This is a genomic window from Azospirillum sp. (genome assembly GCF_035627195.1).
Taxonomy (GTDB): domain Bacteria; phylum Pseudomonadota; class Alphaproteobacteria; order Azospirillales; family Azospirillaceae; genus Azospirillum.
In genome coordinates this window covers 1-56373 of sequence record NZ_DASPMG010000037.1, presented here as the reverse complement: position 1 = coordinate 56373, position 56373 = coordinate 1, and the positions used below count along the sequence as shown (strand labels likewise).

Here is a 56373-nt window from a genome sequence, read left to right as displayed (position 1 = left end):
GGCGGCGCGTCTCGATGAACTGGGCGACGGCGGTCAGGCTGCTGCGGATGCGGCCGGGGGCCGCCACCTTGGCGTTCAGTCCCTGCACCAGCTCCGCCGAGGTGCGGGGGATCGGGCAGGCATCCTCGGGCAGCAGCGCGAAGGCGCCCGGCCCCAGGTAGGGCACCACGGTGCGGGCCTTGAGCGCCGAGGCGATCTCGGCGATGGCGGCTCCGGTGTCGATCGGGGCGTCGGCCAGGGGGGCGGTCAGGGTCTCGCTCATGTCGGTTCTTTCCTAATAGATCGCAGCCCCGGCGCCGGTGTTGACCGTGGCGTCCTTCAGCGTGTCGACCATGAATTGGATTTGTTCCTGCGTGACCTTGTGGTGCAGCGGCAGGGCCAGCGCGCGGTCCACCGTCTTCTGGCAGACCGGGCAGTCGGCGCGGCCGTGGCCGCGCTCCTGGTAGTACTGCTGGGTGTACAGCGCCTGGCCGTAGTCGGACGCGTCCACCGCGTGGGTGTCCAGGTCCTCAATGATCGCCTTGCGTCCCGACGCGGTGAAGCGGGTGCCCAGGTGCACGGCGTAGACCATGGGGTACACGGCCGTGACGCCGGGGCCGGTGTAGGGCGGCTTGATGCCCTCGAACGACGCCATGGCGGCGTCGTACCACGCCACCACCTGCGCGCGCTTGGCCAGGATCTCCGGCAGCCGCTGGAGCTGCACGAGGCCCAGTGCGGCGTTCAGGTCGTTCATCTTCGCCTGCCAGGGCACCGTGCGGGTGATGACGACCGTGTTGCGGTGCGCCACCTCGCGCCGGCGCAGGTAGCGCAGTTGGTGGGCGAGGTCCTTGTCGTCGGTGACGATCATGCCGCCTTCGCCGGTCAGCAGCACGCCGGGTTCCGAGAAGTCGAAGATCGCGGCGTCGCCGAAGGAACCCACCAGCCGGTCGCGGTAGGTGGAGCCGATGGCCTCCGTCGAATCCTCGATCAGGATCAGGCCCCTGGCGTCGGCCAGGGCGCGCAGCTCGTCCCAATGGGCGGGATGGCCGTTGACGTTGGCGGCGATGATCGCCTTTGTGGCCGGCGTCACCTTGGCCTCGGCCTTGGCCGGGTTGATGGTGTGCTGCCAATAGTCGATGTCGACGAACACCGGCGTCGCCCCGGCCAGCGCCACCGCGTGCTGCACCTGATGCCAGCCGTAGGGGGAGCACAGCACCTCGTCGCCCGGCCCCAGGCCGTAGGCCTTGAGGGTGAGCAGCATGGCGATGGTGCCGCTGGACACGGCGACCGCGTGCGCCCGCCCCACGTACTTGGCGAAGGCGTTCTCGAATGCCTCCGTCATGCGGCCGTCGCTGAACGAGCCGGAGGTCAGGACGCGGCCCAGGACCTCCACCTCGGCGGCGGAGATGTCGGGGTCGGTGAGGGGGATGTACTCGTCTTCCCCGTCATCGGCCGGTGCGCCGTCGGCCGGTGCGTCGTCGAGGGGGGCCGTCATTCCTCGTCGTCCCGTTCGGCGATCACGATGCCGGTGGCGCCCGCCGGGTTGGCGGTGATGGCCCAGCAGTGGTTGGTGCCGTCCACCAGGAAGAGGGCGAAGCGCCCGTCCTCCTTGTACGGGTCCTCGGCCATGACCGAGGCGAAGGTGCCGGTCACCGACAGGCCGGGGTTGGCGCCCTTCACGGCGTGCACGATGGCGTTCAGCTTGTCGCCCGCCGCGAAGCGCTGGTTGGCGAAAGCGAGGATGGAGTCGATCCGTTCGGCCGCAATTCCCATGGCGTCACTCCGCGCCGCGCTTCTTGGCTTCGACGGTGATCGGCAGGCGGGTGTCGGCCGGCATGTCCGGCAGGTCCAGCGTCCAGCCGTTGGCGACCTTGACCCAGCCGCCCCACAGACCGGGCTTCTCGATCTCGACGATCGGCTCTTCCAGGTCCTTCTTGGCGACGTAGATCGAGTATTGCTCGGCGACCTTACGGATCATGACCTTCATTGTACGGGCTCCCGGGGATGCAAGGGGGTGTTCGCGTTGTCGGTGATCAGGCTGCCAGCCGCGCGAACAGCGGCGGCAGCTCGGTGAGGACGGTGTCGATGTCGGCCGCGGTGGTGTAGCGGCTGAGCGAGAAGCGCAGGGTGGCCGCGGCCTCCGCGCGCGACAGGCCCATGGCCAGAAGCACGTGGCTGGGCTCGTTGCCGCCGGACGCGCAGGCAGCACCCATGGACACCTGGATGCCGGCGCGGTCGAGCCGCATCAGCAGCGCCTCCGCCTCGATCGGGTGGCCGTGCCCGTCGGCGAAGCGGATGCTGGTGGTGTTGGGCACGCGCTCCGCCCCGGCGCCGTTGACGCGGCTGCCCGGCCACGCGGCCAGGATGCCGCGCTCCAGCCGGTCGCGCAGGATGGACATGGAAGCGGCGGCACCACCCTCGACCGCCGCGCGGGCCAGTCGCGCGGCGACGCCGAAGCCGGCGATGGCCGGCACGTTCTCCGTACCGCCGCGCCGCCGCCGCTCCTGGTGGCCGTGGATGAGGGGATGGAGGGGCGTGCCCTTGCGGACGTACAGCGCGCCGGCACCCTTCGGCCCGTGCAGCTTGTGCGCGGACAGCGACAGCAGGTCGGCGTTGAGCGCGTCCACGTCCGTTGGCAGGCGGCCGGCCAGCTGCACGGCGTCCACGTGGACCAGCGCGCCGCGCGCCTGCGCCACGTCGGCGGCCTCGGCCGCCGGCAGGAGCACGCCGGTCTCGTTGTTCGCCGCCATGATGGAGACCAGCGCGGTGGTCTCGTCCACCGCCACGCGCAGGTCGGACAGGGCGATGCGGCCGGCGGCGTCCACCGGCAGGCGCGTCACCGTCCAGCCTTGGCGCTCCAGGTCGTCGAACAGCATGAGGGTGGCGGGGTGCTCGACCGCGGTGGTCACCACGTGGGTGCGCTGGGGCTGCGTTTCCTCGACGGCGCGCAGCGCGCCGAGGATGGCGAGGTGGTTGGCCTCGGTGGCGCTGGCGGTGAAGGTGATCTCGGCGGCGCGGGCCCCGATCAACGACGCCACCGACGCGCGCGCCTCGCTCACCGCCTGCTTCGCCGCCATGCCCGCGGAATGCGGGCTGGACGGATTGCCGAAGGCGTCGCCGAGGTGCGGCAGCATGGCGTTCCGAACTTCGGGCGCCAGCGGCGTGGTGGCGTTGTTGTCGAGGTAGATCATGCGGTCACCCCAGCACGCCGGGCTTCGGGCGGAGCGTGTTGCCGAGGGGGGTCAGCTCCTCCTCGAAGCAGCCGACCAGCACGCCGCCGGGGAACTCCACGGCATAGACGGGGATGTTGCCGTCCTCCGTGCGGCCGACGCGGGCCACCTCGCCCGGCGTACCCTTGGGCACCAGCAGGGCGCCGGGGGCGGCGTGCGGATGGCTGCCGTCGTTGAACAGGTCGGCGGCGGCCGTCACGCGCATGCCCCAGTCGTAGATCGGCTCGCGCGGCGGGACGAACCCGGCGGCTTCGGGGGCGGCGGTCTCGCTCGTCTCGCTCGTCTGGCTCATGGCGGTGCTCCGGGGTTCGGGGACAGGTTCAGGGCTTGGGGGCGTTCAGGGTGTCGTCGACCAGCTCCATCTCCCTGGCGCGCATGCCGACGATGATCCGCTGCTCGTAGAAGTCGACGGCGTAGATGTAATACATCTGCAAGTATGTGCCGATCGACTTGACGTAGCCGACGTCGCCGGCACGGATCAGGTAGTCGCCGAGGGGGCGGCCGGGGTAGGTGCCGTCGTTACGGATGTCCTTGAGGGAGCGGATCTTGTCCCCCTCCTCGAACACGGGCGGGCCGGCCAGTTCGACCTCGTCGTCGGGGTGCCGGGCACGTTCACGGGCCGCCATGGCTCACCTCATGCATCGGGAAGGACCGCCGGCGTCAGGCCGGCGAGACGGTCGCGGGCGACCTGGCGCACCTCGTCCACGGGGTCGTGGGCCAGCGGCTCCAGGTCTTCGGGGGCGATGCGGCTGGCGACGACGAAGCGCACGCACCAGTCGGCATCGCGCGCCAGCGGCGCCAGCTTCTCCGGCGGCAGGCGACGGGCCACCTCCATGCGCACGCGCGGGCTGTCGTCCCAGGCCATGCTGGCCAGCCAGTCGGGGCCGATGCGGCGCGCCACGTCCAGGCGCACCTCCGGGTCGTCGTCGTGCATCATCGCCGGCAGCATGCCTTCCGGCACGCGCCGCGCGACGCGCAGCCGCACGGAATAGTCAGGGTCGCGCATCATGGGCGCCAGATCGCCGTCCTCCAGCCGCACGCAGACGGCGATGCGCACCTCGCGGTCGGGGTCGGAGCGCATGCGCAGCAGCAGCCGGCGCGGCAGGCGGCGCGCCACGCTGGCGCGCACCGTCTCGTCCGGATCCTCCATCAGGCGGGTGATGAGGAAGATCGGCGCGCAGCGCGCGGCCAGGGCCCGCACCTCGAAGTAGGGGTGGTCGAGGTATTCGGCGGCGAGGTCCGGGTTCCAGTCGAAGAAGCGCTGGACGCGGCGGGCGTAACGGTCGTGCACGCAGGCGCGCAGCGGTTCGCAGCGTCCAGTGGCATCGGACCGACTGGAGAGGCGGTCCTCGTGGGCGCAGCCGCCGCAGGCGACGGGACGGCCCAGCCAGTCGATCGCGGCGTCGATGTCGGTCATTCCTCCTCCTCCCGCCCGGCGCGGTCGGCGACGGCGAGCAGCCGGTCGGCCCCCATGCGGTTGGCGGTGTCGAGGGCCAGGACCTTGCCCAGCGCCTCGCGCCCCTCCTCGATCCGGCCCAGGCGCAGCAGCAGGTAGCCCACCGCGGTCAGCGCGAAGAGGAAGAAGCGCGGCGGCGTGTCGAGGCTGGCGAAGTCGGCGCTGTCGCGCGTCACCGTGCGCCAGTCGGCGTCGTTGCGGCCCAGCAGGGCCAGCGCGTGGCCGACCATGCGCTCGCCGTACGCCAGGGCGGCGTCCAGGTTGGCCTTGTAGAAGTGGAACTTGTAGTGGCCGAGGTCGACGAGGCGGTGGCCGGGGGCCAGCTCGGCCGCGCGGGCGAGGTGGGCGGCCGCCGCGCCGGTGTCGGCATAGCTGGCGGCGGCCAGATGCAGGCACCGTTCCGCTTCCGCGGGCAGGTCGCCGCCGTAGTAACGGCGTTCGATCCAGCTTTCGTCCAGCTCCGCCAGCATGGACTTGCCTCATCGCAGAAGGGAGGGAAGCGAGAGGGCCGGGATGAGGAGGACATGCAGGGCGCGGCGTACCAGACCGCGGCCCCCTCACCCCGGCTCTCAGCGGATCGCCGATCCGCCAGCCGTGGGCCGTGCGAAGGGGGATCGCACGGCCGGCATTCAGGCGGGCACGCAGCAGTCGGCCGGGCACACCGCGGCGCACTGCGGGCTGTCGAACTGGCCTTCGCATTCCGTGCACTTGGCCGGGTCGATGATGTAGGTGCCCTTCTTCAGGCTGATGGCCAGGTTCGGGCACTCGGCCTCGCAGGCGCCGCACACGGTGCACTCGGCGGACTTGATCTTGTAAGCCATGGGACTCGCTCCTTGCTGTGTGTTGGGCTGTGTGTTGGCCCGCGCCGGGGCCGGTGGACGGAAAGGGTTACGCGCGCAACGCCGCCGGCTCGGCCGGGCGGATCACGGCGTCGCGGGTCACCCCGTTCGGGGCCAGACCTTGCGACACCCGCTCGGCGTACGCCTTGAAGTAGGTCAATGCCGACTCTTCGATGTATTCGAAGGCATAGGAATCAACCGGCTCGATGCCCGCCGCTTCCAGGGTCTTCTTCGGGCAGCCGCCGATCTTGGCGACGAACACCGCCGCGCAGTCGTTGATGGCCGCCAGCACGGTGGACAGCGCGTCGTCGTCGCCCGAACCGCCCTCGCAGTACTGCTCGACCCGGCGGTGGCCGACGAACTTGGCGCCAGCGTGACCGACCTCGTAGATCTGGAATTCCCGGGCGTGGCCGAAGTGCTCGTTGATGCGCTCGCCGCCCTTGGTGGCGACGGCGACGAGGATCGGCTTCACCTCGGCGCTGACCGTCTCGGCCACCTCGGCGCGCGCCGCTTCCTTCGATTCGGCGCGCTTGGCGCGCTCGGATTCGACGTGCTCGCGGTAGGTCTTGCGGACGGCGTCGTCGGTCGAGACCTCCATCGCCTCGATGCGGTCGATGGTGAACTCGTCGCCGCGGTCCTCGCCCAGCAGGCCGACGGCGTCGGCGCGGCACTGGCGGCAGTGGCGCATCAGCTTGGCCCCGCCCTCGCACTTGTCCTGCAGGACCTTCAGCTCCTGCGCGGTGGGGCCGCGCTGGCCGGTCAGGCCGAAGTGGGTGCCGTGCGCCGGGTCGGAGATCAGCGGCATGATGTTGTGCAGGAAGGCGCCGCGCTTCTTCACCTGCGCGTTCACCTCCATCAGGTGCTCGTCGTTGATGCCGGGGATCATGACCGAGTTGATCTTGGCCAGGATACCGGCCGAGGTCAGCATCTCCAGGCCCAGCATCTGCCGCTCGTGCAGGATCTTGGCGGCGTCGCGGCCGGTCCAGCGCTTGTGGTTGTGGAAGATCCAGGGGTAGATCCGCTCGCCCACCTCCGGGTCGACCATGTTGATGGTGATCGTCACGTGGTCGACGTTGTAGTTCTTCAGCCGCTCCACGTGGTCGGGCAGGGCCAGGCCGTTGGTGGAGATGCACAGCTTCAGGTCGGGCGCCAGCTTCGACAGCATCTCGAACGTCGCGAAGCTGTTCTTGCCGCCGGCGGCCAGGGAATCGCCGGGGCCGGCGATGCCGATGACGGAGAGCTGCGGGATCTCCTGCGCCACCGCCAGGACCTTTTTCACGGCCTGCTCGGGCGTCAGCTTCTCCGACACCACGCCGGGGCGGCTTTCGTTCGAACAGTCGTACTTGCGGTTGCAGTAGTTGCACTGGATGTTGCAGGCCGGCGCCACGGCGACGTGCATGCGGGCGAAGTAGTGGTGCGCCTCTTCGCTGTAGCACGGGTGATTCTTGACCTTCTCCCACACCTCCGGCGCCATGTCGGCCGGCCCGTCGGAGGAGCCGCAGGCCGAGGAGGTGCAGCCCGATGCCGGCGGCGCGTCGGTGGCCGCCTTCAGCTCACCCACCCCGAGAATGCCGTCCAGCTTGATCACGTTGCCCATCACCCACTCCTTCCAGCGTGCGTCGGTCGGATAGGCTTGAGCAAGGCGCATGCCAGTTGATGATTGCGTTTATTTTCAACGGATTGCGGTGATTGTCGGGGCCGCGTCCCCCTGTCGGCTATGCGACAAAGCCCCGAATCTGTCGGGGACATGACACGGGAATCAGGACGTTGCGAGCGTGCGCAGCGCCTCGCGCAGCAGGCGCAGGGCGGGGTCGTCGGGCTGGCCGTGCCGCTGGCCGATGGCGATCCGGCGCAGCACCGGCGGGTCCAGCGGGCGGGTGACTACGCGCGCGCCCAGGTCGGCGACGGTGTCCGCCGTCATGACCGATGCCCCCATCCCGGCCGCCACCATGGCGCGCACCGCGTCGTTGCTGCCCAGCTCCATGACGGGATGCGCCGTGATGCCGCCGGTCTGCAGCCACGCCAGCGTGTGGGCGCGCTGGCGCGTCGGCCGTTCGTCGAGGATGAGGGGGAATCGCGCGAGGTCGGCCGGGGTCACCGCGTCGGGCACGTCCGCGCCGGCCGGGAAGACGGCGACCAGCGGGTCGGTGCGCAGCGGCTCCACCGTGAGGCCGCGCTCGTCCACCGGCAGGGTGAGGACGGCGAGGTCGAAGTCGCCGGCCAGCAGGCCGCGCACGATGGTGTCGGCGGTGCCGACGCGGACCACCACTTCCAGGTCCGGACGGCGGTCGCGCAGCGTCTTCAGCACGCGCGGCAGCAGGTAGGCGGCGATGGACGCGCCCGAGCCCAGCCGCACGCGGCCCAGCGCGCCGTCGCGATGACGGCGGATCGCCTCCAGCGCGGCGTCGATCTCCGCCGTGATGCGGCGGGCATGGACGACCAGCGTCTCGCCGGCCGGCGTCGGCACGGCGCGCCGCCCCATGCGGTCGAGCAGCGGCACGCCCAGGCGCGCTTCCAGTTCGCGCAGCTGCAGGCTGACCGCCGGCTGCGTGAGGTTGAGCCGCCGCGCGGCGGCCGAAAAGCTGCCGAGGTCGACCACCGTGAGGAAGGTGCGGAGCTGGTCGGGGTTCAGGTTGCGCATGGGGGCATCTCAAAGGAACGCTTATGGCATGTGCCAGAAAACCAAATTTGCCTTATGGACAGGCGGGCGGCAACCTGACTGGACACAACCCGACAAAAGGAGCGTGTCGTGTACGGAACGTCGTCGGTCAGCCCGCGCCGCCCGCAGCGGGCCGCGCGGTGGGAACGGGGCGGGGTGCTGGGGCTTCTGGCGGCCTGGATCGGGCGCCGGCGGCAGCGGCGGGCGCTGGCGGCGCTGGACGATCACCTGCTGCGCGACCTCGGCCTTTCCCGCGAAGACGCGGAACGGGAAAGCGCCAAGCCGTTCTGGCGGCGATAGCGCGCCTACGCCAGCTCGACGCGGAAGGCGGCGACGTGATCCTGCGCCTCGTCCTGCGGGATGGCGCCGAAGCCGATCAGGCCGCTGCCGACCAGCTTGGCGGAATCGCGGCGCAGCACCATGGGCGGCGACTCCCCCGGGCGCACGAAGGTGCCGTTGGTGGAATGGTCGGTGATGATGAAGCTCTCGCGGCTGAAGTCGAACAGGCCGTGCTGGCGCGAGCACTGGCGCGACAGCACGCGCAGGCCGCTCGCCTCGTCCCGCCCGACGGAGAGGCGCGGGTTGTGGCGATTCAGCGTGATGCACCGCTGCTGGTAGGTCAGGTGCAGGGTCAGCGTGCCGGCCGCCTGGGCCTTCAGGTCGCTTAATGAGAAAGCGATGGTCGTGCTTTCGATGGCGTCGTCGGCGACGTCGTGGCCGCGTACCTCGTGGATGCGCACCGGCGCGGTCTTGCCCTTCACCGCGACATTGCTCAACAGCTTGGTGCGTTTGCGCAGGTCGGCCGACAGGCGCTGGACGAAATCCTCCGTAGCCAGGACCTCGCCGGGGCGGGCCAGCGCCTCGACCCGCGCCGCGACGTTGCAGGCGTCGCCGTAGAGATCGCCGGTGCCCTGCACGACGTTGCCGTAGTTGATGCCGATGCGCAGCTGGAGGCCGAAGTTCGCCTGGCATTCCATCATGGTGCTGGCGGCCCGGCAGGCGTCGTCGGCGGTGGGGAAGGCGGCCAGCAGCCCGTCGCCCAGCATCTTCACCACCCAGCCGGCGTTCTGTTCGATGCAGCGGCGCAGATGCAGCAGCGTCGCCTCGGCCAGCGCCGCCGCGCGGACGTTGCCGATCCGCTCGTAGAGCTGCGTCGAGTCCGCGATGTCGACGAACAGGACGGCGAGAGGCTTTTCCATCGGGTGCGCGCCGCGTCGGCCGGTGGGGAAGGGGCGGCCCGGCCGCAGCCGCCCGTTCGTTCATACCACATCCGGCTATGTGCGGTCACCCGGAGGGAGATGCCGGAAGCCACCGGGGCGCCGAACTCAGAACCGCTTGATCTCGATGTTGTACTTGCGCAGGGCGTAGCTCACCTGGCGCGTGGTCATGCCGAGCAGGCGAGCGGCCTTGGCCTGGACCCAGCCTGTGCGCTCCATGGCCCAGATCAGCCGGTCGCGCAGCGGGCCGGAGTCCGGCTCGTCCAGCATCGCGTCGCCGCCGTGGCCGGCGGGCTCCGCATCCGCGTGGGCGGGGGCGGAGTGGGCCGGCATCGGCGGTGCCGGCATCGGCACGGGCGGGGGCGGCGGGGCCGCCGCCACGGGCGGCTGCGGTGGCGCCGCGGCGCACGACGAGCAGGCGGACGCGGCCCCCGAGGCCGGCAGGATCGGCGGCAGCTTGGGCGGCGATGCCGAGGCGGTGGGGCGGTTCGACACCGCCGGAGCCAGCCCGCCCACCGACGTTCCGGCCGTCTGGTACTGGAAGAGGATCGAGGAGTTGCAGAGGTTCAGCGCGCAGCTGAGGTCGGAGCCGCGGATCACGCCGTCACGGCTCTGCGTCGCCGCGCGCTCCACGCAGTTCTCCAGCTCGCGCACGTTGCCGGGCCAGGGGCAGCGGTTCAGCACGTCGAGCGCGTCGTCGGACAGGGCGAGGCTCAGCCCGTTGTCCTTGTTGAACTTGGCGACGAAGTGGCGGGCCAGCGGCTCGACGTCGCCGCGGCGTTCGCGCAGGGGCGGCAGGAAGATGCTGACCACATTGATGCGGAAGTAGAGGTCGGCGCGGAACTTGCCATGCCCGACCGCCTCTTCCAGGTTCAGGTTGGTGGCGCAGATCAGGCGGACGTCGGTCTTGATGGTCTTCGACCCGCCGACCCGCTCGAATTCCTGCTCCTGGAGGACGCGCAGCAGCTTGGCCTGGAAGTTGGGGGAGATGTCGCCGATCTCGTCCAGGAACAGGGTGCCGCCGGACGCCAACTCGAACCGGCCCTTGTGGTCCTTCTGGGCGCCGGTGAAGGATCCCTTCTCGTGGCCGAACAGTTCCGATTCCAGCAGCGTTTCCGGCAGGGCGGCGCAGTTGACGCGGATGAAGGGGTTGTCCTTGCGGGGCGACAGGTTGTGGATGGCGCGGGCGATCAGCTCCTTGCCGGTGCCGCTCTCGCCGCGGATCAGCACGGTCGACTTGAAGGGCGCCACGCGGTGCACCTGGGCCAGCACCTCGGCCATGTTGGGGCTGGTGCAGACGATGTCGGCGATGGGTTCCGGCTGCTTCAGTTCCTTCTGCAGGCGGAAGGTCTCGCGCATCATGTAGCGCCGCTCCTCCGCCACCGTGCGGTGCAGGCGCACGGTCTGGCCGATGAGGTTGGCGACCATGGTGAGGAAGCGCACGTCGTTGCCGAAGTGGGTGGTCGGCCCTTCGTCGCTGATGCGGTCGATGGTCAGCACGCCGATGATGGTGCCCGCCACCTTGATGGGCACGCCGACCAGGGAGGCCACCACCTCGTCCAGGTCCTCCCGCCCGCTGGTGCGGTTGAGGAACAGCGGCTCCTCGGCAAGGTTGTCGATGACGGCGGGCATGCCGGTCTTCAGGATGCGGCCGATGATGCCTTCGCCCTCGCGGAACTCGGCCTGGCCGATCTGTTCGGGCGACAGGCCGTTGGCGGCGACCATGCGCAGCACGTTGTCGTCGCCCAGCAGGAACACGCGGCCGCGGTGCATTTGCAGCTGATAGGACAGAAGGCGCAGAACCTCGCGCAACGTCTGCTGCAGGTCGAGCGACGACCCGAGGATCTTGCTCACCTCGTAGATGGCCAGCAGTTCCAGATTCGACGTGGGGTGGCGCCCAGCCATGTCCTGTGGTCCCCTTCCTTCAGCAACCGTGCCCATGCAACCTTGATGCCGGATGCGCTTGTGCGCCCCTGCACCGGCCTGTCGCTTTTCCTCCTTGAGTATCCGCCGTGCTCTGGTCCCTGTGTTGTGGCCGCAAGGCCGGTCCGGGATCCGGATGGCGCCCTCTCCGTGGCGGGGGGGCGGATGGCCGTAGTGTTGGAGAGCTTGCGCCGTAACGCAAGTGCTTTTGCCGGGTGCACGCGAATACTTCAACGAGTGCCTTTTGCAGCATCACTGTGCCGCCTCTTTGTGCAAAAGCGGTCGGCGGAAAACCATTGCCGCCGACGGGGATCTCGTGTTAATAACTGACCGGTCAGTCATCAAAGGGGCCGCTTCATGGCCGCCGACCCGTCCTCCGATCCATCCGACACGCCGTTGCCACGCTGGCGCCGCCGCAAGGAAGCGCGCCCGCAGGAGATCGTCGACGCCGCGCTGGACGTCTTCGCCGAACGCGGCTTCGCCGCCGCCCGGCTGGAGGACGTGGCCGCCCGCGCCGGGGTGAGCAAGGGCACGCTCTACCTCTACTTCCCGAACAAGGAGGAGCTGTTCAAGGCGGTGGTCCGCTCGGCCATCCTGCCCAACCTGGAGATGGCGGAACGGCTGCTGGCGGAGTTCCCCGGCTCCTCCATGGAGATCCTGGAGCGGCTGCTGCTGGGCATCGCCGGCAAGGTGATGGCGACGCGCGTCGGCGCCATCCCGAAGCTGATGATCGCCGAGGCCGGCAACTTCCCCGAGCTGGCGCGCTTCTATTACGAGACGGTCATCGCCCGCGCCTTCCGCGTGATCGGCGCGGTGCTGGAGCGCGGCGTGGCGCGCGGCGAGTTCCGCGCCATGGACGTGGGCCACACGGTGCGTCTAGTCGTGGCGCCCATGCTGATGGTGGCGCTGTGGCGCACCTCTTTCGAGCCGGTGGCGGGCGGGCCGCTGGACGCGGAGGGGCTGATGCGCACGCACATCGACCATCTGCGGCGCGCGCTGGCGCCGGAGGGAGGCGCGTCATGAGCTGGTTTGCCGACACGCTGGCCGCGCTGGCCGTGATGCTGGGTTTCGGCGCCGCGCCGGAAGTGCGCGTGGCGCAGGGCTATGTGGAAGGGGAATACCTGCGCATCGCGCCGCCGGTGGCCGGCACGCTGCAGACGCTGTCCGTGGCGCGCGGCCGGACGGTGGCGCGCGGCGAGCCGCTGTTCGCCATGGACCTGACCGCCGCCAGGGCGGAGCGCGAGCGGCTGGCGGCGGCGCTGGCGCAGGCGCAGGCACTGCTGGCCGACCTGACCAAGGGCAAGCGGCCGGAGGAGCTGGCGGTGGTCGCCGCGCAGCAGGCGCAGGCGGAAGCCGCGCTGGCCTACTCGCACGCCGAGCTGAAGCGGCAGGAGGCGCTGGTCGCCCGCCGCGTGACCTCCCCCGACAAGCTGGACGCGGCGCGCAGCGCGTTCGAGCGCGACCGCGCCCGGCTGGCCGAACTGACGGCGCAGCTGGCGGTGAGCAACCTGCCGGCCCGGCCCGACCAGCTGCGCGCCGCCGAGGACGCCGTATCCATGGCCGCCGCGGCGCTGGCGCAGCAGGACCAGCGGCTGGCCGACATGGCGCCCGCGGCGCCGGAAGACGCGCTGGTGGAGGACACGCTGTACAACCCCGGCGAATGGGTGCCGGCCGGCTCCCCCATCGTGTCGCTGCTGCCGCCGGGGCGGGTGAAGGTGATCGCCTACGTGCCGGAGCCGCTGATGAGCGGCATCCGGCCGGGCGACGCGCTGCGCCTGCGCTGCGACGGCTGCCCGGCGGACCTCGTGGCGCGCGTGCGCTACGTCAGCCCGCGCGCGGAATACACGCCGCCGGTGATCTACAGCGTGCAGAGCCGGGCCAAGCTGGTCTTTCGCATCGAGGCGGCGCCGGAGGGGCCGGCCCGGCTCAATCCGGGGCTGCCGGTGGATGTGGAGCTGCCGCGATGACAGCCGAGGCCGCCGGTTCCGATCCCGTCATCGACGTGCGCGGCCTCGTCAAGCGGTTCGGCGCGAAGACGGTGGTGGACGGCTTCTCCATCCGCGTGGAGCGCGGGGAGATCTACGGCTTCCTCGGCCCCAACGGCAGCGGCAAGACGACGACCATCCGCATGCTGTGCGGCCTGCTCACCCCCGATGCGGGGGAGGGGACGTGCCTCGGCCTCGACATCCGCACGCAGAGTGCGGCCATCAAGCGGCAGGTCGGCTATATGACGCAGAAGTTCAGCTTCTGGGAGGATCTCAGCATCCGCGAGAACCTGGACTTCGTCGCCCGCATGTACGGCCTGCCCGACCGCAGGCGGCGGGTGGGCGACGCGCTCGACCGCCTGGGCCTCGCCGAGCGGCAGGCGCAGCTGGCGGGGGAGCTGTCGGGCGGCTGGAAGCAGCGTTTGGCGCTCGCCGCCTGCATCCTGCACGAGCCCAGGCTGCTGCTGCTCGACGAGCCGACGGCCGGCGTGGACCCCAAGGCCCGGCGCGAGTTCTGGGACGAGATCCACGCGCTGGCCGAGACCGGGCTGACCGTGCTGGTCAGCACCCACTACATGGACGAGGCGGAGCGCTGCCACCAGATCGCCTACCTTGCCTACGGCAAGCTGATGACCCACGGCACGGTGGACGAGGTGGTGGCGGGATCGGGCCTGCACACGGTGGCAGTGTCCGCCCCGCACCTGGGCCGCGTGGCGGCGGAGCTGGAGGGCCGGCCGGGCGTGGAGATGGTCGCCGCCTTCGGCACCCGCCTGCACGTCAGCGGCACCGACCGCGCGGCCCTGGACGAAGCGCTGGCGCCATGGGCGGGGCGCGCGGACGTGCGCGTGGAGCCGACCGGGCCGACGCTGGAGGACGTGTTCATCCATCTGATGAACCGCAGCACGGACAACTTCCGATGACGGGTCGCTTCTCCTTCCGCCGCTTCCTGGCCGTGATGGTCAAGGAGTTCATCCAGATGCGGCGCGACCGGCTGACCTTCGCCATGATGGTCGGCGTGCCGATCATGCAACTGGTGCTGTTCGGCTACGCCATCAATTCCGACCCCAAGCGGCTGCCGACCGCCGTGCTGGCCGCCGACGAGAGCGCCTTCTCGCGCGCCATCGTCGCCGCCATGGTCAACTCGCGCTACTTCGACGTGGCGCGCAGCGCCGGCAGCGAGGCGGAGCTGGACGAGATGCTGGCGACCGGTGCGGTGCAGTTCGCCGTCACCATCCCGCCGGGTTTCGCCCGCGACCTGCAGCGCGGCGGGCGGCCGGTGCTGCTGGTGGAGGCGGACGCCACCGACCCGGCGGCCACCTCCAACGCGCTGGCGGCGCTCACCACCATCGCCCGGCAGGCGCTCGATCCCGAGCTGACCGGGCCGCTGGCCCACCTGCGCGCGACGCCCGACCCGGTCGAGCTGCGCATCCACCGCCGCTACAACCCGGAGGGGTTGACGCAGTACAACGTGGTGCCGGGGCTGATGGGCACCATCCTGACCATGACCATGGTGATGATGACGGCGCTGGCCGTGACGCGGGAGCGCGAGCGCGGCACCATGGAGAACCTGCTGGCCATGCCTGTCCGTCCGTTCGAGGTGATGCTGGGCAAGATCATCCCCTTCATCCTCGTCGGCTACGTGCAGGTGGTGATCATCGTGCTGTCGGCGAAGCTGCTGTTCGGCGTGCCCATCGTCGGCAGCCTGTTCCTCTTGTCGGTGGTGATGATCCTGTTCATCGCCGCCAACTTGGCGGTGGGCTTCACCTTCTCCACGGTGGCGAAGAACCAGCTGCAGGCGATGCAGATGTCGTTCTTCTTCTTCCTGCCATCCATGCTTCTGTCCGGCTTCATGTTCCCATTCCGTGGTATGCCCGAATGGGCGCAGGCGATCGGCGAGGTTCTGCCGCTCACCCACTTCCTGCGCATCGTGCGCGGCATTTTGCTCAAAGGCTCGGGACTGGCGGACATCATGGGCGAGATCTGGCCGCTGGCGGCTTTTCTGGTCGTCGTCACGGTGGTGGCGCTCAAGCGGTACCGCCAGACCCTCGATTGATTGGGGTTTCAATGGACGAACGGGCTGCGTCGATTCCACCCTTGCGCGCGCTACCATTCCTTAACGAACGTCAGGGTTAAATGACCGGCATCGGGCGCGGTGGGGGTCGGATGATGCGGCGCGGGCTGTTCGGCGTGGCGGTGGCGGGGGCTATGGCCCTGACGGTGATGGGGGCGGCCGCGGGGGCGGACGCCGCCACCAAGGCGCGCAAGGACAAGGCGCCGCCGGGACCCAGCCCCATCGCCTGGAGCACCGCGAGCGGCCCGTCCGGCGGACCGGCCCAGGCCATCGGCGGCTACGCGTCGGGCTGCCTTGCCGGCGGCGTGCCGCTGGCGGGCGAGGGGACGGGCTATCAGGTCATCCGCCTGTCGCGCCACCGCAACTACGGCCATCCCGTGCTGGTCGACTACCTGCGCGACTTCGGGCGCAAGGTGGCGGGGGCGGGCCTGGGCACCGCGCTGATCGCCGACATGGCGCAGCCGCGCGGCGGCCCCATGCGCTTCGGCCACGCCAGCCACCAGAGCGGGCTGGACGCCGACGTCTGGCTGCGCCTCGACCTGCCGCCCATGGGCCGCAACGCCCGCGAAAGCCTGGACGAGATCAAGTACGTCGACTACGACCGCGAGCAGGTGACGCCGCAGTGGTCGGCCAAGCAGTCGGAGATGGTCCGCATCGCCGCCAGCGACCTGCGGGTGAACCGCATCTTCGTCAACCCGGCCATCAAGGCGGCGCTGTGCGAGCGCAACTGGCCGGACCGCGCGTGGCTGAACAAGGTGCGCCCCTGGCACGGGCATGACGGCCACATGCACGTCCGCCTGGACTGCCCGCCCGGCAGCCCGCAGTGCGAGCCGCAGCGCGAGCTGCCGCCCGGCGACGGCTGCGGCGAGGAGCTGGAGTCGTGGCTGCGCAAGGCCGTGCCGGCGCGCGAGATCCCGCCCGAGAAGGCCCGCCCGCCCAGCCCGCGCCTGCCCGCCGCCTGCACCGCCGTGCTGCGCGCCGGCACGCGCATGGCCTCCGCCGACGTCCTGCGGATCGGCGATAACGATTAACGGGAGCTTAACCAGGGCGGGGCAGCATGCTTGCCGGAATACCGGCGTAGGCCGGAAGGTCCGACCGAAGGACGGGCGCGTGCGGCGATGAGCGAGAAGAAGGACCCGGGGGAAGCCCCGCACCTCAGCCTGAAGACGCGCTTCCAGGCCTGGTGGGAAGGCTATGACCTGTCCGGCCGCAAGCGCGGGAAGGGCGGGGAGGAGCACGCCCCCCAGCCGACGCACAAGGCGCCCGATCCCGGCATGAACCGCTGGGGCAAGCCGTTGTGGACCGCCACCCGCATCGAGGTGGCAGAGAAGCTGTGGGGCCGCGGCTTCAACACGCCCGGCGGTTCGGACCACGTCCCCTACCTCGTCAAGCCGATGGGCCTGAACCCGGCCATGAGCGTGCTGGACCTGTCCGCCGGCCTGGGCGGGACGAGCCGCACCATGGCGTCCAAGTACGGCTGCTGGGTGACCGGGCTGGAGGCGTCGGAGCTGCTGGCCAAGGAGGGGATGCAGCGCTCCTTCCAGGAAGGGCTGGAGAAGAAGGCGCCCATCGAGACCTACGACCCCGAGCATTTCACTTGGCCCAAGCGCGTGGACGCCATCGTCTACAAGGAGGGGATGTTCACCCTGCGCGACAAGGACCAGATGTTCGACGGCATCGAGATGGCCCTGAAGCCGCGCGGCCACATCCTGATGACCGACTACATCATCACGCCGGGCACCGACCCGGCCGGGCTGAAGGGTTGGGCCGCCAAGGAGCCGCAGGAACCGCACCTGTGGACGCTGGAGCAGATGCAGAACGGCTTCGCCCAGCGCAACCTGGACCTGCGCATCGCCGAGGACATCACCGACACCCACCGCCACCTGACCCTCACCGCCATCCAGGCGTTCGTGCAATACCTGGAGCAGCACTCCATGGACCACGCCACCAAGCTGGCCGTGATGGACGAGGTGGAGCTGTGGGTGCGCCGTGTCGGCGCCCTGGAAGGCGGCCTGCGCTGCTACCGCTTCTACGCGCTGAAGCCGCCGGAGTGAGCGAATACCCCCGGTGCCCTTCATGACGCCTCGCATTTCGCGCCGCATGGCGGCGCCATGGCGGCCGGCCGCCGTTGCGCTCACCGTTTTGGGGGCCGTTCTGGGGGCTGCCCTGGCGACCGGTCCGGGCACCGCGTCGGCGGACGGCTGGGTGCCCGACCGGGCGACCGGCGACAACGTCCTGTTCCTGTCGTCCACCGGGCCGACCATCCGCTGGACGGAGGCGATGTCCGGCGCCATCGACGACGAGCTGACCGCGGCCGGAAAGACCGTCAACCTCGACTTCGAGTTCCTGAACCGCGCCCGGCTGCCCGAAACGCCCAGCGACGAGGAATGGGCGGCGTTCCTGGCGACGAAGTACCGGGGTGCCCCGCCCAAGGTGATCATCGCCGACGGTCCCCCCGCCATCCGCTTCGCCGCCGAACATGGGGCGCGCGTCTTCGGGGGCGCGCCGCTGGTCGGGATCGTGCCCAACTTCAACAGCCTGGGGGATGCCGCCCGGAGCGTGACCGTGCGGGTGACCACGGGCCCGCACATCCACCAGACGGTGGACATGGCGTTGTCCCATTGGCCCGACGCGCGCAAGGTGGTCATCGTCTCCGACGACAGCCCGCTGTCCCACCATTTGGCCGGCGTCATCCGGGCGGCCTTCGCCGAACGGCTGGACCGCGCCGTCCGGGTGGAGCATCTCCACAACTTCCGCCTGGAGGAACTGGACGGCGCGCTGGCGACGCTGCCGCGCGACTCCATCGTCCTCTACACCCACGTGTCCATCGACGGCGCCGGGCGGCACGTGCGGCCCGACGCCGTGGCGGCCCGCGTGGCGAAGGCGTCCTCCGCCCCGGTCTACGTGCTGTTCGAGGACAGCATCGGCACCGGCGTCATCGGCGGCTACGTCAACGACCCGCGCATCGCCGGGCGCGTCGCGATCCGCGCGGCCATGAACCTGCTGGCCGGGAGCCCGGCCGCGGCGGCGGCGGGCGAGCGTCCCTACTCCACGCGGGCGGTCGTCGACTGGCGGCAGCTGCGCCGCTGGGGCATCGACGAGGGCACGCTGCCGCCCGACGCGGACGTCCGCTTCCGCCGGCCGTCCCTGTTCGAGACCTATTTCCGCGAAACGGTGGGGGCGCTGACGTTCATCGGCGTGCTGAGCGTGGCGCTTGCCCTCATCCTCGTCCTGTACGTCCAGCGCGGGCGCCTCGCCCGCGCCCTGCGGGACGCCAACGGCCGGCTGGAGGAGCGGGTGGCGGAGCGCACCCGCGAGCTGGAACGGGCGCTGGCCGAGGAACAGCGGCTGCGCCAGCACCTGCGCACCTTCCTCGACATGGCGACGCACGAGTTCAAGACCCCGCTGGCCGTCATCGACAGCGCGGCACAGGTCCTGGAACGGCTGGTGGACGTGGGGCGGGAGGAGATCGGCAGCCGGATCACGGTCATCCGCCAATCGGTGCGCCGCGTCGTCGACCTGATCGAAACCTGCCTGACCGGCGAGCGGGACGAGCGGCTCTCGGCCAACCTCGTGCCGTTCGCCCCGGCCAAGCTGATCGAACGCGTGGCCGAGCGGCACCGCGGCAACGGCGGGGATCCCCTGGCCGTCGACTCCCGCGACCTGCCGACGGAGGCGGTCGCCGACCCGAAGCTGCTGGGAATCGCGCTGGACGCGTTGGTCGACAACGCCCGCCGCTATGCCCACGAGGGCGGCCCGATCGAGGTGGCGGCGCGGCGCGAGGGCGGCTCCATCGTCTTCACGGTGGCCGACCGCGGGCCGGGCGTGCCCGCCGACGAGGCCGAGCGCATCTTCGAGAAGTACTTCCGCGGCACCGGGAACGGCGGCGCCCCCGGCACGGGAATCGGCCTGCACCTCGTCAAGACGATCGCCCAGCTGCACGGCGGAACCGCCGAATACCGGCCGCGGCCGGGCGGCGGGGCCATGTTCCTGCTCACCGTTCCTCTTGCCGGCCCCCTTGCCGGGACCGTTCCCGGAGCCGCCCAGGCGCCCGCGCTCCTTTGATCCGCACCGGGCACCCGGCCGCGCCGCTTTGGGTTGACAGGCCGCAACCGCGCCACTATGGTCCGCGCCCTAACGAACACGCCGCCGACCTGCACCAGGAATTGCTGCCATGAAGATCGTGAACTCCCTCAAGTCGATGAAGACGCGCCACAAGGCCTGCCGCGTGATCCGCCGCAAGGGCCGGGTCTACGTCATCAACAAGCAGAACCCGCGCTTCAAGGCCCGCCAGGGCTGAGTCGGCCGGCGGCCGGTTCGTCCGGCCGCGCCACGTCGCAGGGCTTGTTCGGCCGCGCCGGTCTTCCGGCGCGGTTTTCGCTTTTTCACGCCCTGCATTGTCACGGGTCCGCCAATCCCGGATGATTGGTAATACCACTTGCCCGCAGGGCGGCGTGGTGATACCGCTTAACCCCAGAACGCCCCGGGTCGAGGGCGGTCCCTGGGGGAGGAGCGAGCCGGCATGAAGATGCCCGCACCCGACACCGGCGTGATTTCCCGCCGCCGCGAGATCATCGAACGCCTGCGCGCCATCGTGCCCGGCGAAGGCGTCATCGTCGACGAATCGGAACTGCGCGCGTACGAGAGCGATGGCGTGACCGCCTACCGCCAGCCGCCGCTCGTCGTCGTCCTGCCCAGCACGACGCAGCAGGTGAGCGAGGTGCTCAAGACCTGCAAGGAGATGGGCGTCAAGGTGGTGCCGCGCGGCGCCGGGACCTCGCTGTCCGGTGGCGCCCTGCCGCTGGCCGACGGCGTGCTGCTGGGCCTGGGCAAGTTCAACCGGATCCTGGAGATCGACTACGACAACCGCTGCGTCGTGGCGCAGCCGGGTGTCACCAACCTGGGGATCTCCACCGCCGTGGCGCACGAGGGCTTCTACTACGCGCCCGACCCGTCCAGCCAGATCGCCTGCACCATCGGCGGCAACGTGGCCGAGAACTCCGGCGGCGTCCACTGCCTGAAATACGGGCTGACCACCAACAACGTGCTGGGCGTGGAGATGGTGCTGATGGACGGCACCGTCGTGCGATTCGGCGGCAAGCACCTGGACGCCGGCGGCTACGACCTGATGGGGATCATCACCGGGTCCGAAGGCCTCCTGGGCGTGGTCACCGAGGTGACCGTGCGCATCCTGAAGAAGCCGGCCACCGCGCGCGCCGTTCTGCTGGGCTTCCCCACCAACGAGCAGGCGGGCGACTGCGTGGCCGCCATCATCGCCGCCGGTATCATTCCCGGCGGCATGGAGATGATGGACCGCCCGGCCATCCACGCCGCCGAGGACTTCGTGCACGCGGATTACCCGCTGGACGTCGAGGCGCTGCTGATCGTCGAGCTGGACGGCCCGCCGGCCGAGGTGGACCACCTGATCGAGCGGGTCGACGCGATCGCCAAGGGGAAGGGCGCCGTCTACGCCCGCATCTCCAACAGCGAGGAGGAGCGGCTGGTGTTCTGGGCCGGCCGCAAGGCGGCCTTCCCGGCGGTGGGCCGCATCAGCCCCGACTACCTGTGCATGGACGGCACCATCCCGCGCAAGGCGCTGCCGCTGGTGCTGCAGCGCATGACGGAGATGTCGGCGAAGTACGGGCTGCGCGTCGCCAACGTCTTCCACGCAGGCGACGGCAACCTGCACCCGCTGATCCTGTTCGACGCCAACAAGCCCGGCGAATTGGAGGCGGCGGAGGCGTTCGGCGCCGACATCCTGAAGCTGTGCGTCGAGGTCGGCGGCGTGCTGACCGGCGAGCACGGGGTGGGGGTGGAGAAGCGCGACCTGATGGTGCACCAGTTCACCGACACCGACCTGAAGCAGCAGCAGCGCCTGAAGTGCGCCTTCGACCCCGACGGCCTGCTGAACCCCGGCAAGGTGTTCCCGGAACTGCACCGCTGCGCCGAGCTGGGCCGCCTGCACGTTTCCGCCGGCAAGCTGCCGTTCCCCGACATCCCGCGGTTTTGAGGGGCCGTCCGTGAGCATCACCACCTTCAAGCCGGACACGTCGGCGCAGCTCGCCGACACCGTCACTTGGGCGCTGAGCGCCGGGGAGCCGCTGGAACTGCTGGGGCAGGGCAGCAAGCGCGGCCTGGGGCGGCCGGTGCAGGCGGGCTACGCGCTCGACCTCTCCGCCCTGTCGGGCGTCGTCGCCTATGAACCGGACGAGCTGGTGCTGACCGTGCAGGCCGGCACGCCGCTGTCCACGATCCTGCCCATGCTGGCGGAACGCCACCAGCACCTCGCCTTCGAGCCGCAGGACCTGGGCCCGCTGTTCGGCCAAGCACCGGGCGGCGGCACCATGGGCGGGCTGCTGGCCAGCGCGCTGGCGGGCCCAAGGCGCATCCAGGCGGGATCGGCCCGCGACCACTTCCTGGGATTCGAGGCGGTGTCGGGCCGTGGCGAGGTGTTCCGGGCCGGCGGCAAGGTGGTGAAGAACGTCACCGGCTACGACGTGCCGAAGCTGATGGCCGGCTCCATGGGGACGCTGAGCGCGCTGACCGAGGTGACGGTGAAGGTGCTGCCCGCACCCGAGGACACGCGCACGCTGATCCTGGCCGGCCGCGACGCCGCCGACGCCCTGCGCGCGCTGACCCGCGCGCTGCAGAGCCCGCACGAGGTGTCGGGTGCGGCGCACCTGCCGGGGCCGGTGGCCGGCCGCTCGGCGGTCACGGCGGTGGCCGGCGCGCACGCGGGCGTCACGGCGGTGCGGCTGGAGGGCTTCGGCCCGTCGGTGGCGGCGCGCGTCGCGGCGCTGCGCGAGGAACTGGGCGCCGACGCGGTGCTGGACCGCGACGAGTCGCTGGCGCTGTGGCGCGAGGTCCGCGACGTGACCTTCTTTTCTCCCTCCCCTGCCATGGCGGGGGAGGGTCGGGGAGGGGGCAATGGCCTTGCCGAGCGGCTGATCTGGAAGCTGTCGGTGCCGCCCGCCACGGGTGCCCGGGTGGCGGAGGAGATCGTCATGGCGCTGGGCGGCGAGGCGGAGTTCTACTTCGACTGGGGTGGCGGCCTGATCTGGCTGGCGACCGTGGCGACGGCCGACGCGCGCACCCTGCGCGCCGCCATGGGCTTCGCCGGCGGGCACGCCACGCTGGTGCGCGCGCCCGACCACATCCGCGCCACCGTCGACGTCTTCCACCCGCAGCCCCGGCCGCTGGCCGACCTCGCCGCGCGGGTGAAGGAGAGCTTCGACCCCCGGCGCCTGTTCAACCCCGGCCGCATCTACGCGGGGGTGTAGGGAACCATGCAGACCAACTTCACCCTCGACCAGCTCGCCAAGGCCGACGTCGCGGAGGCCGAGCGGATCCTGCGCAAGTGCGTGCACTGCGGCTTCTGCACGGCGACCTGCCCGACCTACGTGCTGCTGGGCGACGAGCTGGACAGCCCGCGCGGCCGCATCTACCAGATCAAGGACATGCTGGAGCGCGGCGGCACGCCGTCGCCCAACACGGTGAAGCACATCGACCGCTGCCTCACCTGCCTGTCCTGCATGACGACCTGCCCGTCGGGCGTCGACTACATGCACCTGGTCGACAACGCCCGCGCCCGCATCGAGGACCTGCACACCCGGCCCGCGTACGAGCGCGCGTTGCGCGACCTGCTGGCGCGCGTGCTGCCCAACCCGCGGCTGTTCCGGCTGGCATTGCTGGGCGGCGCCATGGCCAAGCCCTTCGCCGACCTGATGCCGAAGGCGCTGCGCTCCATGCTGAAGCTGCTGCCCAAGCGCGGCGTGCCGGGACCCAGCCACATGGACCGGCCCGGCGTCTACCCGTCCGAAGGGCCGCGCAAGAAGCGCGTGGCGCTGCTGCTGGGCTGCGCGCAGCAGGTGCTGGCGCCGCAGATCAACGACGCCACCGTGCGGCTGCTGACCCGCCACGGCGTGGACGTGGTGGTGGCCAAGGGGGCGGACTGCTGCGGGGCGCTGACCCACCACATGGGCAAGGACGACATGGCGCGCGACACGGCGCGCCGCACCATCGCCGCCTGGACCAGGGAGATCGAGGGCGAGGGGCTGGACGCCATCATCATCAACGCGTCCGGCTGCGGCACCACGATCAAGGACTACGGCCACATGTTCGCCGCCGATCCGCAGTGGCAGCCGCGCGCCGCGCGCGTGGCGTCGCTGGCCCGCGACGTGACGGAGTTCCTGGCGGAACTGGGGCTGATGGCGCCGGTGGTGGAGACGGGGCAGGCCATCGCCTACCACTCCGCCTGCTCCATGCAGCACGGCCAGCGCATCAAGAACCCGCCGCGCGACCTGCTGCGCGCCGCCGGGTTCGAGGTGCGCGAGATCCCGGAGGCGCACATCTGCTGCGGCTCGGCCGGCACCTACAACATCCTGCACCCTGACATCGCCGTGCAGTTGCGCGACCGCAAGGTCCGCAACATCGAGAGCACGAAGCCGGATGCGGTCTCCGCTGGCAATCTCGGCTGCATCACGCAGATCGCCACCGGCACCGGCATCCCCATCGTCCACACGGTGGAGCTGCTGGACTGGGCGACCGGCGGCCCGCTGCCCGACGCGCTGCACGGCCGGCCGGCCTTCGCCCGCAAACCGGCGCGTCCGGCCCCGGCGCAGGCCGCGGAGTAGGGACTATATTGCGAAGGTAAGGGTTGCCGGAAAGGGCGTTGACGGTAGCGGATCGCTACGGTTCAGTTGGGGTGTCCGCAGACACTCCTGGACGACCTGATGCCCTGGATCGACCGCTTGGTCGCCGACGACCCACGGATCCCGCCGGGTTCCCCGGCGGCCTATGTGCTCGCCATCGCGCTGGCGGCGCTGGGCGTGGTGGCGCGCGTCGCGCTCGACCCGATCCTGACCGGGGTCCAGTTCATCACGCTGGTTCCGGTGGTGATCGTCGTGGCGCTGGTGGGCGGGCTCGGGCCGGGCCTGCTGGCCGTCGCCCTGGGAACGATCGGCGCGTGGTTCGCAATCTTCGCGCCCACCTACAGCTTCGCCATCCATTCCGGGGCGGACGCCGCATCGCTGCTGTTCTTCGCGGGCGTCGGTGTCTTCATCTGCGGCATCACCCATGCTCTGCGCACCGCGGTCGCCCAACTGCGCGTCGAGCGCCGCCGCCTGGAAGAGCTGAGCCGCACGTTGGAGCACCGCGTAACCGAGCGCACGGCGGAGCTGGCCGCCGCCAACGACAGCCTGCGCGCCGAAATCGAGGCGCGCGAGCAGGCCGAGGCGTCGCTGCGCCAGGTGCAGAAGATGGAGGCGGTGGGCCAACTGACCGGCGGCATCGCGCACGACTTCAACAACCTGCTCACCCCCATCCTGGGCAACGTCACCTCGCTCTTGGAGCGGATGGGCGACGCGGACGCGCGCACCCACCGCCAGCTCGACGCCATGCGGCAGGCGGCGGAGCGCGCGGCGGTGCTGACGCAGCGCCTGCTGGCCTTTGCGCGGCGCCAGCCGCTGTCGCCCAGCGTGCTGGACGTCAACAAGCTGGTCGCCGACACCGGCGAGATGCTGCGCCGGACCCTGGGCGAGGCGATCGAGGTGGAAACCGTTCTGGCCGGCGGGCTGTGGCGGGCGCAGGCCGACGCCAACCAGCTGGAGAACGCGCTGCTCAACCTCGCCGTCAACGCCCGCGACGCCATGCCGGGCGGCGGCAAGCTGACCATCGAGACGGCCAACACCCACCTGGACGAGATCTACGCCGCGGCGCACGCCGAGGTGACGCCAGGGCAGTACGTGCTGGTGGCCGTCACCGACACCGGCGCCGGCATGCCGCCCGACGTGCAGGCCCGCGCCTTCGAGCCGTTCTTCACGACGAAGGGGGTCGGGCAGGGCACCGGCCTGGGCCTGTCCATGGTGTACGGCTTCGTGCGCCAGTCGGGCGGCCACGTGAAGATCTACAGCGAGCCCGGCCAGGGCACGACCGTGAAGCTCTACCTGCCGCGCGCCATGGCGGGCGCGCTGCCGTTGACGGAGGTTGCGGCCCCGACCCCGGCCGCGGCTCCGGCCGGCGGGGCGACGGTCGTGGTGGTGGAGGACGAGGACCTCGTGCGCGCCTTCATGGTCGAGACGCTGCGCCGCATCGGCTACACGGTGCACGAGGCGGCCGACGGCCCGGCGGCGCTGGCGCTGTTCGCACGGCTGCCGACGGTGGACCTGCTGCTGACCGACGTCGGATTGCCGGGCATGAACGGCCGGCAGCTGGCCGAGGCGATTCAGGCGGAACGGCCGGGACTGAAGGTGCTGTTCGTTTCCGGCTACACGCGCAACGCCATCGTGCACAACGGCACGCTGGACCCCGGCGTGATGCTGCTGAGCAAGCCCTTCACCGCCCAGATGCTGGCCATGAAGGCGGCCGAGGCGATGGAAACGGGGCTGGTGGGGGTGCGGGAGTGAGGGGGCGGTGACGTTGGGTCTTTGGCTTTCGCCTCAACCCAACCTACGGTTCAGTCGTAGGTTGGGTTGAGCGTCAGCGAAAACCCAACGTCGGGCGTTTTCTCAGAACTGATCCTCGCCGAGCGCCATCACCGTGCGCTTGGCGGTCAGGATCGGGATCAGCAGGCCCGGTGCGGCGGGCAGGATCTGTTCGGCGTAGAAGCGCGCCGTCACCAGCTTGGCCTCCAGGAACGCCGCGTTGGAGCCGGGCTGGCGCATGCCTTCCAGCGCTTTGGCCGCCGCGCGCGCCATCATCCAGCCGCCGGCCACCGTGCCCCACAGGCGCAGGTAGTTCACCGCACCGGCGGCGGCCGCGTGCAGGTCGCCTTCCTTCTGCGTCGTCACCATCCAGGCCGTCGCCTGGTCCAGCGCGTCGAGGCCGGCCGCGAGGTTGGTGCGGATCGCCTCCATGTCGTCGCCGGGGGCGGCTTCCAGTTCCTTCACCGTGTCGCGCATCTCGGCAATGAAGGCGCGCGCGGCCTCGCCGCCGTCGCGGCCGACCTTGCGGAAGGTCAGGTCGTTGCCGTGGATGCCGTTGGTGCCCTCGTAGATCGGCGTGATGCGGGCGTCGCGGTAGTGCTGGGCGGCCCCCGTCTCCTCGATGAAGCCCATGCCGCCGTGGATCTGCACGCCGGTGGAGGCGACGTCGCAGCCGATGTCGGTGGACCACGCCTTGACGATCGGCGTCAGGATGTCGACGCGCGCGGTCGCCGCCTTGCGCGCCGCCGTGTCCGCGTGCAGGCGCGAGGTGTCGAGTTGCGTGCCGGCGTAGAGCGCCAGGGCGCGCGCGGCCGCCGTCTTGGCACGCATGTCCAGCAGCATGCGGCGGACGTCCGGGTGGCGGATGATGGCCACCGGCTGGCCCTTGGCGTCGGCCACGTCCTTGCTCTGCACACGGTCGCGGGCGTAGTCGCGGGCCTGCTGGTAGGCGCGCTCGGCGATCGCCACGCCCTGGATGCCGACGCTGAGGCGGGCGTTGTTCATCATGGTGAACATGTACTCGATGCCGCGGTTCTCCTCGCCCACGAGGAAGCCGACGGCACCGCCGTTGTCGCCGTAGGCCATGACGGCCGTCGGGCTGGCGTGGATGCCCAGCTTGTGCTCCAGGCTGGCGCAGCGCAGGTCGTTGCGCTCGCCCGGCGTGCCGTCTTCCTTCGGCAGGAACTTCGGCACGATGAACAGGCTGATGCCCTTGATGCCGGCCGGCGCGTCCGGCAGGCGGGCCAGCACGAGGTGGACGATGTTGTCCGTCAGGTCGTGCTCGCCGTAGGTGATGAAGATCTTCTGCCCCGTGACGCGGTAGGTGCCGTCGTCGGCGCGCACGGCGCGGGTGCGCACGGCCGCGAGGTCGGAGCCGGCCTGCGGCTCGGTCAGGTTCATGGTGCCGGTCCATTCGCCGGACACCATCTTGGGCAGGTACAACGCCTTCTGCTCGGCGCTGGCGTGCTCGGCCAGCAGGTCGATGGCACCCTGGGTCAGCAGCGGGCACAGGCCGAACGACAGGTTGGAGCCCTGCCACATCTCGTTGACCGCGAAGGCCACCGTCCACGGCAGGCCCTGGCCGCCGAATTGGGGATCGAAGGGCAGGCTGTTCCAGCCGGCGTCGATGAACTGGCGGTAGGCGTCCTTCCAGCCGGTAGGCGTGCGCACCACGCCGTTCTCCAGCACCGAGCCTTCCTTGTCGCCCACCGTGTTGAGCGGGGCGAGCGCGCCGGCGGCGAACTTGCCGGCTTCCTCCAGCACGGCGTCGACCAGGTCGGGCGCGGCGGATTCCTGGCCCGGCAGTTCGGCGACGCGGTCGAGGCCGACCACCTCGTGCAGCAGGAAACGCAGGTCGGCGACGGGGGCGGTGTAGGCGGTCATTGGGTTCGAGCCCTCCCGTAGGCAGCAGGGGCGGTTGTTCTTGGCAAGCGAGCTTGGGCAGGCAAGATAGCGCGCCCGGCGGCGGCTGGCGAGACGGACCATTCCGCACCGTATGCGCCTGCGGCAAGCTGTGCCGGGCGCGGTTGGCATCGGCCTTGCAATATCCCTGGCGAACCGCCGCAGGAATTGCCGCCATGACCTTCGCCTCCGCCCTTGCCCATCAGGCCGAAACCGCCGTCCAGCGCGCCCAGGCGCCGCGCGGGCCGGCCAACGTGGAAGCCGCCGTGCGCAACGCCAGCGCCAAGACGGGGGTCGATTTTGCCTACCTCATGGAAAAGGCTGCCGTGGAGAGCGGGTTCCGCACCGACGTGAAGGCGTCGACCTCCTCGGCCACCGGCCTCTACCAGTTCATCGACTCGACATGGCTGAACACGGTGAAGGAGCATGGCGCGGCGCACGGCCTGGGCCAGTACGCCGGCGCCATCCAGACGCGGGCCGACGGCCGGCCCTACGTCGCCGATCCGGAGATGAAGCAGAAGATCCTCGACCTGCGCAAGGACCCGCAGATCTCCGCGCTGATGGCGGCGGAGTTCACGCGCGACAACAAGGAACACCTGGAGGAGAACACCAACAGCCGCGTCGGCTCGACCGAGCTGTACCTCGCCCACTTCCTGGGCGCGCACGGCGGGGCGAAGTTCCTCAACGCCATGAAGGACGACCCGAACCGGCAGGCGCGCGAGCTGTTCCCGGAAGCGGCCTCCGCCAACAAGGCGGTGTTCTTCGACAAGGAGACCGGCCGCGGCAAGACCCTGAAGGAGATCTACGACCGCTTCGCGAGCAAGTTCGAGGAAACGGGGCAGGGCTTCCTGCCCGCCACCACCAACGCGGTGGAGCGCGTGCGCCGGCAGGACATGCCGGACGGCTTCACCACCCAGGTGCCGAGCTGGGGTCCGAAGACGCCGAACGTCGCCAACCCGCTGTCGATCTATCAGGTGCTGGCGCTGAACGCGCTGGAGACGCCGGACGAATCGGGCCGGGACGACAACAAGGCGACCGGCGACAAGGACGAACGCCGCATGCGCGACCAGCCGATCCGCAGCGAGCAGACCGAGGCCACCGGCCTCGGCCTGGGGCTGAAGCCGATGCTGGGCCAAGCGGCGTAAGGGGCGCGGTTAGCGCCCCGCCAGAAACGCCTCCCACTCCTTGGCGCGCACCGTCCAGGTGCCGGTGGCGTTGACGTGGTCGACCTGCCGGCGCAGCCGGTCCTCGAAGGCCGGGCGCTCGGCCACCAGACGCGGCAGCAGCCAAACCAGCATCTGCGCGTAGTTCGTGGCGAAGATGTTGACGTCCGCCTCCGGCGGCAGGGTCACGCCGAAGCCGGCCAGCGTCTCCGGCAGGGCGGCGCGGCCGCAGGTGGCGATCAGGCAGCCGGCCGCCATCGCCTCCATCACCGCGATGCAGGACGTCTCCTCGAAGGTGTTGGAGTAGGCCAGGACGCTGACCTTCTTCAACTCCTCGGCCAGACGGGGCTGCGGTACGGCGCCCACGTACTCCACCCCTTCCGTCCGGCGCGCCTGGTCGTACAGGTTGGTGAAGGGGTCGTCGGCCGCCGGGGTGCTTTCATAGCCGGCCATGCTGGAGAAGACCTTGAGCGTCGTCCCTGGAACCTCCTCCCGGACAAACGGGAAGCCGCCCAGCAGGACGTTCAAGCCCCGGTAGGGCGTGCTGGTGTAGGCCAGAACCGGCGGCCAGGGGCGCGGGTCGAACACCGCCGTGCCGGCCGGGAACAGATTCTCGAAGGCCGGCGCGATGGCGTTGCGCAGCACCACCGAACGGTCGGCCGGGATGCCGAACACGTCCTGGTAGCGGTTCTTCTGCCAGTTGCTGACGAAGACGTAGGTGTCGAACAGGTCGCGCGTGGCGGGATTGGCGAGGTCGGCCATCGCCGGCTCGTTCGTGGCGTGGCCGGTCCACAGGATGAGCTTGCCGACGGCGGTGGCGCGGCGCAGCACGCCGGCCACGTGGCTGGTGCAGCCCCCCGCCACGACCAGCGCGTCCACCGTTTCCAGGAAGCCGATCTGCTGGTCGGTGGTCGGCAGAATGCGCACGCCGCGCGCCGTGGTCGGACTGGTCACGCCGTTCAGCAGCGTCACCTCGTGGCCGGAGGCCGCGAGCCGTTCGGTGAGGTAGCACAGGGCCGATTGCGTGCCGCCCATGGGGCGTTCATAGGCGCTGTCGGGCGTGTAGTTCCAGCCCATGGAGTCGAGGAAGGCGAGACGCATCGGGGCCATCGCGGTCGTTTTTGTGGTGGTCGGCCGCCAGTCTACGCCCTGGAACGCCTCCGGGTCCATCGGCACCGGCAACCATGGCCCGCATCAGCCACGGCGGCCCACAATTGACACGCGCGGGGACGGGGCGGCAAGGTTCCGCGAGATCCAGCCCGCCAGGACCGCTGCCGACGATGCCCAACACGCTCTCCACCGCCCTCCAGCACCACCTCGCCGGGCGATTCGGGGAGGCCGAGGCGCTGTACCGCCGCGTCCTCGACAAGACGCCGGAGCAGCCGGACGCGCTGCACCTCCTGGGCATGGTGCACGCGCAGACCGGGCGGGTGGAGCCGGGCGTGGCGATGATCCGCCGCGCCATCGCGCGCAACCCGCGCGCCAGCGACTACCACGTCAACCTCGCCAACATCCTGCTGGCGACCGGACGGCCGGGCGAGGCGGCGGCAGCCTACCGCACGGCGCTCACCCTCAAGCCGGGCGAGCCGACGGCCGGCACCAACTTCCCCAAGGCGGTGATGGCGGAGGCCGACCGCCGCTTCGACGCCGACGATCTGGCCGGGGCCGCGTCGTGGTACCGGCTGTTCGCCCTGCTGCAGCCCGACAGCCTGGACGCCGTCTTCAACCGCGCCGTGGCGCTGCGCCGCGCCGGCCGGGCGGAGGAGGCGCATACGGCCGCGGCGCGCGCGGCGGCGCTGCAGCCCCGCCTGTCCCGCGCGCACGCGGAAGCCGGGATGGCGCTGAACGACCTGGGCCGGCCGGGCGCGGCGGCGAAGTGCTTTGGGCACGCCGTGCGGCTGGAGCCCGGCAACGCCGAGTTCCGCAACGCGCTGGGCGCGGCGCTGCTGGCCGACGGCCGGGTGGAGGCGGCCGACGCCGCCTTCCGCGAGGCCGCCGCCGTGGCGCCCGACTACCTGACGCCGCACCTCAACCGCGGCGTCCTGCTGATCCGCGCCGGGCGCAACGCGGAGGCGATCGGAGTCTACCGCCGCGTCCTCGTCCACGATCCGGCGCACACGGCGGCGCTGAGCAGCCTGAGCGCGCTGCTGCTGGGCGCCGGCCGCTACGACGAGGCGATGGCCGCCGGCCTGCGCGCCGTCGTGACCGACAGCGAGGACGCCGACGCCTGCATCAACCTGGGCGCCGCGCTCCAGGCCAAGGACAAGCTGGCGGCGGCGGAGGAGGTGTTCCACCTCGCCGCGCGGCTGCGCGCCGACGAGGCGGCGGCGGTCGGCAACCTGGGCACCGTGGTGCTGCTGCGCGGCCGGGTGGCGGAGTCCGTGGCGCTGCTCCAGCGCACCGCCGCGCTGCAGCCCGACCGGGCGGAGACGTGGTCGAACCTGGGCGGCGCCATGCGCGAGCAGGGCAACCCGGCCGCCTCCATCGCCGCCTACCGCCGCGCGTTGCGCATCAACCCCGGCTACGTCGACGCGCACTCCAACCTGATCTTCGTGCTGGACTTCGACACCGCCCTGACCACCGCCGACCACATGGAGGAGCGCCGCCGCTTCGACGCGCAGCACGCCCTGCCGCTGGCGGCGGAGGCGCTGCCGCACGCCAACGTGCGCGATGGCGAACGGCGGTTGCGCGTCGGCTACGTCTCCGCCGACTTCCGCCGGCATTCCGCCGCCTTCGCCTTCCTGCCGGTGCTGAAGCGGCACGACCACGCGCGGTTCGAGGTGTTCTGCTATTCCGGCGTGGTGCGGGAGGACGACATGACGGCGGAGTGCCGGGCGGCGGCCGACGTCTGGTGCGACACGCTGGGCATGGACGACGCGGCCCTGGCCGGGCGCATCCGCGCCGACGGCATCGACGTGCTGGTCGACCTGTCCGGCCACTCGCTTGGCAACCGGCTGCTGGCCTTCGCGCGGCGGCCGGCGCCGGTGCAGCTCTCCGCCTGGGGACACCCGCACGGCATCGGCGTGACGGCCATCGCCCACATCGTCTCCGACCCCGTCTGCATCCCATATGGCGAGCGGCCCATCGTGCCGCAGGCGGTGGTCGACCTGCCGTGCATCATCGGCTACGAGGCACCCCACGACGCCCCGCCGGTGGTGGCGCCGCCGGCCGTGGCCAGCGGCGTGGTCACCTTCGGCTGCCTCAACCGCCTGTCGAAGCTGACGGAGGACACGCTGGCGCTGTGGGGCCGGGTTCTGGCGGCGGTGCCGGACGCGCGCCTGCTGCTGAAGGACAAGCCGCTCAACGACCCATCGGAGCGGCGGCGCATCCTGGCGGCGCTGGCCCGGCACGGCGTGGCGGAGGAGCGCGTCGTCCTGCTGGGCGGCAGCAGCCACATCGAGCATCTGGCCGCCTACGGCCGGGTCGACATCGCGCTGGACCCGTTCCCGCTGAACGGCGGCATCAGCACGCAGGAGGCGCTGTGGATGGGCGTGCCGGTGCTGGCGTTGCGCGGCCGCACGCCGCCGTCGCGCGTGTCCGCGGCCATCGACACGGCGCTGGGGCTGGCCGACTGGGTGGCGGAGGACTGGGACGACTACGTCGCCGTCGCCCGCGCCAAGGCCGCCGACATGGCCGCCCTGGCGGATCTCCGCGCCCGCCTGCGCCCGCACTTCGCGGCGTCGCCGGTGGGCGACATGGCGCAGTACACCCGCGCGGTGGAGGACGCCTACCGGGCGTTGTGGCGGCAGTGGTGCGGTCAATCGGCGGTGACGGGCGCTTGATACGGCTGCGGCCGGCCCCAAATTTCTTCATCGGATCAAGAGGTTCGGCGTCCGCGTCGGCGCACCCGGCGCGCGGGGAGGATGGCGCCATGAGCAGCCGGGGCAACAGCCGGAGCGCTTCCAGCCAGAGCGCTGCCGGCCAGAGCGCTTACGTGACGGCCGAGCGGATCCGGCTGCTCTACCGCCTCGCCCCCGCCATGCTGGCGGCCAACCTGATCAACGGCACCCTGGTGGTGGTGGCATTGTGGGGCGCGGTGGCGCCCTCGCTCCTCCTCGGCTGGGCGGGGGTGCTGGGGGCGGTGACCCTGCTGCGCATCGGCCTGTGGCTGTGGTTCCGGCGCCGCCGCCCGGCCGAAGCGGACATGCCGCGCTGGGCGCGCGGCTTCACCGTCGGTTCCACGGTGTCGGGCCTGCTGTGGGGCAGCACGGCGTTCCTGTTCGTGCGGGCGGGGGAGCCGGTGACGCTGCTGGTGATATCCTTCGTCATCGGCGGCATGGCGGCCGGGTCGGTCACCGGGCTGGCCAGCCACCTGCCGGCCTTCTGGCTGTACTTGGCCGGCACGGTGCTGCCGCTGGCCGTCCGCTTGCTCGCCGAAGGCGACCGGGCCAGCCTGGCCATGGGTGGCATGACGGTGATTTTCGCCATCGGCGTGGCGCTGATCGGCCGCAACCACTACGCGACGCTGGTCAACGGCCTGGAACTGGCGGAGGAGCGGCGCCGGCTGCTGGCCGACATGGAACGGCAGGTGCGCGAGCGCACCCGCGACCTCGCCTCGGCCAACGAACGGCTGCGCGCCGAGGCGGCCGAGCGCCGCCGCGCCGAGGACGAGGAACGCCGCCTGTCCGCCGAGGTCGCCCGGCAGGCCGGCCAGTTGAACAGCATCCTGTCCACCGTTTCCGACCACGTGTTCATGATCGACCGCGCGGGCACGCTGCTGTACGCCAGCCCGTCGGCGTTGCGCGACCTGGGGCTGGACGCGTCGATGCGGGGCGAGGACGCCGCCGGCCGGCGCTGGGCCGACCTCGGCCTGTCGGACCAGGAGGTGGCGGTGCTGGAGGGGCTGCACCGCCGCGCGACCGGCGGTGGTCTGGATGGTGGCGGCAGCGTCACCGGCGAGGCGTGGCACCGCACGCCGCAGGGCCAGCGCCTGCACGAGTACAAGTTCACCCCGCTGGCCGGCACGGACGGCCGGATCAGCGCCGTCATCGCCGTGTCGCGCGACGTCACCGAACGGGTCGAGGCGGAGGCCGCGCTGGAGAGCGCCCGTGCCGAGGCGGAGCGCGCCAACCAGGCGAAGTCGCGCTTCCTGGCCGCGGCCAGCCATGACCTGCGCCAGCCGATGCAGTCCATGTTCCTGTTCGCCGGAGCGCTGCGCCAGCACGTGCACGACAACAAGCCGGGCCTCGACTTGCTGGTGATGCTGGAACGCGGGCTGGACACGCTGAAGGGCCTGCTGGACAGCCTGCTCGACGTCTCCCGCCTGGACGTGAACGTCATCCAGCCGGAGGTCGGCAGCGTGCGCCTGCGCCCGCTGCTGGACGAGGTCGGCGCCTCCTACGTGCCGATCGCGGCGGCCAAGGGGCTGTCGCTGCGCATCGACGCGCCCGTCGACGTGGCGGTGCGCAGCGATGGCCGCCTGCTGGGCCGGATGATCCGCAACCTGGTCGAAAACGCCGTCCGCTACACCGAGCGCGGCGAGGTCCGCCTGGAATGCCGCGCCGTTGGGGACAAGGCCATGGTCGCCGTGCGCGACACCGGCATCGGCATCCCGCCCGACCAGATGGAGCGCATCTTCGAGGAGTTCCACCAGCTCCACAACCCCGAGCGCGACAAGGCGCGCGGCATGGGCCTGGGGCTGTCGATCGTGCAGCGGCTCTCGACCATCCTCGACCATCCGGTGAAGGTGCGGTCCGAACCGGGGGTGGGGTCGTGCTTTTCCTTCGAGGTGCCGCTCGACACCGCCGTCAAGCCGCCGGTCGCGGAGGAAGGGGCGGTCGCGGCGCGGGGTGCGGGCGGGCTGGCTGTGCTGGTGGACGACGACGCGATCGTTCTCCTGGGCCTGCGCGCCACCTTCGAGGAGTGGGGGTTCGAGACGGTGGTCGCCGGCTCCACCGAACAGGCGCTGGAAAGGCTGGAGCGGGTGAGCCGCGTGCCCGACCTGATCGTCGCCGACTACCGGCTGCGCGGCGGCAAGGTCGGCACCGAGGCGATCCTGAAGATCCGCGAGCGCGTCGGCGCCGCGGTGCCCGGCGTCATCCTGACCGGCGAGACCGGCAGCGAGTGCGCCCGCGACGCCGCCGAACACGGCCTGGGCATCATCCAGAAGCCGGTCACGCCCCGCCACCTGCACGCCGCGCTGGAGCGGTTGTTGAAGCGGGATGTGGTGGCGTAAGGCGGAACCCGTCGGTTGGGTCGAGACCCAACGTCGTCTTCGTTGCGGACACGTTGGGTTTTAGGCTCCGCCTCGACCCAACCTACGGGGCTTCGGGATTACGGCAGCAGCTTGTCCGGGTTCATCAGCCCCTTGGGGTCGATCGCCGCCTTGACGAGCTTCATCAGGTCCAGCTCCTCCGGCGACTTGATGTGCGGCATGTCGTCCTTCTTGAAGCGGCCGACGCCGTGCTCGGCGGAGATCGAACCGTCGAGATCCAGGACGATTTCGTTCACCGCGTGGGTGATCTCCTCCCACCGGTCCATGTAGGCGGCGGTGTCGGCCCCCTCGGGCTGGCTCAGGTTGAAGTGGATGTTGCCGTCGCCGACGTGGCCGAAGGGGGTGGGGCGGATGCCCGGGCAGATCGCCTCGACCGCCGCCTCGGCCCGCTCGATGAACTCGGCGACGCGGCTGACCGGGATCGACACGTCGTTCTTGATCGAGCCGCCCTCGAACTTCTGCGCCTCGACGATCGCCTCGCGGATGAACCACAGCTGCTTGGCCTGCGTTTCCGACGCGGCCAGCGTGGCGTCGGTGGCGAGGCCCGCCTCGAACGCCTCGCCCAGCGCGTTCTCCAGCGTCTCGCGGAAGGCGTCGCTCTGCGTGCCGGCGGTCAGCTCGCTCAGCACGTACCAGGGCGACGGCTCCGACAGCGGGTCGGTGGTGCCGGCGACGTGACGGAGGGCGAACTCCAGGCAGCGGCGCGACATCAGCTCGAACGCCGCCACGGCGTCGCCCGACGCCTCGCGCAGGCGGGCCAGCAGTTCGATGGCGGACGCCGGGTCGGGCACGGCGACGAAGGCGGTCTCCGCCTGCTTGGGGCGTGGGAACAGCTTCAGGACGGCGCCGGTGACGATGCCCAGCGTGCCCTCGCCGCCGATGAACAGGTGCTTCAGGTCATAGCCGGTGTTGTTCTTGCGCAGCCGGCGCAGGCCGTTCCAGACGCGCCCGTCGGGCAGCACCACCTCCAGCCCCAGCACGAGGTCGCGCGTGTTGCCGTAGCGCAGCACGTTGATGCCGCCGGCGTTGGTGGAGATCAGGCCGCCGATCTGCGCCGTGCCCTCCGCCCCCAGGCTCAGCGGGAACAGGCGGTCGGCCTCGGCGGCGGCGTTCTGGATGGTGGTCAGCACGACGCCCGCGTCCACCGTCATGGTGTAGTTCAGTGGGTCGATGTCGCGGATGCGGTTAAGGCGCGACAGGCTCAACACGATCTCCCGCCCCTCCTCGTAGGGGATGGAGCCGCCGACCAGGCTGGTGTTGCCGCCCTGCGGCACGATGGGCGCGCCGGCTTCGGCGCACGCCTTCACCACGGCCGCCACCTCCTCCGTCGTCGCCGGGCGGACGACGGCCGGGCTGTTGCCCTTGAAGCGCCCGCGCGCCTCCGTCAGGTAGCCGGCCATGTCCGATGCGTCGGTCAGGAGACCCTTGTCTCCGACGATGGAGCGGATGCGGTCGAGGAGGGCGGCGGTGCTCATGGCGGGCGTATCCGGCGTTGGTCAATGGCTGTGGGCGCGGGTGCGGGCGGGAAAACTACCCCGTCCGGCCCGGCTTTTCCAGGGCGAGGGTGAGGGCGGCGAGCGCGGCGCCGTCCGGCAACACACAGCCGGTAAGGTTGGCGCCGGCGGTGTTGCAGTCGGACAGGTCGGTATCCTGCAGCCGCGCCTCGCGCAGGTCGGCGCCGCGGAAATCGGCGCCGGTCAGCGTGGTTCGGCGCAGGTCGGCCGGCCAGCGCCGCCCGGTGACCCGGCCCTGCGCGTCCACCAGTTCGATGGCGGACAGGTTGGCGCGGGTGAAGCGGGCGTCGGACAGGTCGCTCTCGGCGAGGTTGGCGCCCAGCAGGCTGGCGCCGTCGAAGTCGGCGCCGCGCAGGCGCGAGCCCGACAGGTCGGCCAGCTTCAGCTCGCTCTGCCGGAACGACGCCTTGGTGAGCGAGCAGCCTTTCAGCACCGCGCCGCGCAGGTCGCACGCCTCGAAGCACAGCCCGTCCAGCGCCTCGCCCTCCAGCGTCAGCCGGCGGCCGGCGGCGCCGTTGCTGGTGATCCAGCGGACGTGTTCGCGCAGCATCGCCTCGAACCGCGCCGGCAGCGGCTGCTTGAGCGGGCGGGTGACCGCGCCCATCAGGTTGCAGCCGGTGAAATCGGCGGACGCGGTGGTGACGTTGCGCAGCTGCGCCTCGCGCAGGTCGGCGTGCCGGAAGACGGTGCCGGCCGCCTCCGCGTTGTCGAGGATGGCCCCCTTCATCCGGGCGTCGGTGAAGTCCGCCCCGCTGAGGTCGGCGCCGCTGAGGTTCGCGCCGAACAGCGCCGCCGCGCGGAAGTTGGCGCCACGCAGGTTGGCGCCGGTCAGCGTGACCTGCGACAGGTCGGCCCCTTCGAAGTCGGCGTTGGCGAGGTCGGCGTTGACGAGGCTGGTCGGCTTGTCGCGCACCCGCTTCTCGCCGCCCAGCCAGAAGACCAGCTGGCCCGGCCGCAGGTCGGCGCCGCGGACCGTCGCGTCGCGCAGCTTGGCGCCCATCAGGTTGGCGCCGCGCAGGTCGGCGCGCCGTAGGCAGGCCCCGTTCAGGTCGGCACCGCTGAGGTTGGCGCCGAACAGGTCGGCCTGGTCGAGAATGATCGCCGCCATGTCGGCGGAACTGAGGTCGGCCCCCACCAGCACGGCGCGCGGCAGCTGCAGCCGCGACAGGTTGCGCCCCTGGAGCGCCAGCCCTTTGTAGGCGAAGAGCTTGCCGTTCGGCCGTCCTTCCAGGTAGCTGCGGTGGGCGACGGCGGCCTGCAGCAGCTCGCTCGACGACAGGGTGACGGGCTCCGCCGGGCGGTCCGACACCTCGCGGTCGATCGCTGCGGCGCCCTTCCTGGTCGGCAAAGACATACGGCACCCGGCGGATCGGAACAGGCCGTATATAGATCTACGGCCGTTTCCGAAAAGTTATCGGAAAATAAAATCAGCCGCGCGGTGCGGCGGCGCGCCTCAGGCGGTCGTTGATGGCGACGCCCAGCCCCTCGTCCGGGATGGGCATCACGGCGATGGCGCGCAGGCCCGGCTTGTCGAGCGCGCGCAGGTGGTGGAAGAGGTTGGCCGCCGCCTCGTTCAGGTCGCCGTCGGGCGACAGGTTCAGCCGTTCCGCCCCGCCGCGGTTGAAGCGGTCCGGGCCGAAGGTCAGGTAGGCCTCGTCCGCCTCGGCGCTGAGCGCGCCCAGCCGCACCGCCGCGTGCGGCGCGTAGTGGCTGGCCAGCTGGCCGGGCGACTTCGGCGCCGCCGGATCCTCGCTGGACACCAGGATGGGGCCGATCAGCCGTTCGATCTCCTCGCGCAGCACCGCACCGGGGCGCAGCAGCACCGGCGTGTCGCCGGACAGGTCGAGTACGGTCGACTCGATCCCCACCGGGCAGCGCCCGCCGGCCAGCACCATGGACACCCGCTCGCCCAGGCTTTCCACCACGTGCATGGGCGTGGTCGGGCTGACGGCGCCGGAACGGTTGGCCGACGGCGCGGCGATCGGCCGCTTGGCGGCGCGCAGCACGCCCTGGCCCACCGGGTGGTTGGGCACGCGCAGCGCCACCGTGTCCAGCCCCGCCGACACCAGCAGCGACAGCCCGGCCTCGTCCCGGCGCGGCAGCACCAGCGTCAGCGGACCCGGCCAGAAATGCTCGCCCAGCGCCTGCGCGCGCTCGTCGAACACGGCGCAGCGCATGGCGGCGGCGAGGTCGGGCAGGTGGACGATCAGCGGGTTGAAGTGCGGCCGGCCCTTGGCGGCGAAGATGGAGGCCACCGCGTGGTCGTTGGTGGCATCCGCACCCAGCCCGTACACCGTCTCGGTCGGGAAGGCGACCAGCTCGCCCGCGCGCAACCGATCGCCCGCGCGCTCCAGCGCGGCGGCGGTGGGGGGCGAGACGTGGGGGCGCTGCTCGGGGGGGCGCTGTTCGGTCGGATGCTCGGTCACGGGCGGCTTTCTAGCGGGTTCCTCGGTCCAGGCAAAGCGCGCAGTTGCGCGACCCTGCCCCGCACTCTATTCAGGGAACGGGGTTTCAACCAGATGATGGGTGCGGGCATGGCGGGCAAGGTCTTCACCGTGGCGCAGCAGAAGGGCGGGGCCGGCAAGACCACGCTCGCCGCCCACCTTGCCATCGCCTGGATGCAGCTTGGTTACCGCGTCGCCACCGTGGACATCGATCCCCAGGGCAGCCTGTCGCGCTGGTTCGAGGTGCGCAGCGATGCCACCGGCGGCGAGCCCGGCTTCACCCACGTGCAGATCACCGGCTGGCGCACCCAGAACGAGGTGGAGAAGCTGGCCCGCGCCCACGACGTGGTGGTGATCGACAGCCCGCCGCACGCGCAGACCGAGGCACGCATCGCCGTGCGCGCCGCCGGTCTGGTCATCGCCCCGGTGCAGCCCAGCCCCATGGACCTGTGGGCCATCCACCCCACCATCGACCTGACGAAGCAGGAGAAGCGCCGCCTGCTGATGGTGCTGAACCGCGTGCCGCCGCGCGCCCGCCTCGCCGACGAGCTGATCGCCAGGGTGCACGAACTGGTCGCCCCGCCCGAGGTGGACATCGCCGCCACGCAGATCGGCAACCGCACCGCCTATGCCGGCACGCTGCTGACCGGCCTGTCGGTGACCGAGGCGGCGCGCAAGACCCAGGCCGCGCAGGAGATGCAGGATCTGGCCGAGGAGATCCTGGGACGGGTGGGGTGAGTTCGGGGGCAGGCGTCGTAGGTTGGGCCTGGACCCAACACCGCTTGCGATATAAGGGGCGTTGGGTTTTCGCTGGCGCTCAACCCAACCTACGGGCGGCTGATTCTCGGCAGGAATCTGTCACCCCTCGCTCCCCCGGCGGGGCCGGGGGAGGGTCTGTATGGGCCTACAGCTCCTTCACCGCCTTCAGCACGTCGGCGACGTGGCCGGGCACCTTCACCTTGCGCCAGACCTTGCGCACCACGCCATCCTTGTCGATCAGGAAGGTGGCGCGCTCCATGCCCATGTACTTGCGGCCGTACATGCTCTTCTCCACCCACACGCCGTACTGTTCGGCCACGCCGGTCTCCTTGTCGGAGGCCAGCGTGAAGGGCAGCTCGTACTTCTTCTTGAACTTGTCGTGGCTGGCGACCGGGTCCTTGGACACGCCGATCACCACCGCGTCCACGCCGGTGAAGTCGGGCAGCTGGTCGCGGAAGCCGCAGGCCTGCGCCGTACAGCCCGAGGTGTCGTCCTTCGGGTAGAAGTACAGCACCACCGGCTTGCCCTTCAGCGCCGACAGCGTGACGCTGCCGCCGCCGTCGGTCGGCATGGTGAAGTCGGGGGCGGGGGTTCCGGCCTCTACGATCATGGGATCTTCGGTTCCTCGGTTTGGGCGGGCGGGGTGAGCTTGGCCGCCGGCTCCTCGATCAGGGTGCGGAAATGGGCGTAGGCCCGGCCGGCGACGCCACGGATTCTGGTGTCGAGGGCGGCAAAGTCAACCGGCCGTTCCTCATCCGGGAACGCCGCTCGCGCCAGACCCGTCAGCAGCGTCTCCGACACCTGCCCGGGGTCGAGCGTGCCCGACGTGGTCAACCGCAGGAAGCCCTGCACCCGCCGCCACAGCTTCAGCGTCTCCACCAGCTCCGCCGCCACGCCCGCGTCCAGCAGGCCGGCTTCCGCCGCGTTCAGGATGGCCGTGGCGGTGTTGATGCTGAGCACCGGCGGGTGGTCGTGGCCGTGGCGCAGCTGCAGGTACTGGGCGATGAACTCGATGTCGATCAGGCCGCCGCGGGCGTACTTCAGCTCCCACGGGTTGTCGGTGCCGAACTCCTTGTCGATGCGGCGGCGCATGTCGGCGACGTCCCACAGCAGCTTGTCCGGGTCGCGTGGGCCGGTCAGCACGGCGCGGATGGCGGCCTGCACGCGCTCCGCCAGCGGGCCGTCCCCCAGGACGCGGGCGCGGGTCAGCGCCATGTGCTCCCACGTCCAGGCGTCCTGCGTCTGGTACTTGGTGAAGGCGTCCAGCGAGGTGGCGAGCGGTCCGGCGTTGCCGGAGGGGCGCAGCCGCATGTCGACCTCGTACAGGCGCCCGTCGGCCATGGGGGCGGTGATGGCGTTGGTCAGGCGCTGCGTCAGCTTGATGTAGTATTCGCCGGGCGACAGCGGCTTGGCGCCGTCGGACATCGCCACGCCGGCCGGCGCCTCGTACACCACGATCAGGTCGATGTCGGAGGTGATGGTCAGCTGCCGGCTGCCCAGCTTGCCCATCGCCACGACGACCCAGGAGGCGCCGGGCACGCGGCCGTGGCGGCGGGCGAAGTCCTCCTCCACCCGCACGGCGATGTCGGACACCACCACGTCGGCCAGCGCCGCCAGGAAGGGGCCGCAGCGGTCGCCGTCGGTGATGCTGCGCAACATGTGCACACCGGCACGGAAGCGCTGGTCGTTGGTCCAGCGCCGCGCCAGCACCAGCGCGTCCTCGAAGTCGTGCGCGGCGCCGATGACGCGGCGGTACTCCGGCTCCAGCCCGTCGCGGCCGGGCAGGGGATCGAAGAAGTCGGGCGACAGCACGGCGTCCAGCAGCGACGGGTTGCGCGACAGGAACTCCGCCATGCGCGGCGCCGTGCCCATGATCTCCGCCACCAGCTCCAGCAGTGCCGGGTTGGCGTAGAACAGCGAGAACAGCTGCACGCCGGCCGGCAGGCGGCCCAGGAAGGCGTCGAAGTTCATCAGCGCCTCGTCCGGCTGCGGCGTCTTCGCCAGCGCCTGGAGGAGGCCCGGCACCAGTTCCGTCAGCAGCTCGCGCGCCCGGCCGGAGCGGGTGGCGCGGTAGCGCCCGCGGTGCCAGGAGGCGACGACGCTGATCACCCGGCTGGCGTCCTGGTAGCCCATGCCCTTCAGGTTGGCGACCGTGCCCGGATCGTCGTCGGTGCCGGTGAAGACGAGGTTGCCGGCCCCGGTGGACAGCGACGGCGCCTCTTCGAACAACTCGGCGTAGCGGTCCTCGACCCGGCCCATGTGGGCCAGCAGCTCCTCGCGGAAGGAGGCGGTGTCGGCGCAGCCCATGAAGGCGGCGAGGTGGTCGACGCCTGCGTCGTCGGCCGGGATCTGGTGCGTCTGCCGGTCGTCGATCATCTGGATGCGGTGCTCGACCTGCCGCAGGAAGCGGTAGGCGGCCTCCAGCTCCTCCACCGCCGCCGGGTCGACGCGGCCCACGGCGCACAGCGCCTCGATGGCGCGGCAGGTGGCGCAGGGGCGCACGCGGGTGTCGCGTCCGCCGAAGATCAGCTGCTGGGTCTGGGCGAAGAACTCGATCTCGCGGATGCCGCCGCGGCCCACCTTGACATCGTGGCCGTTGACGGTCACCTCACGGTGGCCCTTGTGCGCGTTGATCTGGCGCTTGATCGAGTGGATGTCCTGGATGGCCGCGAAGTCGAGGTGGCGGCGCCAGACGAACGGCTCCAGGAAGCGCATGAAGTTGGCCCCGGCCTCCGGGTCGCCGGCCACGGGGCGGGCCTTGATCATGGCCGCGCGTTCCCAGTTCTGGCCGACGCTGCCGTAATAAATTTCGGCCGCGGTGACGGACACGGCCAGCGGCGTGGCGCCGGGGTCGGGACGCAGGCGCAGGTCGGTGCGGAAGACGTAGCCGTCCTTGGTCCGTTCATCCATAATGCGCACGAGATCGCGCGCGATACGGATGAAGGTGCGGGCAAGGGTGTCCGGTTTGGGCGTCTGCACGACGGCGTCGTCGTAGAGCACGATAAGGTCGATGTCGCTGGAATAGTTGAGTTCGCGCGCCCCAAGTTTGCCCATGCCCAGAACGATGAGCCCAGACCCCACCCACGGCCGCTCCGGATCGGGAAGCGTCAGCTGTCCCGCCTCCGCCGCCTTGCGCAGCAGGTGGTTGGCGGCCAGCCGCAGCCCGGTTTCGGCCGTGTCGCTCAGCGCCCCGGTCACCCGCTCCAGCGGCCAGGCACCGGTGATGTCGGCCAGCGCGATCAGCAGTGCGGCGCGCCGCTTGGCGATGCGCAGCCCGGTCATCAGCCGGTCCATGTCGCGCTCCTGCGCGAACTCGCGGTCGAGCGCGCCCAGCAGCAGGTTGAAGGTGGCGTCGAACCCCTCCTCGGCGATGCGGCGGACGAAGGGCAACTCGCGCGTCAGGCTGTGGCCCAGGTACGGGCTGTTGCCGCACACGGCGTCCAGCAGCGCCCGCCCGTCGGGCGAATCCGCGAAGGCCTCGGCCCAGGCGCGGACGTCCGGCTCCGCCTTGGCGGCCTCCTCGCGCCAGCGCTCCAACCCGCGTTCGGCGAGCGCCGGGTCGTATGGTTTCGGCAGGGGGACGGCGGGCACGATCGGCATGATGGTATGCTCAGCGATTAGGCAGACGGCGAAGGTGCGCGAGCCGGGCGTGGCGGTCAAGCGCGCGCTCGTGCACGCCGCCGCGGGGATGGCGCGTTGATTCGTCGCGTTTCCAGCATCCTGTTCTGGTCGGTCGTCGGCATCGCGGTGCTGCTGGCCGCGCTGGTCGGCGCGCTCGCGTGGCGGCTGGGGCAGGGGCCGATCGCGCTGGACCCGCTCACCCCCTACGTCGAGCAGGCGCTGTCCGACCCGGCGGAAGGCATCGCGGTCACCGTCGGCGACATGGTGCTGAGCTGGGCCGACGACGATGCCGATGGCTACGGCCGCCTGGACCTGCGCGCCCGCCACGTGCGCGTCGCCAACGCCGAGGGCGCCACGGTGGCGACGGTGCCGGAACTGGGTGTCGGCGTTTCCGTGCGCCAAGCCCTGCAGGGCCGGCTGGTGCCGACACGGCTGGAGGCCATACGCCCGCAGGTCGTCATCATCCGCCACGAGGACGGCAGCGTCGGCTTCAGCATCGCCGAGGCGCCGCAGGCGGCTCCGGCATCCGCCGGCGAGCCCAGCACGCCGGTGGCGCTGGACGCGCTGGACGCGCTGCGCCGGCCGCCGGACCCGACGCGCACGCTGGGCCTGCTGAAACGGCTGTCGGTGGTCGGCGCCGACCTGACCGTGGTGAACCGGCAGGTGGGCCTGACGTGGCACGCGTCGCGCGCCGACATCATCTTCGACCGCAACGCCGCCGGCATCACCGGGCGCGGGCGGCTGACGCTGGACCTGGGCGGCCGTCCGGCCACCGTCGAGGCGTCCGGCGAATACCGCACGCGGGACGATGGTGCCCGCGTCGCGCTGAAGGTGGCCGGGCTGGAACTGTCCGGCCTTGCCGGCGTGCTGCCGGAATTGGCGCCCTTGGCGGGCGCCGCCGTTCCGCTGGACGGCACGGTGGAGAGCGCCTATGGCGCCGGATTCCAGCTTCAGCGCGTGCGCTTCGACCTGGCGCTGGGTGCCGGCCGCCTGAGCGTTCCGGAGGTGCGGCCGGAGCCCTACCGGGTGCGCTCCGCCGGCTTGGCCGGGGTGGTCGACGTGGCGGCGCGGACGCTGGCGGTGGACGGGGTGCGCGTGCAATTGGACGACGGCGGCGGGGTGCGGCTGCAGGGCGCCGGCACGCTGAAGGAGACGGACGCCGGCCTGACCGGCGAGGCGAAGCTGACGCTGGCCGCGGGCGGGCGCACGGCGTCCGTAAGCGTGGGCGGGCAGCGCGCGGCCGGGCAGGGCGACACGCGCCTGTCCGCCACCCTGGCCGACGTGGAACCGGCCATCTTTGCCGGCCTCGCCCCCGCGCTGGAGCCGCTGCGGCCTGCGGCACTGCCCATCGGCGGCACGGTGGAGGCGGTGCTCGACCGCGACTTCCGGCCGCTGTCCGGCCGCATCGACCTGAAGGCCGGGGCCGGGCGCATCGCGCGGCCCGGCGTCGACATGCGGCCGGTGACGGTTAATTCGGCCAGCCTGCGCGCCGGCGGTGACCGTGCGACGCAGCGCTACACGCTGGACCGCTTTGCCGTCGACCTGGGCGGCCCGCGCGTGGAGGCGTCCGGCAGCGCCGCCGGGGCCGGCGGCCGCCTGTACGCCGAGGCCGGCGTCGGCGCGCGCAACGTGACCGTGGAGGACCTCGCCCACCTGTGGCCAGAAAGCGTGATGCGCAACGCGCGCAACTGGATCATCGCCAACCTGTCCAAGGGCGTGGTGAACGACGCCTCGCTCTACATGATGGGCGATGCGCCGCTGGGCGACCTCGCCACGTTCGAGCCACGGCGCCTGAACGGCACCCTGTCCGGCACCAACATGGACGTGGAGTACTTCCGCCCACTGCCGCCGGTGACGGGCCTTGCCCGCTTCGACGCGGTGACGGACGGCAAGACCTTCACGCTGCACACCCAGGGCGGCACGGTGAAGGACGTGCAGCTGGGCGACGGCCTGATCGTCATCACCGACCTGGGCGGCAAGGAGGCGATCGACATCCAGGTGCCGGTGCAGGGTCCGGTGCGCACCATCCTCACCGTGCTGGACAGCCCGCCGCTGGGCTATCCCAGCCGCCTCGACCTCGACCCCAAGGGGACGGAGGGCAAGGCGGAGGCCAAGCTGCACTTCAGCTTCCCCCTGGTGGTCGACCTGAAGGTGGAGGCGATCGAGATCGGCGTCACCGCCAAGCTGCAGGGTGTCGGCGTCAAGAAGGTGGCGGCCGGGATGGACGCCAGCGACGCCAACCTGGACCTGACGCTCGACACCAAGGGCATGACGGTCAAGGGCACGGCGAAGATCGAGGGCCACCCCTCCACCATCGACTGGAAGGAGGCGTTCGATTCGGCGGCCAAGATGCGCACCCGCGTCGCCGTGAAGTCGGAGGCCGACGCGCCCTTCTTCGAACGCTTCGGGCTGGAGACGCGCCCCTACGCCAAGGGGCCGGTCGGGGCGGACGTGGTGTTCACCGTGGACCAGCGCAAGCGCTTCGGCCTGACCGGCACGCTGGACCTGACGCGCACGGCCATGACCATCGACGACGTTGGCTGGCGCAAGGCGGCGGGCGTGCCCGGCACCGCCAAGTTCACCGTGGAGTTCCAGAAGGACAAGGTGTCGCGCGTCAGCGGCATCAGCTTCGAGGGCGGCGGGATGAAGGCGGCGGCCGTGGTGGACCTCGTCCCGGCGACGGCGCAGCTGTCCAAGGCGACGGTGTCGCAGCTGACCTTCGGCAAGACCGACCTGCGCGCCGACGTCACCGTGCGCGACGGCGGCGCCTGGGCCGTGACCCTCACCGGCGACAGCCTGGACGCCAAGCGCATCCTCGACACGCCGGAGCCGGAAGCCGGCGCGCCCCCGAACGAGCGCAAGCGCGCGCTGGAGATCACCGCGCGCCTGGGCCGCGTGGTGTTCGGCGAGGGGCGGCAGATCACCAACGTGGCGGCCAGTGCGCGCAACGACGGCAGCGTGTGGAGCTTCATCGACCTCGTGGCGCGCACCGGGCCGGACGGCAACCTGTCCTTCCGGTTCGAGCCGGCGGGCCAGCGCCACCGCGTGCACATCCTGTCCGACGACGCCGGGCAGATGCTGCGCATGCTCGACCTCAACGATCGGGTGCGCGGCGGCAAGCTGCGCGTCACCGGCACGACGCTGGCCCCCAAGGCCGACGCGCCGCTGGAGGGCGAGATCGAGATGGAGAACTACACGGTGGTCGACGCCCCGGCGCTGGCCCGCCTGCTGAACGCCATCTCGCCGTCGGGCTTGGCCGAGGTGCTGAGCGGCGGCCCCGGCATCACCTTCGGGCGCATGCAGGGCAACTTCCGCAAGGAAGGGCGCCTGCTGACGCTGAAGAACGTGCGCACGTCGGGCAGCGCCTTGGGCCTGACGCTGGAAGGGCAGATCGACCTGAAGACCGACACGGCCAACCTGCGCGGCACCATCGTGCCGGTCTACGGCATCAACCGCATCATCGGCCAGATCCCGTTGCTGGGCGACGTGCTGAGCGGCGGCGCGGGGCAGGGCATCTTCGCCGCCACCTGGCACATGCAGGGCCCGTTCGCCGACCCGCAGATCTCGGTCAACCCGCTGGCCGTGCTGGCGCCCGGTTTCCTGCGCAACCTGTTCTTCCTGGGCGGCGGGGGCGGCGGCACGGCGCCGGACGCGAAGGACGGCGAGCAGACGCGGTGAGGTAAAGCCCATCCCCCGCCTGGGGCGGGGGATGGGCTTTTGTCGTCCTCACACCGCCTTGACGAGCGCGTGCTTCTTCTTGCCAAAGGACAGCTTGATGACGCCTTCGGCGTTCAGGTCGGCCGGCGTCGCCTTGGCGGCTTCGTCGGCGATGGTGGCGTCGTTCAGCTTCAGCGCCGCCTCCTTCACCTTGCGCCTCGTCTCGCCCTTCGACGCGGTCAGGCCGGCGGTGACGAACAGGTCGACCAGCGCAATGCCGGCCTCCAGCTCGGCGCGCGGCACCTCGATGGTGGGCAGGCCCTCGGCCGCCGCACCCTGCTCGAAGGTGCGGCGCGCGGTCTCGGCGGCCTCCTCGGCGGCGTCGCGGCCGTGGGCGAGCGCCGTCACCTCGGTGGCCAGCACCTTCTTCGCCTCGTTGATGCCGGCGCCTTCCAGGGCCTCCAGGCGGGCGACCTCGTCCATGGGCAGTTCGGTGAACAGGCGCAGGAAGCGGCCGACGTCGGCGTCCTCCGTGTTGCGCCAGTACTGCCAGAACTCGTACGGGCTGAACTTGTCGGCGTTGAGCCACACGGCCCCCGACGCGGTCTTGCCCATCTTGGCGCCGGAGGAGGTGGTGAGCAGCGGCGTCGTCAGGCCGAAGACCTCCTTGCCGTCGATGCGGCGGGTCAGCTCGACGCCGTTGACGATGTTGCCCCACTGGTCGGAGCCGCCCATCTGCAGGACGCAGCCCAGGCGCCGCGACAGCTCCATGAAGTCGTAGGCCTGGAGGATCATGTAGTTGAATTCCAGGAACGTCAGCGGCTGCTCGCGGTCGAGGCGGATCTTCACCGAGTCGAAGCTCAGCATCCGGTTGATGGTGAAGTGCCGGCCGACGTCGCGCAGGAACGGGATGTAGTGCAGCGCGTCCAGCCAGTCGGCGTTGTTGACCATCAGCGCGTCCGTCGGACCGTCCCCGAAGGTCAGGTACTTGGCGAAGACCTTCTTGATGCCGTCCATGTTGCGCTGGATCTGCGCGTCGTCCAGCAGCGGCCGGCTCTCATCGCGGAAGCTGGGGTCGCCGATCCGGGTGGTGCCGCCGCCCATCAGGACGATCGGCTTGTGCCCGGTCTTCTGCAGCCAGCGCAGGATCATGATCTGCATCAGGCTGCCCACGTGCAGGCTGTCCGCCGTGCAGTCGAAGCCGATGTAGGCGACGACCGGCGTACCCGACGCGGCCTTGGCGTCGAGCGCCGCCATGTCGGTGCACTGGTGGATGAAGCCGCGGTCCTGCAGGGTGCGCAGGAGGTCCGATTTCAGCGTGGTCATGGCCGGTTCTTGTCTGCTGGTGCGGGTCTGGGCGGGGTCTGATAGCACGGCAAGGCCCCAGCGACAAAGCCCCACCGACAATGAGGGCGGGAGTCGACGCGCACGCGGGCGCACGCTATGCTTGGCATTCGAACCATTTCCTCCCGCGGCGATCATGACCGACCTCATCGACGACCTTCCGGCCGAGCTGCCGGCCGAACAGCAACTCGTGCTGCTCCAGCAGCGTTTCCGCTCCTACGTGGCCGAAACCGAGGCCCGCTGGCTGGACGTGGAGGAGCGCATCGGCGAGGTCGAGCACACGCTGATCGAATACGAAAAGCGCATTGAGGTGCAGGAGCGCCGCATCGCCGTGATGGAGGCGCAGATCGCTGCCCTGCGCCGCGGCGAGGCGATCCCGGTCATCATGGTGGCCGACGACGACAGCGTCTCCACGGTGCACTGACCCGCCCTGTCTCGGGAGTTCCCCATGCAACTGGTCGTGGGCCTGATGAGCGGCACGTCGATGGACGGCATCGACGCAGCCCTGGTGCGCACCGACGGGTGCGACCGGGTCGAGCCGGCGGCCTTCCTCACCATCCCCTACGACGACGGCTTCCGCGCCCGCCTGCGCGCCTGCCTGGGCGGCGGCGGGCCGGTGGCCGAGGTGGAGGAGGAGTTGACCCGCCGCCACGCCGACGCCGTGCGCCGCCTGCTGGCTAACGCCGGAGTCGCGGCCGGCGACGTGGACCTCATCGGCTTCCACGGCCACACCATCCTGCACGCGCCCGAACAGCGCCGCACCTGGCAGATCGGCGACGGCGCCCTGCTGGCGCGCGAGACCGGCATCGCGGTGGTCGACGACTTCCGCGGTGCCGACGTGCGGGCCGGCGGGCAGGGGGCGCCGCTGGTGCCGCTGTTCCACCGGGCGCTGGCCTCCGGCCTGGAAGGGCCGGTGGCGGTGCTGAACGTCGGCGGGGTGGCCAACGTCACCTGGATCGGGCGGGACGGCGCCGTCGTGGCCGGCGACACCGGCCCCGGCAACGCGCTGATCGACGACTGGGTGCTGGCGCAGGCCGGCCGGCGCTACGACGCGCACGGCGACCTCGCGCGCACCGGCGGAATCGACGCGGTGGCGCTGACCGAGCTGCTGGACCACCCCTATTTCGACCGGCCGTTGCCCAAGTCGCTGGACCGCGACGCCTTCGACCCCGCACCCATGCGGCACCTGTCGCCCGCCGACGGGGCGGCGACGCTGACCGCCTTCACCGCCTTCGCGGTGGAGCGCGTGCTGCCGCACCTGCCGGAAGCACCCACCCGCTGGCTGGTCTGCGGCGGCGGGCGGCACAACCGCACGCTGATGGAGATGCTGGCCGACCGGCTGCGCGCCCCTGTCGCTCCGGTGGAGAACCTGGGCTGGGACGGCGACGCGCTGGAGGCGCAGGCCTTCGCCTATCTGGCGGTGCGCTCGCGCCTGGGCCTGCCGCTCAGCCTGCCCACCACCACCGGCGTGCCCGAGCCGCTGACCGGGGGGCGGTTCCACGCGGCGGCATAATAAGGGAGAGGAAAACGCATGGCGCAGGGACGGAAGCACAGCTACGCCGCCACCGTGACGTGGACCGGCAACCAGGGCACCGGCACCTCGGGCTACAAGGCGTACAGCCGCGACCACGAGATCACCGCGCCCGGCAAGCCGGCCCTGCTGGGATCCTCCGACCCGGCGTTCCGCGGCGACCCCGCGCGCTACAACCCCGAGGACCTGCTGGTCGCCTCGCTGTCGTCGTGCCACATGCTGTGGTACCTGCACCTGTGCTCGCGCGACGGCATCGTGGTGACCGCCTACACCGACGCCGCCACAGGCACGATGGTGGAGACGGCCGACGGCGGCGGCCACTTCGCCCAGGTCACCCTGCGCCCCACCGTCACCATCGCCAAGGGCGGCCTGGGGCATGCCAGGGAACTGCACCACGAGGCGCACCGGCTATGCTTCATCGCCAACTCCGTCAACTTCCCAGTGACGGTGGAGGCGAGCGTGGTGAAGGAGGAGTAGGCGCCAACCTACGGCTTCAGCCTACTCCGCCACCGCCGCCAGGGGGTTGCCGAGCGCGCGGTCCAGGTAGTCGTCGACCTCCCTCGCCAGCTCGTCGGTGCGGTTGAGGAAGAAGTGATTGGCACCGGGCACCACGCGGTGGTCGATGCGGATGTCCTTCTGGTGCGACAGCTTGTTCACCAGCTTCTGCACCGCGGCGTTCGGAACCAGCTCGTCCTTGTCGCCGTGCACGATCAGGCCGGAGGACGGGCAGGGCGCCAGGAACGAGAAGTCGAACATGTTGGCCGGTGGCGACACGGTGATGAAGCCGTCGATCTCCGGCCGGCGCATCAGCAGCTGCATGCCGATCCACGATCCGAACGACACGCCGGCGATCCAGCACAGCGAGGCGTTCGGGTTGTAGGTCTGCAGCCAGTCCAGCGCGGCCGCCGCGTCGGCCAGCTCCCCCTCCCCCTTGTCGTACGCGCCCTGGCTGCGTCCGACGCCGCGGAAGTTGAAGCGCAGGGCGGAGTAGCCGCGCTTGGTGAAGGCTTGGTACAGCGTGAAGACGATCTTGTTGCTCATCGTCCCGCCGTGCTGCGGGTGCGGGTGCAGCAACAGCGCCACCGGCGCGTTCGCAAGCTTGCCGTGGGTGTAGCGACCTTCGAGTCGGCCGGCCGGACCGTTGATGAGCACTTCAGGCATGGGGGCGACGATCCTGGCGCGAACGGGAAGGGGCGAAAACCACCGCGCGGTGGGGGCCGGAAGCGTCTGACAAGCTACTGTGGACTCGCATTCCAGACCACGTTTTTTGCGAACACAATTCTTGACCGTTTTGCTTGGTCATCTTATATGCGTCGATATGCCGTCCGGGGCAACCCGCGCGGCCGCTTCGGTTCGAGGCCATGATGGTCGCCGGACGAGAGCGCGGACTATACCACGGCGGGTGTCTCGGTGTTCAAGCATCTTCGCGAAGAGATCGACGGCATCATGGCGCGCGACCCCGCGGCACGGTCGCGGCTGGAAGTCGCGCTGTGCTATCCGGGCCTGCACGCCATCGTCCTGCACCGCATCGCGCACTATTGCTGGGAGCGCGGCTGGAAGCTGCTGGGCCGCGTCGTCTCGCAGCTGGCGCGCGCGCTGACCGGCATCGAGATCCACCCGGGCGCCACCATCGGCCGCCGCTTCTTCATCGACCACGGCATGGGCGTGGTGATCGGCGAGACGGCGGAAATCGGCGACGACGTCATGCTGTACCACGGGGTGACGCTGGGCGGCACCGCGCTGCACCACGGCAAGCGCCACCCGACGCTGGAGGACGGCGTCATCGTCGGCGCCGGCGCCAAGGTGCTGGGCGCCATCACCGTCGGCCGGGGTGCGCGCGTCGGCTCCAACGCCGTGGTGGTGAGCGAGGTGGCGCCGGGCGCCACCGTCGTCGGCATCCCGGCCAAGGCGGTGGTGCCGCGCGAGAAGGCGGACAGCGCCAAGTTTCTGCCCTACGGCACGCCGTGCGGCGACATTCCGGACCCGGTGGCCCGCGCGCTGACCGGCCTTCTGGAGCAGGTCACCACCCTGCGCCAGCGCGTCGAGGAGCTGGAGCGCGCCAACGCCGGCGACGGTGCCGCGCCGGCGGCCTTGCCGGTGGCTGGCGTCGCCGACGGCGTGGCGCGCGAACGCGAACACCACCCGGTCGGGGCCGGGCCTTTGGGTCCCTGTTGAGCCCCCTGTAGAGCAAAGCCGGCCCGCGGATCACCCACACCACAAAACACCGCAGCGGGCCGGGCCGAAGAAAGAGGGAGAGGGTAAATGAGACTGAGCACCAAGGGCCGCTACGCCGTCATGGCGATGGTCGATCTGGCCGCCAACAGCAACGGCAGCCCGGTGGCGCTGGCCGACATCGCTGAACGGCAGGAGATCTCGCTCTCCTATCTCGAACAGCTGTTCGCCAAGCTGCGCAAGGGCGGCCTGGTGAAGAGCGTGCGCGGCCCCGGCGGCGGCTACCTGCTGGCCCACACGGCCGACGCCACGCGCATCTCCGACATCATACTGGCGGTGGACGAACCGATCCGCACGACCCGCTGCGCCAACATCACGCCGCAGGGCTGCCGCACCAACCGCTCCCGCTGCCTGACGCACGAGCTGTGGGAGGAGCTGGGCAACCAGATCCACCTGTACCTCAACTCCGTGACCGTGGCCGACGTGGTCGAGCGCCGGGTCATCGGCACCTCGGGCATGCTGGTCCAGCTGGCCGAACCCGGCGGCGCCGCCGTCGCGGCGGAGTGACGTATCAAACACCCTTCCCCGGTGCGGCCGGGGGAGGGGTTTTGAGACAACCATGACCTCCCGCGTCTACCTCGACTACAACGCCTCGGCGCCGCTGAAACCGGCCGTGAAGACGGCCGTGGCGGCGGCGCTCGACCTCGTGGGCAACCCGTCGTCGGTGCACGGCCACGGCCGCGCCGTGCGGCGGGCGCTGGACGAGGCCCGCAACGCCGTGGCGGCGCTGGCCGGCGTGGCGCCGACGCGCGTGGTCTTCACCAGCGGCGGGACCGAGGCGAACAATCTGGCGTTGCGCGGCTTCCCCGGCCGGCGCGTCCTCGTTTCCGCCGTCGAGCACGACTCGGTGCTGGGCGCCGCACCCGATGCCGAGCAACTGCCCGTCGTCGCCAACGGCGTCGTCGACCTGGAGGCGCTGGAGCGCCGGCTGGTTGCGGGTGCCCCGGCACTGGTCTCCATCCAACTCGTCAACAACGAGACCGGCGTGATCCAGCCGGTGGCCGATGCGGCGCGCATCGCCCACGCGCACGGCGCCGTTCTGCACTGCGACGCCGTTCAGGCGGCGGGACGCCTAGCCCTCGGCATGGCGGACCTGGGTGCGGACCTGCTGACCCTGTCGGCGCACAAGATCGGCGGGCCGGCCGGCGCCGGGGCGCTGCTGGTCGGCGACGGGCTGGACCCGCGGCCGCTGCTGTTGGGCGGCGGGCAGGAGCGGCGGCGGCGCGCGGGAACCGAGAACCTGCTTGGCCTCGTCGGCTTCGGCGCCGCGGCGGCGCTGGTCGCCGAGGATCTGGCGCGGGCGGCCGAGTTCGCCACGCTGCGCGACTCCCTGGAGGCGCGGGTGTTGGAATGCGTGCCGGGCGTGCGCGTGATGGGCGCCGGGGCGGGACGCGTGGGCAACGTCAGCTGCCTGACGCTGCCGGGCGTGCCGGGCGAGACGCAGGTGATGGCGCTCGACCTCGCCGGGATCTCGGTCAGCGCCGGGGCGGCCTGCTCGTCGGGCAAGGTCAGGGCGTCGCACGTGCTGGCCGCCATGGGAGCGGACGCGGCGACGGCGGGATCGGCGGTGCGCGTCAGCCTGGGCTGGGGCAGCGCTGCTGCCGACGTGGAGCGTTTTGTCGCGGCCTACGCGGCGATGGCGGCGCGGCTTTCGGGCCGGAACGCCGCGTGATGCGTTTTGCCGCCTTAAGTGTTTTCCGGCGTTGCTTCGCGGCGCACTTGTGGGTATGACGCCCGCGACACCGGACCGCCGCGCGGCAGCCCGGCCATCGACGTCCAGGACGTCCCAGGGAAGCGAGCCATGACTCAGTCGGGCAAAGGCAGGGATGGGGGCACCGGCCCCCGCATCGCCGGCACGATCGAAGGAGACATGCAGCCGTGCTGGCTGTGTGGCCGGTCCGTGGCGGGGCGCGCGCTGTTCTGCCACGCCTGCGGCGCCGTGCAGCCGCCGCGCGAGGGGTTGGATCACTTCACGCGCCTGGGGCTGGAGTGCCGCTTCGACATCGAGCTGGAGGCGCTGAACCGCCAGTTCACCGGGCTCGGCCGCGCGCTCGATCCCGACCGCTTCGTCGCCCGCGGCAAGCGCCAGCAGGAGCACGCCCGCGCCCAGGCCGACGCCCTGGCCGAAGCCTATGAGATGCTGCGCGATCCCGTCCGCCGCGCGCGCTACCTGCTGGACTTGTCCGGCGCCGGGCCGCTGGAGAACGACCCCGGCGAGCCGGCCGACGTCACCGCGCTGCGCGGCGAACTGGCCGCCGCGACCGACGCGCTCACCGTCGACCGGCTGGCCCTGGACGTGGAACAGCGCGCCGAGGCCTGCATCCGCGAGTTGGCGATGGCGTTCCGCGCCGGTCTCACGGCCACCGCGCGGCGCGTCGTGGCGCGCCTGGAGGAGCTGGAAGACATCGCCGCCGAGGCGCGCACCCGCCGCGCCGCCCTCGGCCCCACCCCCTGACCCTGAAATCCCCTGATCCCGAAATCCCCTGCCCATCGCTATCCCAAGGAGTTCGCGTACATGCCGAAGATGACCTTCATCGAACCCGATGGCTCCCGCCGCGAGGTTGACGCGCCGCTCGGCCTGTCGGTCCTGGAGGTCGCGCACAAGCACGGCTTCGACCTGGAGGGTGCGTGCGAGGGCTCACTCGCCTGTTCGACCTGCCATGTCGTGGTCGAGCCGGACTGGTACGACCTGCTGCCCGACGCCAGCGAGGACGAGGAGGACATGCTGGACCTCGCTTTCGGCCTGACCAAGACCTCGCGCCTGGGCTGCCAGATCATCGTGACCGAGGAGCTGGACGGCCTCACCGTCCGCCTGCCCGGTGGCAGCCGCAACGCCCAGAAGAGCTGAGCACACTTTTCCGAGCACGCTTTTCAAGGCCGCGGTCCGTGCTTGCCTCGGGCCGCGGCCGGCCCATATAGGGCGCCATGAATTCCCCCGTTAACTCCCTCGGTTTTTCGAAGCCCGTCCGGGACACCCGCGTGGTCGTCGCCATGTCGGGCGGCGTCGATTCGTCCGTCACCGCCGCCCTGCTGCGGGAGGAGGGGTACGACGTCGTCGGCGTCACGCTGCAGCTCTACGACCACGGGCTGGCGCTGCAGAAGCCGGGCGCCTGCTGCGCCGGCCAGGACATCTACGACGCCCGCCAGGTCGCCGACCGTATCGGCATCCCGCATTACGTGCTCGACTACGAGAGCCGCTTCGGCCAGGACGTCATCGACGATTTCGCCGACACCTACCTGCGCGGCGAAACGCCGATTCCCTGCGTGCGCTGCAACCAGCGCGTCAAGTTCCGCGACCTCTTGAACACCGCCCGCGACCTGGGCGCGGACGCGCTGGCCACCGGCCACTACGTGCGCCGCGTCGGCGGCGAGCGCGGGGCGGAGTTGCACCGCGCCGTCGATCCCGGCCGCGACCAGAGCTATTTCCTGTTCGCCACGACGCAGGAGCAGCTGGACTTCCTGCGCTTCCCCCTGGGCGGCATGACCAAGCCGGAGACGCGGGCGCTGGCCGAGCGCTACGGGCTGGAGGTGGCGGCGAAGCCGGACAGCCAGGACATCTGCTTCGTGCCCAACGGCTCCTATGCGGAGGTGGTGGCGAAGCTGCGCCCCGGCGCCATCGAGCCGGGCGAGATCGTCCACGTGGACGGCCGCCCGCTGGGCCGGCATGAGGGGATCGTCCATTACACGGTGGGCCAGCGCCGGGGCCTGGGAATCGGCGGTATCCGGGGCGAGGACGAGCCGCTGTACGTGGTGCGCGTCGACGCGCCGTCGCGCCGGGTCGTCGTCGGCCCGCGCCGCGAGCTGGCGCGCCGGGTGGTGAGGGTGCGCGAGGTGAACTGGCTGGGTCCGGCGGTGGCGCCGGGTGAGCCGGTGACGGCGGAGGTCAAGCTGCGCTCCGCCCAGCCGCCGGCCCCGGCGACCGTGCGCCTGACCGCCGACGGCGCCGCCGAGGTGGAACTGGCCGCGCCGCAGCACGGCGTGGCGCCGGGTCAGGCGTGCGTGATGTACCGTGGCGACCGGGTCCTGGGCGGGGGCTGGATCGCCGCTGCGGAAACTTGAGCGCGGGTGTGTTTTCTGGGTGTTGACAGGCCCGATCCGATCGCCTATGTAAGCGGCCCCGGCCGGAAACGACCGGGCCCGATGGCAGCGTAGCTCAGTGGTAGAGCAGGGGAATCATAATCCCTTGGTCGGGGGTTCAAATCCCTCCGCTGC

50 protein-coding genes (1 of these 50 only partly in view) are annotated in these 56373 nt (G+C 71.2%); 27 read left to right on the top strand and 23 right to left on the bottom strand.

The window, feature by feature from the left end:
- The 12 genes from VED21_RS02810 to VED21_RS02755 all read right to left on the bottom strand — a co-directional run.
- Positions 1-262, bottom strand: partial view of an SIR2 family protein gene (locus tag VED21_RS02810; RefSeq protein WP_324880790.1) — the 5' portion only. It extends 626 nt beyond the left edge of the window; 262 of the gene's 888 nt are visible here — the first part of the coding sequence; its start codon is at positions 260-262; its stop codon lies off the left edge, out of view.
- Positions 263-274: 12 nt separating this feature from the next.
- Entirely contained in the window at positions 275-1474 is a 1200-nt protein-coding gene (locus VED21_RS02805; protein WP_324880789.1) for a DegT/DnrJ/EryC1/StrS family aminotransferase, read from the bottom strand.
- Positions 1471-1752: a hypothetical protein gene (locus VED21_RS02800; protein WP_324880788.1), complete on the bottom strand. Its 282-nt coding sequence runs from the start codon at positions 1750-1752 to the stop codon at positions 1471-1473. Before VED21_RS02800 ends, VED21_RS02805 begins: the two co-directional genes overlap by 4 nt.
- Positions 1753-1756: 4 nt before the next feature.
- On the bottom strand, positions 1757-1966 hold the full coding sequence (gene nifT / locus VED21_RS02795) for a putative nitrogen fixation protein NifT (protein ID WP_324880787.1): 210 nt from the start codon (positions 1964-1966) through the stop codon (positions 1757-1759).
- Positions 1967-2012: 46 nt separating this feature from the next.
- Positions 2013-3170 (bottom strand): cysteine desulfurase family protein, encoded by a 1158-nt coding sequence (locus VED21_RS02790; RefSeq protein ID WP_324880786.1) that lies wholly within the window; start codon positions 3168-3170, stop codon positions 2013-2015.
- Positions 3171-3174: 4 nt separating this feature from the next.
- A complete protein-coding gene (locus VED21_RS02785) occupies positions 3175-3501 on the bottom strand; it encodes a nitrogen fixation protein NifZ (protein WP_324880785.1) in 327 nt (108 codons plus the stop codon).
- 28 nt (positions 3502-3529) lie between these two features.
- A complete protein-coding gene (locus tag VED21_RS02780) occupies positions 3530-3835 on the bottom strand; it encodes a nitrogen fixation protein NifZ (RefSeq protein WP_324880784.1) in 306 nt (101 codons plus the stop codon).
- Between the two features lie 8 nt (positions 3836-3843).
- Positions 3844-4626, bottom strand: coding sequence for a 4Fe4S-binding leucine-rich repeat protein (locus VED21_RS02775; RefSeq protein WP_324880783.1), 783 nt, complete (start codon positions 4624-4626; stop codon positions 3844-3846).
- Complete coding sequence (locus tag VED21_RS02770; protein WP_324880782.1) at positions 4623-5135, bottom strand: hypothetical protein; 513 nt, start codon at positions 5133-5135, stop codon at positions 4623-4625. The genes VED21_RS02775 and VED21_RS02770 overlap by 4 nt, the downstream gene beginning before the upstream one ends.
- Before the next feature lie 159 nt (positions 5136-5294).
- Entirely contained in the window at positions 5295-5486 is a 192-nt protein-coding gene (locus VED21_RS02765) for a 4Fe-4S dicluster domain-containing protein (RefSeq protein WP_324880781.1), read from the bottom strand.
- 67 nt (positions 5487-5553) lie between these two features.
- Positions 5554-7101 (bottom strand): nitrogenase cofactor biosynthesis protein NifB, encoded by a 1548-nt coding sequence (gene nifB / locus VED21_RS02760; protein WP_324880780.1) that lies wholly within the window; start codon positions 7099-7101, stop codon positions 5554-5556.
- A gap of 162 nt (positions 7102-7263) precedes the next feature.
- Positions 7264-8145: a LysR family transcriptional regulator gene (locus tag VED21_RS02755; protein WP_324880779.1), complete on the bottom strand. Its 882-nt coding sequence runs from the start codon at positions 8143-8145 to the stop codon at positions 7264-7266.
- Positions 8146-8253: 108 nt separating this feature from the next.
- On the opposite strand from VED21_RS02755, the gene VED21_RS02750 reads away from it, so the two are divergent.
- Entirely contained in the window at positions 8254-8463 is a 210-nt protein-coding gene (locus tag VED21_RS02750; RefSeq protein ID WP_324880778.1) for a DUF1127 domain-containing protein, read from the top strand.
- 5 nt (positions 8464-8468) lie between these two features.
- Here the strand turns inward: VED21_RS02750 and VED21_RS02745 are convergent, their stop codons facing one another.
- Complete coding sequence (locus tag VED21_RS02745) at positions 8469-9362, bottom strand: adenylate/guanylate cyclase domain-containing protein (protein ID WP_324880777.1); 894 nt, start codon at positions 9360-9362, stop codon at positions 8469-8471.
- A gap of 126 nt (positions 9363-9488) precedes the next feature.
- A complete protein-coding gene (nifA, locus tag VED21_RS02740; RefSeq protein WP_324880776.1) occupies positions 9489-11285 on the bottom strand; it encodes a nif-specific transcriptional activator NifA in 1797 nt (598 codons plus the stop codon).
- 375 nt (positions 11286-11660) lie between these two features.
- Between nifA and VED21_RS02735 the strand changes: the two genes are divergently transcribed.
- The 12 genes from VED21_RS02735 to VED21_RS02680 all read left to right on the top strand — a co-directional run bounded on the left by VED21_RS02735 (position 11661) and on the right by VED21_RS02680 (position 25762).
- A complete protein-coding gene (locus VED21_RS02735; RefSeq protein WP_324880775.1) occupies positions 11661-12326 on the top strand; it encodes a TetR/AcrR family transcriptional regulator in 666 nt (221 codons plus the stop codon).
- A complete protein-coding gene (locus VED21_RS02730) occupies positions 12323-13270 on the top strand; it encodes an HlyD family secretion protein (RefSeq protein WP_324880774.1) in 948 nt (315 codons plus the stop codon). Before VED21_RS02735 ends, VED21_RS02730 begins: the two co-directional genes overlap by 4 nt.
- A complete protein-coding gene (locus VED21_RS02725; RefSeq protein ID WP_324880773.1) occupies positions 13267-14208 on the top strand; it encodes an ABC transporter ATP-binding protein in 942 nt (313 codons plus the stop codon). Before VED21_RS02730 ends, VED21_RS02725 begins: the two co-directional genes overlap by 4 nt.
- Complete coding sequence (locus tag VED21_RS02720; RefSeq protein ID WP_324880772.1) at positions 14205-15341, top strand: ABC transporter permease; 1137 nt, start codon at positions 14205-14207, stop codon at positions 15339-15341. The genes VED21_RS02725 and VED21_RS02720 overlap by 4 nt, the downstream gene beginning before the upstream one ends.
- A gap of 110 nt (positions 15342-15451) precedes the next feature.
- Complete coding sequence (mepA, locus tag VED21_RS02715; protein WP_324880771.1) at positions 15452-16390, top strand: penicillin-insensitive murein endopeptidase; 939 nt, start codon at positions 15452-15454, stop codon at positions 16388-16390.
- A gap of 87 nt (positions 16391-16477) precedes the next feature.
- Positions 16478-17413 carry an SAM-dependent methyltransferase gene (locus VED21_RS02710; RefSeq protein ID WP_324880770.1) on the top strand — a complete coding sequence of 312 codons (936 nt, stop codon included), beginning with the start codon at positions 16478-16480 and terminating at the stop codon, positions 17411-17413.
- A gap of 22 nt (positions 17414-17435) precedes the next feature.
- Positions 17436-19424: a sensor histidine kinase gene (locus tag VED21_RS02705; protein ID WP_324880769.1), complete on the top strand. Its 1989-nt coding sequence runs from the start codon at positions 17436-17438 to the stop codon at positions 19422-19424.
- A 109-nt stretch (positions 19425-19533) separates the two neighbouring features.
- On the top strand, positions 19534-19659 hold the full coding sequence (gene ykgO / locus VED21_RS02700) for a type B 50S ribosomal protein L36 (protein ID WP_012973122.1): 126 nt from the start codon (positions 19534-19536) through the stop codon (positions 19657-19659).
- Positions 19660-19881: 222 nt separating this feature from the next.
- Entirely contained in the window at positions 19882-21369 is a 1488-nt protein-coding gene (locus VED21_RS02695) for an FAD-linked oxidase C-terminal domain-containing protein (protein ID WP_324880768.1), read from the top strand.
- Positions 21370-21379: 10 nt separating this feature from the next.
- Positions 21380-22639, top strand: coding sequence for a glycolate oxidase subunit GlcE (glcE, locus tag VED21_RS02690; RefSeq protein WP_324880767.1), 1260 nt, complete (start codon positions 21380-21382; stop codon positions 22637-22639).
- 6 nt (positions 22640-22645) lie between these two features.
- Positions 22646-23992 (top strand): glycolate oxidase subunit GlcF, encoded by a 1347-nt coding sequence (glcF, locus tag VED21_RS02685; RefSeq protein WP_324880766.1) that lies wholly within the window; start codon positions 22646-22648, stop codon positions 23990-23992.
- Between the two features lie 99 nt (positions 23993-24091).
- Positions 24092-25762 (top strand): ATP-binding protein, encoded by a 1671-nt coding sequence (locus VED21_RS02680; protein ID WP_324880765.1) that lies wholly within the window; start codon positions 24092-24094, stop codon positions 25760-25762.
- Positions 25763-25864: 102 nt separating this feature from the next.
- Here the strand turns inward: VED21_RS02680 and VED21_RS02675 are convergent, their stop codons facing one another.
- Entirely contained in the window at positions 25865-27664 is a 1800-nt protein-coding gene (locus VED21_RS02675) for an acyl-CoA dehydrogenase (protein WP_324880764.1), read from the bottom strand.
- 194 nt (positions 27665-27858) lie between these two features.
- Between VED21_RS02675 and VED21_RS02670 the strand changes: the two genes are divergently transcribed.
- Entirely contained in the window at positions 27859-28827 is a 969-nt protein-coding gene (locus VED21_RS02670) for a hypothetical protein (protein ID WP_324880763.1), read from the top strand.
- A gap of 9 nt (positions 28828-28836) precedes the next feature.
- Here the strand turns inward: VED21_RS02670 and VED21_RS02665 are convergent, their stop codons facing one another.
- Positions 28837-29946: a glycosyltransferase family 4 protein gene (locus tag VED21_RS02665; RefSeq protein WP_324880762.1), complete on the bottom strand. Its 1110-nt coding sequence runs from the start codon at positions 29944-29946 to the stop codon at positions 28837-28839.
- A 179-nt stretch (positions 29947-30125) separates the two neighbouring features.
- Here VED21_RS02665 and VED21_RS02660 point away from each other — a divergent pair, with 179 nt between their 5' ends.
- Both VED21_RS02660 and VED21_RS02655 read left to right on the top strand, forming a co-directional pair.
- Positions 30126-32627 (top strand): tetratricopeptide repeat protein, encoded by a 2502-nt coding sequence (locus VED21_RS02660; protein ID WP_324880761.1) that lies wholly within the window; start codon positions 30126-30128, stop codon positions 32625-32627.
- Positions 32628-32716: 89 nt separating this feature from the next.
- A complete protein-coding gene (locus VED21_RS02655) occupies positions 32717-35020 on the top strand; it encodes an ATP-binding protein (protein ID WP_324880760.1) in 2304 nt (767 codons plus the stop codon).
- 98 nt (positions 35021-35118) lie between these two features.
- Here the strand turns inward: VED21_RS02655 and VED21_RS02650 are convergent, their stop codons facing one another.
- The 3 genes from VED21_RS02650 to VED21_RS02640 form a co-directional block, all read right to left on the bottom strand.
- Complete coding sequence (locus VED21_RS02650; protein WP_324880759.1) at positions 35119-36534, bottom strand: FAD-binding oxidoreductase; 1416 nt, start codon at positions 36532-36534, stop codon at positions 35119-35121.
- Positions 36535-36589: 55 nt separating this feature from the next.
- A complete protein-coding gene (locus tag VED21_RS02645) occupies positions 36590-37921 on the bottom strand; it encodes a pentapeptide repeat-containing protein (RefSeq protein ID WP_324880758.1) in 1332 nt (443 codons plus the stop codon).
- Positions 37922-38000: 79 nt separating this feature from the next.
- Complete coding sequence (locus tag VED21_RS02640; RefSeq protein WP_324880757.1) at positions 38001-38999, bottom strand: L-threonylcarbamoyladenylate synthase; 999 nt, start codon at positions 38997-38999, stop codon at positions 38001-38003.
- A gap of 108 nt (positions 39000-39107) precedes the next feature.
- Between VED21_RS02640 and parA the strand changes: the two genes are divergently transcribed.
- Entirely contained in the window at positions 39108-39755 is a 648-nt protein-coding gene (gene parA, locus VED21_RS02635) for a ParA family partition ATPase (protein ID WP_324880756.1), read from the top strand.
- A 166-nt stretch (positions 39756-39921) separates the two neighbouring features.
- On the opposite strand, the gene bcp is transcribed toward parA, so the two are convergent.
- Positions 39922-40386 (bottom strand): thioredoxin-dependent thiol peroxidase, encoded by a 465-nt coding sequence (gene bcp / locus VED21_RS02630; RefSeq protein WP_324880755.1) that lies wholly within the window; start codon positions 40384-40386, stop codon positions 39922-39924.
- Positions 40383-43376, bottom strand: a complete 2994-nt coding sequence (locus tag VED21_RS02625; protein WP_414638148.1) for a bifunctional [glutamine synthetase] adenylyltransferase/[glutamine synthetase]-adenylyl-L-tyrosine phosphorylase — start codon at positions 43374-43376, stop codon at positions 40383-40385. Before VED21_RS02625 ends, bcp begins: the two co-directional genes overlap by 4 nt.
- Before the next feature lie 96 nt (positions 43377-43472).
- On the opposite strand from VED21_RS02625, the gene VED21_RS02620 reads away from it, so the two are divergent.
- Positions 43473-47075: an AsmA-like C-terminal domain-containing protein gene (locus tag VED21_RS02620; protein ID WP_324880753.1), complete on the top strand. Its 3603-nt coding sequence runs from the start codon at positions 43473-43475 to the stop codon at positions 47073-47075.
- Positions 47076-47123: 48 nt separating this feature from the next.
- Here the strand turns inward: VED21_RS02620 and tyrS are convergent, their stop codons facing one another.
- Positions 47124-48380 (bottom strand): tyrosine--tRNA ligase, encoded by a 1257-nt coding sequence (tyrS, locus tag VED21_RS02615; RefSeq protein WP_324880752.1) that lies wholly within the window; start codon positions 48378-48380, stop codon positions 47124-47126.
- Positions 48381-48534: 154 nt separating this feature from the next.
- Here tyrS and VED21_RS02610 point away from each other — a divergent pair, with 154 nt between their 5' ends.
- From VED21_RS02610 to VED21_RS02600, 3 genes are read left to right on the top strand one after another with little or no spacing between them, the layout of a single operon-like run.
- On the top strand, positions 48535-48822 hold the full coding sequence (locus tag VED21_RS02610; protein ID WP_324880751.1) for a hypothetical protein: 288 nt from the start codon (positions 48535-48537) through the stop codon (positions 48820-48822).
- A gap of 24 nt (positions 48823-48846) precedes the next feature.
- A complete protein-coding gene (locus VED21_RS02605; protein ID WP_324880750.1) occupies positions 48847-49911 on the top strand; it encodes an anhydro-N-acetylmuramic acid kinase in 1065 nt (354 codons plus the stop codon).
- Between the two features lie 18 nt (positions 49912-49929).
- Entirely contained in the window at positions 49930-50406 is a 477-nt protein-coding gene (locus tag VED21_RS02600) for an OsmC family protein (protein WP_324880749.1), read from the top strand.
- A 21-nt stretch (positions 50407-50427) separates the two neighbouring features.
- Here VED21_RS02600 and VED21_RS02595 read toward each other — a convergent pair whose 3' ends face one another.
- Positions 50428-51090: an alpha/beta hydrolase gene (locus VED21_RS02595; protein ID WP_324880748.1), complete on the bottom strand. Its 663-nt coding sequence runs from the start codon at positions 51088-51090 to the stop codon at positions 50428-50430.
- A gap of 249 nt (positions 51091-51339) precedes the next feature.
- Here VED21_RS02595 and cysE point away from each other — a divergent pair, with 249 nt between their 5' ends.
- The 6 genes from cysE to mnmA all read left to right on the top strand — a co-directional run bounded on the left by cysE (position 51340) and on the right by mnmA (position 56220).
- Positions 51340-52104, top strand: a complete 765-nt coding sequence (cysE, locus tag VED21_RS02590) for a serine O-acetyltransferase (protein WP_324880747.1) — start codon at positions 51340-51342, stop codon at positions 52102-52104.
- Positions 52105-52191: 87 nt separating this feature from the next.
- The gene (locus VED21_RS02585; protein WP_324880746.1) at positions 52192-52668 is read left to right on the top strand and encodes an Rrf2 family transcriptional regulator; all 477 of its coding nucleotides are present in this window, start codon (positions 52192-52194) and stop codon (positions 52666-52668) included.
- A gap of 52 nt (positions 52669-52720) precedes the next feature.
- Positions 52721-53833 (top strand): cysteine desulfurase family protein, encoded by a 1113-nt coding sequence (locus VED21_RS02580; RefSeq protein WP_324880745.1) that lies wholly within the window; start codon positions 52721-52723, stop codon positions 53831-53833.
- A 129-nt stretch (positions 53834-53962) separates the two neighbouring features.
- Entirely contained in the window at positions 53963-54616 is a 654-nt protein-coding gene (locus VED21_RS02575) for a molecular chaperone DnaJ (RefSeq protein WP_324880744.1), read from the top strand.
- Between the two features lie 60 nt (positions 54617-54676).
- Positions 54677-55009 (top strand): ferredoxin family 2Fe-2S iron-sulfur cluster binding protein, encoded by a 333-nt coding sequence (locus VED21_RS02570; RefSeq protein WP_324880743.1) that lies wholly within the window; start codon positions 54677-54679, stop codon positions 55007-55009.
- 77 nt (positions 55010-55086) lie between these two features.
- Entirely contained in the window at positions 55087-56220 is a 1134-nt protein-coding gene (mnmA, locus tag VED21_RS02565) for a tRNA 2-thiouridine(34) synthase MnmA (RefSeq protein ID WP_324880742.1), read from the top strand.
- Positions 56221-56373 lie beyond the last annotated feature (153 nt).

What these genes read in the sequence shown, in the direction of transcription:
- VED21_RS02805 (WP_324880789.1), bottom strand. Translation starts at nt 1,474, where the DNA reads ATGACGGCCCCCCTCGACGACGCACCGGCCGACGGCGCACCGGCCGAT.
- VED21_RS02800 (WP_324880788.1), bottom strand. Translation starts at nt 1,752, where the DNA reads ATGGGAATTGCGGCCGAACGGATCGACTCCATCCTCGCTTTCGCCAAC.
- nifT (WP_324880787.1), bottom strand. Translation starts at nt 1,966, where the DNA reads ATGAAGGTCATGATCCGTAAGGTCGCCGAGCAATACTCGATCTACGTC.
- VED21_RS02790 (WP_324880786.1), bottom strand. Translation starts at nt 3,170, where the DNA reads ATGATCTACCTCGACAACAACGCCACCACGCCGCTGGCGCCCGAAGTT.
- VED21_RS02785 (WP_324880785.1), bottom strand. Translation starts at nt 3,501, where the DNA reads ATGAGCCAGACGAGCGAGACGAGCGAGACCGCCGCCCCCGAAGCCGCC.
- VED21_RS02780 (WP_324880784.1), bottom strand. Translation starts at nt 3,835, where the DNA reads ATGGCGGCCCGTGAACGTGCCCGGCACCCCGACGACGAGGTCGAACTG.
- VED21_RS02775 (WP_324880783.1), bottom strand. Translation starts at nt 4,626, where the DNA reads ATGACCGACATCGACGCCGCGATCGACTGGCTGGGCCGTCCCGTCGCC.
- VED21_RS02770 (WP_324880782.1), bottom strand. Translation starts at nt 5,135, where the DNA reads ATGCTGGCGGAGCTGGACGAAAGCTGGATCGAACGCCGTTACTACGGC.
- VED21_RS02765 (WP_324880781.1), bottom strand. Translation starts at nt 5,486, where the DNA reads ATGGCTTACAAGATCAAGTCCGCCGAGTGCACCGTGTGCGGCGCCTGC.
- nifB (WP_324880780.1), bottom strand. Translation starts at nt 7,101, where the DNA reads ATGGGCAACGTGATCAAGCTGGACGGCATTCTCGGGGTGGGTGAGCTG.
- VED21_RS02755 (WP_324880779.1), bottom strand. Translation starts at nt 8,145, where the DNA reads ATGCGCAACCTGAACCCCGACCAGCTCCGCACCTTCCTCACGGTGGTC.
- VED21_RS02745 (WP_324880777.1), bottom strand. Translation starts at nt 9,362, where the DNA reads ATGGAAAAGCCTCTCGCCGTCCTGTTCGTCGACATCGCGGACTCGACG.
- nifA (WP_324880776.1), bottom strand. Translation starts at nt 11,285, where the DNA reads ATGGCTGGGCGCCACCCCACGTCGAATCTGGAACTGCTGGCCATCTAC.
- VED21_RS02735 (WP_324880775.1), top strand. Translation starts at nt 11,661, where the DNA reads ATGGCCGCCGACCCGTCCTCCGATCCATCCGACACGCCGTTGCCACGC.
- VED21_RS02730 (WP_324880774.1), top strand. Translation starts at nt 12,323, where the DNA reads ATGAGCTGGTTTGCCGACACGCTGGCCGCGCTGGCCGTGATGCTGGGT.
- VED21_RS02725 (WP_324880773.1), top strand. Translation starts at nt 13,267, where the DNA reads ATGACAGCCGAGGCCGCCGGTTCCGATCCCGTCATCGACGTGCGCGGC.
- VED21_RS02720 (WP_324880772.1), top strand. Translation starts at nt 14,205, where the DNA reads ATGACGGGTCGCTTCTCCTTCCGCCGCTTCCTGGCCGTGATGGTCAAG.
- mepA (WP_324880771.1), top strand. Translation starts at nt 15,452, where the DNA reads ATGATGCGGCGCGGGCTGTTCGGCGTGGCGGTGGCGGGGGCTATGGCC.
- VED21_RS02710 (WP_324880770.1), top strand. Translation starts at nt 16,478, where the DNA reads ATGAGCGAGAAGAAGGACCCGGGGGAAGCCCCGCACCTCAGCCTGAAG.
- VED21_RS02705 (WP_324880769.1), top strand. Translation starts at nt 17,436, where the DNA reads ATGACGCCTCGCATTTCGCGCCGCATGGCGGCGCCATGGCGGCCGGCC.
- ykgO (WP_012973122.1), top strand. Translation starts at nt 19,534, where the DNA reads ATGAAGATCGTGAACTCCCTCAAGTCGATGAAGACGCGCCACAAGGCC.
- VED21_RS02695 (WP_324880768.1), top strand. Translation starts at nt 19,882, where the DNA reads ATGAAGATGCCCGCACCCGACACCGGCGTGATTTCCCGCCGCCGCGAG.
- glcF (WP_324880766.1), top strand. Translation starts at nt 22,646, where the DNA reads ATGCAGACCAACTTCACCCTCGACCAGCTCGCCAAGGCCGACGTCGCG.
- VED21_RS02680 (WP_324880765.1), top strand. Translation starts at nt 24,092, where the DNA reads ATGCCCTGGATCGACCGCTTGGTCGCCGACGACCCACGGATCCCGCCG.
- VED21_RS02675 (WP_324880764.1), bottom strand. Translation starts at nt 27,664, where the DNA reads ATGACCGCCTACACCGCCCCCGTCGCCGACCTGCGTTTCCTGCTGCAC.
- VED21_RS02670 (WP_324880763.1), top strand. Translation starts at nt 27,859, where the DNA reads ATGACCTTCGCCTCCGCCCTTGCCCATCAGGCCGAAACCGCCGTCCAG.
- VED21_RS02665 (WP_324880762.1), bottom strand. Translation starts at nt 29,946, where the DNA reads ATGCGTCTCGCCTTCCTCGACTCCATGGGCTGGAACTACACGCCCGAC.
- VED21_RS02660 (WP_324880761.1), top strand. Translation starts at nt 30,126, where the DNA reads ATGCCCAACACGCTCTCCACCGCCCTCCAGCACCACCTCGCCGGGCGA.
- VED21_RS02655 (WP_324880760.1), top strand. Translation starts at nt 32,717, where the DNA reads ATGAGCAGCCGGGGCAACAGCCGGAGCGCTTCCAGCCAGAGCGCTGCC.
- VED21_RS02650 (WP_324880759.1), bottom strand. Translation starts at nt 36,534, where the DNA reads ATGAGCACCGCCGCCCTCCTCGACCGCATCCGCTCCATCGTCGGAGAC.
- parA (WP_324880756.1), top strand. Translation starts at nt 39,108, where the DNA reads ATGGCGGGCAAGGTCTTCACCGTGGCGCAGCAGAAGGGCGGGGCCGGC.
- bcp (WP_324880755.1), bottom strand. Translation starts at nt 40,386, where the DNA reads ATGATCGTAGAGGCCGGAACCCCCGCCCCCGACTTCACCATGCCGACC.
- VED21_RS02625 (WP_414638148.1), bottom strand. Translation starts at nt 43,376, where the DNA reads ATGCCGATCGTGCCCGCCGTCCCCCTGCCGAAACCATACGACCCGGCG.
- tyrS (WP_324880752.1), bottom strand. Translation starts at nt 48,380, where the DNA reads ATGACCACGCTGAAATCGGACCTCCTGCGCACCCTGCAGGACCGCGGC.
- VED21_RS02610 (WP_324880751.1), top strand. Translation starts at nt 48,535, where the DNA reads ATGACCGACCTCATCGACGACCTTCCGGCCGAGCTGCCGGCCGAACAG.
- VED21_RS02605 (WP_324880750.1), top strand. Translation starts at nt 48,847, where the DNA reads ATGCAACTGGTCGTGGGCCTGATGAGCGGCACGTCGATGGACGGCATC.
- VED21_RS02600 (WP_324880749.1), top strand. Translation starts at nt 49,930, where the DNA reads ATGGCGCAGGGACGGAAGCACAGCTACGCCGCCACCGTGACGTGGACC.
- VED21_RS02595 (WP_324880748.1), bottom strand. Translation starts at nt 51,090, where the DNA reads ATGCCTGAAGTGCTCATCAACGGTCCGGCCGGCCGACTCGAAGGTCGC.
- VED21_RS02585 (WP_324880746.1), top strand. Translation starts at nt 52,192, where the DNA reads ATGAGACTGAGCACCAAGGGCCGCTACGCCGTCATGGCGATGGTCGAT.
- VED21_RS02580 (WP_324880745.1), top strand. Translation starts at nt 52,721, where the DNA reads ATGACCTCCCGCGTCTACCTCGACTACAACGCCTCGGCGCCGCTGAAA.
- VED21_RS02575 (WP_324880744.1), top strand. Translation starts at nt 53,963, where the DNA reads ATGACTCAGTCGGGCAAAGGCAGGGATGGGGGCACCGGCCCCCGCATC.
- VED21_RS02570 (WP_324880743.1), top strand. Translation starts at nt 54,677, where the DNA reads ATGCCGAAGATGACCTTCATCGAACCCGATGGCTCCCGCCGCGAGGTT.
- mnmA (WP_324880742.1), top strand. Translation starts at nt 55,087, where the DNA reads ATGAATTCCCCCGTTAACTCCCTCGGTTTTTCGAAGCCCGTCCGGGAC.